Here is a 54941-nt window from a genome sequence, read left to right on the forward strand (position 1 = left end):
GGGCTCACCTCCGGCCCCCGGACGGGACCGGAGCCGCCGCCCGCGGAATCCGGAGCGGGGGCCGGGTCCCCAGGCCCCGGGGTGGGCGCGACACCGGGCTCCGGTGCCCGGTCGGCGAGGCGTTCCTTCAGCGGGCCCGCCGCGCGTCGGGCGTCGCGGACCGTCAGGGGGAGGGGGCGCCAGCCGGCCAGGCGGCCCAGGGCGACCACCGGGGGGTGGACGGGGGAGACGGACATCATGTCGGCGGGCGGGCCCATCGTGCCCTCCGGCAGCAGGAGGACCCGGTCCGCGTACTGGACCACCCGCTCCAGGCGGTGCTCGGCCATGAGGACCGTCGTGCCCAGGTCGTGGACCAGGCGCTGCAGCACGGCGAGGACGTCCTCGGCCGCCGAGGGGTCGAGCGCCGACGTCGGCTCGTCGAGGACGAGGACCTTGGGATGCGGCGTGAGGACCGAGCCGATCGCGACGCGCTGCTGCTGGCCGCCGGAGAGCGTCGCGATCGGGCGGTCGCGCAGCTCGGCGAGGCCGAGCAGGTCCAGCGTCTCCTCGACCCGGCGGCGCATCACGGAGGGCGCGAGGCCCAGGGACTCCATGCCGTACGCGAGCTCGTCCTCGACCGTGTCGGTGACGAAGTGGGCCAGGGGGTCCTGCCCCACCGTGCCCACCAGGTCGGCGAGCTCGCGCGGCGGGTGGCTGCGCGTGTCCCGCCCGTCGACGGTGACCCGGCCGCGCAGCGTGCCGCCCGTGAAGTGCGGGACGAGCCCGGACACGGCACCGAGCAGGGTCGACTTGCCGACGCCGGAGGGCCCGACGAGCAGCACCAGCTCGCCCTCGGGCACGGTCAGGTCGAGGTCCTCCAGCGTGGGCCCGGCCTCGCCGTCGTAGGTCACCGACACGTTCTCGAAGCGGATCACGGGCGCGGACTCTCCTTGGGTACGGGGGCCACGAAGGCAGGCAGCAGGCCCAGCAGCACGGACACGGCCGGCCACACCGGCAGCTCGGGCGCCTCCAGGGGGACGACCCCGGGGTGCATCGCCCCGGGCACGGCCGCGCCCGTGACGATCACCAGGACGGCGACCGCGACCCCCGAGCCGGCGACCAGCCACGCCCGCACGCCCCACCGGTCCGGCCGGTAGCGGGTACGCACCGTCCGCCGGCCGCCCAGTCGCAGCCCGGCGACGGCCGTGAGGAGGCCGGCCACCAGCAGCGGCAGCCCGTACCCCGCGCCTTCGGCGGCGAGCAGCCCGTACGAGCCGGCGCACACCCCGAGCAGCCCGCCGAGCGTGAGGACGTTCGTCGTACGCCGTACCGCGGGCGGCACCTGCGCCGTACGGCCGTAACCGCGCGCGTCCATCGACGCGGCCACCGCCACCGAACGTTCCAGGGCGCCCTCCAGGACCGGCAGGCCGATCTGGAGCAGCGCCCGCACCCCGCCCGTAGCGCGGCCGCGGAGCCGGCGGGCGGTGCGCAGGCGCACCACGTCGGCGACCAGGTTCGGCGCGAAGGTCATCGCGACGACGACGGCGACCCCGGCCTCGTACAGCGCGCCCGGCAGGGACTTGAGCAGCCGCGCCGGGTTGGCGAGCGCGTTCGCCGCGCCCACGCAGATGAGGAGCGTCGCCAGCTTCAGCCCGTCGTACAGCGCGAAGACCAGCTGCTCGGCGGTGACGCGACCGCCGATCCGGATGCCCTGCATCCAGTCGGGCAGCGGTGCCTCGGGCAGCGTGAACAGCACGTGGAAGCCCGGGATCGGCGAGCCGAGCAGCAGCGAGAAGACCACGCGCAGCGCGACCACGAACAGCCCGAGCTTCACGAACGCGCCGTACGAGCGGGCCCAGGGCGCGTCGGTACGGCGGGCCGCGACGACGTAGCCCGCGACACCGACGATCAGGCCGAGGAGGAGGGGGTTGGTGGTGCGGGAGGCGGCCACGGCCAGTCCCAGCGCCCACAGCCACCAGGCCCCGGGGTGCAGGGCGTTGGAACGGCTCGCCTCGGGCGCGCGGAGGCGCGGGAGAAGCGGCGGGCGCAGGCGGGAGGAGGGGCGGCCGGGCACGTCGCCGCGCCCGGTCGCCGGGCCGTGCGCGGGCGCCGCGCCGGGACCGGCGGTCCCGCCCCGCGGGGGCGCGGCGCCGGGCACGGCCGTCGCGCCGACCCGTACCGTCCTCATGTCACGCCCGTACGGCCCGGTCTCCCGGGCCGGTCCGTTCTCCGTCGTCATCCGCGACGGCGGCGGGCCCGTACGACACCGGCCGTGCCGAGGAGCACCACCGCGGCGCCGCCCACGACGAGACCCACGGACGGGCCGTCGGAGTCGGAGCCCGGGGCGGTCCCCGTACCGGTACCCGCGTCCGTACCCGTGCTCGTCCCGGAAGCCGAGGCCGTCGCGGACGGCTTCGCCGTGCCGCCCGGCTGCTCCTCCGGCAGGGCGACCTGCTCGCCGCAGCCCTTCGCCGGGTAGCCCGCGATCCCGCACAGCAGCGCGTTGCCGTCGTAGCGCAGCGGCTTGGCGACCGCCGCCAGGGCCTCGGCTGCGGTGGCGTCCTCGCGGACCTCGGGGCAGGCGGTCCTGAGCACCGGCTTCGGCGGGGTCTCGCCGGGCGGGGCGTCCGCCGGGCCGCCGAAGTCGACGACGACCGCGACCCGCTTCGTCCCGTCCTTCTTCTCCACGCCCTTGCAGACCGAGGCGAAGTCCGGGGCGGTGGTCGGCCGGCTCGCGTCGCTGGAGTCCTTGCTGACCGCGAAGCGGAAGCCGATGACGTCGCCGTCGGCGGGCCGTGCGGTCGCCGGGCCCTGGGTGGCGTAACCCCACGCGCGGCCCTGGTTCTCCCAGAAGGACCAGTAGCGGTAGCCCGCGGCCTCGGCCGGCGCCGACACGGCGAGCGTCAGGAACACGGCGCCCAGACCCGCGGCGAGCCTGCCCGCCGCGCGCCCGCCCGTCGGCCTCCGCAGAGGGCTCACTTCTTGCGGCCGCTCAGGAGGAAGCCGATGCCGACGCCGACGACCATGCCGATGCCGATGATCCACCACACGTCGAAACCGGACTCGTCGTCGGCGCCTGTGGAGGCCTGCGAGTTGTCGGGGGCCTTGGGGGCGGGGCCGGTGGCGTTCAGCTGCTCCAGGAGATCGGTCTTGCCGAAGCTGCGCGGGTCGGTGTCCATGGCGTGCGCGGCGAACACCAGCTGGGCGTAGGCCGCGGGGCCGCTCGTCCTGGCCCAGGTGGCGGAGTTGTTCTCCAGCCAGGTGAGCGCGCCGGTGGCCTCCTTCTTCGCCCCGGCAGCGGCGAGCGCCACGACCGCGTCGGCGGTGTTGCCGTAGTCGGGCAGCTCGGCGGTCTCGGCGGCGCCGGGCATCGGCGGGGTGGTGAGGTGGCCGGTCTTGGCGAGCTGCGCGGCGAGGTAGGAGGCGCCGTTGAGGGCGGCCCGCTCGGCGCTCGGCTTGGGAAGGTCGGTGCAGGTCGGCGGCTGCTCGGGCTGCGCGCCGCGGGCGGTGATGCCCTTGCCGAGCCCGGCGAGGGTCGCGGCGGCGGTGGCGTCGGCGTTGGCGAGGAGCTTGCCGGTCTTGTCGGGCTGGTAGGCGAAGGCGCCCGCGCCGCCGTCCTTCTCGGTGCAGGGCAGCGCGAAGGTGAGCAGCGCGTCGTACGGGTTCTTGCCGGCCGCGGACCTCACGTCGGCGGGCCGCTGGCCGGCGACGACGAGCGCGCTGACGACGATCGAGGTGGAGTTGGCGTCGCTGGGGCCGCCGGGGACGTAGCTCCAGCCGCCGTCCTTGTTCTGCACGCTCTTGAGCCAGGCGGCGCCCGCCCTCGCGACCTTGGCGACCTCCGCCGGGTCGGCGGACTGGCGCTCGACGGCGGCGAGCGCCTGCACGGCGACGGCGGTGGCGTTGGTGTCGAGCATCGTCTTCGCGTCGCAGGCCTTGGCCGGGTCGGCGCGGTACGAGGTGAAGGCGCCGTTCGCGCACTGCTGGCCGAGCAGCCAGTCGACGGACCGGTCCGCGGGCTGGATGCCGGAGCTGCGCTGGGCGAGGAAGGCCAGCGACTGGCGCCAGACGCCGTCGTAGGTCGGGTCCGTGGTGCCGTAGAGCCCGGCCGGGATCTTGGCGGGGGAGGGGGTCGGCGAGGGCGCGGCGGCGGCCACTCCGACGGCGGTGGTGCTGAGCACGGCACCGGCCGCGAGTGCGGCGGCGGCGCGGCGAACGCTGATCATGGGTCCCTCTCTGCGGGCACCGGACACCGGCACCCCGGGGGGCCAGCCTCCGGCGCCGTATTCCTCGACGGTGCCGGCGCTCACGTCCCGTACCGGGCATTCCGACTCGCCACCCCGGAGGGCGGCTCACGGTTGCGGGTCAGTGCCGGATTCCCACCGGCTTCCCCCTGTACAGGCATGACGACGACCGCCGAGTCTACCGGCCGGCCCCTCGCGCCTCCCGGAGCCGTACGTCACACCGCGCACCGGCGCAGGTGCACGGGCGCCCCCGAACGGCGCCCCCGCGCCCCGCGCCACGAGGACGCCCCCCCCGCGCCCCGCGCCCCAGCCCCCGCGCCCCAGCCCCCGCGCCCCCGCGCCCCGCGCCCCAGCCCCCGCGCCACGAGAATGCCCCGCGCCCCCGCGCCACGAAGACGCCCGCCCCACGAAGACCCCCGCGCCACGAAGACGCCCCCGCGTACGCCGCCCGGGCGCTACGGGCCGCCGCCCGCCCGGGGAGCCGGGGATCGATGCCCGGTCCGTCCGCGTCACACCGCGACGTACGTCACCGGGTCCGTCCCCGCCACCGGCTCCGCGCGGCCCAGCTTCACCAGCCGGCGGACGTGCGCCTCCGCCTCGCTGACGGCGATGTTGCGGGAGCCGTGCGGGATGCGGTCCCAGGGGCGGTTCCACTCCATCCGTTCGGCGAGCTGCCACGGGGTGAGCGGGGTCGCGAGCAGGTCGAGCAGTCCGGCGAGTCGCTCCTCGTGGTGGGCGAGGAGCTCGCGGACGCGGCCGCCCGCGTCGGCGAAGGCGTGCTGGTGGGCGGGGAGCACCTCGGCGACGCCGAGCCGGCCGATGCGTTCGAGGGAGTCCAGGTAGTCGCCGAGGGGGTCGGTGACGGTGGAGTCGTCGGGGTCCTCGTACAGGCCGATGTGCGGGCTGATCCCGGGCAGCAGGTGGTCGCCCGAGAAGAGCCGTCCGTGGCCGGGGAGCCCGGCCGGGTGTTCCTCCTCCAGGTGAAGGCAGACGTGGCCGGGGGTGTGGCCGGGCGTCCACACCGCGCGTAGGCGCCGGCCGGCCAGGTCGAGGAGCTCGCCGGGGACGATCTCGCGGTCGGGCAGGGCGGAGCGCAGTCCGGGCAGGGTTCGCCTCCGCCCGCCGGCGGCGCGCGCGGCGAGCAGCGGGGCGGTGTGCTCGTCGGGGGCGCCGACGGCGGCGAGCTTGCGGGCCAGGTAGTCGAGCCAGGTGCCGGGTTCGGCCTCGCGGGTGCGGCGGACGACGGCGATGTCGGCGGCGTGCATGGCGATCCAGGCGCCGGACTCCTCCCGCACCCGGCCGGAGAGACCGTGATGGTCGGGGTGGTGGTGGGTGACGACGACACCGTGCACGTCCTGCACACCGAGGCCCAGCACGCCCAGCCCGGCGGTGAGTTCGGACCAGGACTCGGGGTCGTCCCAGCCGGTGTCGACGAGGACGGGACCGCGGTCGGTGTCGAGGACGTGGACCAGGGTGTGCCCGAGGGGGTTGTCGGGGATGGGGACGCGCAGCGACCATACGCCTCCGCCGTGCCCGGTCACCGTCTCGCTCAGCTGCGTCATGGGCACCCTCGTCTCTGCGTACCGGTACGGCCGTAGCCACTATAACGAGAACTGACGTACCGTCAGGGTGCTCTGTGACGTAGGTACTTCGCCGTCGCCGTCCCGGCGCCGGCCTCACCCCGAGCGCGGCGGGCGCCGGCCGGTGAGGCGGGGAACGGCGCGGCCGGACTCAGTCGATGCGCTGGCAGACCGGTACGGGCAGCCGCGGCGACCACGTCTGCGTCGTGCGGTCGTACGCGCGGGCGTACCCGTTGTTGCCGGGGGCGCACGGCGAGCTGACGTTGGTCTCCACGTAGATCGCGCCGCCGGGGGTGATCGGGTGCGTCTTCGCGATGACCGTCTGGCGGAACATGATCGTGCCGTTGTTGAGCTTGATGTAGAGGGTGACCGGGCCGCCGACGGTGAAGTTGCCGCCGCCGATCTTCAGGTGCCCGTTGAAGGTGTACTTGAACAGGAAGGACGCGGGTGCCTTCGTCGTGACGGAGACGCTCTCCGGCGCCGCGGGCGCCGCGGGCGCCGGTGCGGCGGTCGGGGCGGCGAGGGCGACAGCGGCCACGGACGTCACCGCGAGGGCCGTGACGCGCCGTGCCCGACGGTGCGGATGCGAACGCGCGAGGGTACGCATGGCTGCTCCTCAGGGGGGGGTGGGGGAGCGGTGACGGCGACCGGGAGTGTGCACGGTCCGTGGGTCATTCCGCTCCTTTCCAGTCTAGGACAGCGGCGTCCGCCGCGCCCGCCGTCGCCGGGCGGTGCGCAAGTCTGGCCAAGCAGAACTAGAACTGGTATCAGTTCTGAAACACAGTCAGATATCGGAGTCGACGCGTGGTTCCGGGAGGCAGTCGGTCATGACCGAGCTTGTGGAGCACGGAAAACTGTTCATCGGCGGCGAGTTGACCGACCCGCTCGGCGACGAGGTCATCGAGGTGATCTCCCCGCACACCGAGGAGGTCATCGGGCGGGTCCCGCACGCCGCCGAGGCCGACGTCGACAGGGCCGTCGCCGCCGCCCGGCGGGCCTTCGACGAGGGACCGTGGCCGCGGATGACGCTGGAGCAGCGGATCGAGGTGGTCGGGCGGATCAAGGACGCGATCGCCGTACGGCACGAGGAGATCGCCCGCTCCATCAGCGCGCAGAACGGCTCCCCCTTCTCCTGGTCGGTCCTCGCCCAGGCGCTCGGCGCCATGATGGTCTGGGACTCGGCGATCACCGTCGCCCGGGACTACGCGTACGAGGAGAGGCGCTCCGGTGTCCTCGGACCGCTGCTCGTACGGCGCGAGCCGGTCGGGGTCGTGGCGGCCGTCGTGCCGTGGAACGTCCCGCAGTTCACCGCCGCCGCGAAACTCGGGCCCGCGCTGCTGGCCGGCTGCACGGTGATCCTCAAGCCCTCCCCGGAGTCACCCCTCGACTCGTACATCCTCGGCGAGATCGCGGCCGAGGCCGGACTGCCGGAGGGCGTGCTGTCGATCCTGCCCGCCGACCGCGAGGTCAGCGAGTACCTGGTCGGGCACCCCGGGGTCGACAAGGTGTCCTTCACCGGCTCGGTCGGCGCCGGCAAGCGCGTCATGGAGGTCGCGGCCCGCAACCTCACCCGCGTCACCCTCGAACTCGGCGGCAAGTCCGCCGCCGTGATCCTGCCCGACGCCGACCTGGAGGCGGCCGTCGCCGGGATCGTCCCCGCCGCCTGGATGAACAACGGGCAGGCCTGCGTCGCCCAGACCCGGATCCTCGCGCCGCGCTCCCGGTACGAGGAGATCGCCGAGGCCTTCGCGGCGGCGGCCGGCGCGCTCGTGGTCGGCGACCCGCTCGACCCGGCCACCCAGGTCGGCCCGCTGGTCGCCCGGCGTCAGCAGCAGCGCTCCCTCGACTACATCGGCATCGGCCAGGCCGAGGGCGCGAAGGTCCTCACCGGCGGCGGCCGCCCGGCGGGCCTGGAGCGCGGCTGGTACGTCGAGCCGACGCTCTTCGGCGGTGTCGACAACGCGATGCGGATCGCCCGCGAGGAGATCTTCGGCCCGGTCATCTGCCTCCTGCCGTACGGGGACGAGGGCGAGGCGCAGCGGATCGCCAACGACTCCGACTACGGCCTGTCCGGCAGTGTCTGGACCGGTGACGTCGAGCACGGCGTCGCCTTCGCCCGCGGCGTCCGCACCGGCACCTTCAACGTCAACACCTTCAGCCTCGACATGCTCGGCCCCTTCGGCGGCTACAAGAACTCCGGCCTGGGCCGGGAGTTCGGCCCCGAGGGCCTCTCCGAGTACCTGGAGCACAAGATGATCCACCTCCCGGCGGGCTACGAGGGGCCGGGGGCGGGCTGATGGGCGACCGCTGGCACGTGGAGGTCGACCGGGGCGTCTGCATCGGCTCCGGCATGTGCGTGAACCACGCCCCGGACGGCTTCCGCCTGGACTCGGCCCGGCAGTCCCATCCGCGCGAGGCCGAGGCGGACGCGAACGAACGCGTCCTGGCGGCCGCGGAGGGCTGCCCGGTGGAGGCCATCTCGATCGCCCTGGCGGACGGCGGCGAGCCGGTCTTCCCGCCCGAGGAGTAGCCCGCGCGGGCCACACGGCCCGCGGCCCGAGGCGTCACCCGGCGGGGTGGACGGCGACCGGCGCACCGGTTCCCTTATGCAAAACTACTCCCTTGGTCACGGGGGCAAGAGGCCTTCGTGCGCGCGGATTTGGGAGTGTTGTGCGCAAGGCGAAGTGGTTGGCCGCGGCTGCGGGTGTGGTGTTCCTCGTCGCGGGCTGCGGGAGCAACGGCGGTTCGGACAAGGGCGGTTCGTCCGCCACGACGGGCGGTTCGGCGTCGGCCGGTTCGGGCGGCGGCTCGGAGGCGGGCGGCGAGGACCTCACCGCCGAGGCCGTGAAGACGCAGATCGAGACCGCGGCGACCGGCGCCGGCTTCGTCCAGGACGCCACCGGCGACCCGGTGCCGGCCGGCCTGGAGAAGTGCATGGTCTCCTGGACCGCCGACGCCGAGAAGGCGTCCGACCCGAAGAAGTCCTACACGGACACGGTGGGCGCCCTCGGCAAGGACGGCTGGAAGACCGGCCAGAACTTCTCCCAGGGCGGCTCGACGATCCAGACCCTCACCCAGGGCACCTGGCAGCTGAAGGCCAGCGACCACAGCATGGGCGCGCTGAAGATGGTGATGTTCATCGCCACGGACGCCACGCCCGAGTGCGAGGCGCTGTTCAAGGCCGACCTGGAGAAGAACAAGAAGTCCTGACGTCAGGCGCGCCCGGACCCCTTCCGGGGTCCGGGCGCGGCCCCGGCGCCCGGCCCGGCCGCCGGCGCGGTCAGCTCGATGAGCCGGCAGACCGTCTCGATGTCGATCTTCACCTGTGCGATCGAGGCGCGCCCCGAGAGCCAGGTGATCAGTGCCGAGTGCCAGGTGTGCTCGATCACCCGCACCGCCGACAGCTGCTCCGGCGTCGGATGCTCGGCCCCCATCGCGTCCAGGATGATCGCGGTCGTCAGTCGCGACACCGTGTCCACCTCGGGGCTCACGCTGCGGTCCGCGAAGGTCAGCGCCCGCACCATCGCGTCCGCGAGCTGCGGCTCCCGCTGCAGCGCCCGGAAGGCCCGCATCAGCGTCTCGGCCACCCGCTGCGCCGGTTCCGCGCCCGCCGGCGGACGCTTGCGCAGGGTCGTGTGCATGTGCTGGAGCTGGTCCTGCATGGTGGCGACCAGCAGGTGGATCTTGGACGGGAAGTAGCGGTAGAGCGTGCCGAGCGCGACCCCGGCCGCCTCGGCGACCTCCCGCATCTGTACGGCGTCGAAACCGCCCCGCCCGGCGAGCTGCGCACTGGCGTGCAGGATGCGCCGTCGGCGTGCCTCCTGGCGCTCTGTCAGGGGCGGTGACGCAGGTCTGTCTTCCGCGGTCATGAGGTCCCGTTCCGTGCGGTGGCGGAGCGACAGTATGGCCGGGCTCCCGCCGTGGCGCGAATCACCTGATCCGGATCTCGCGGCGGAGCTACCTGCCGGTAGATTCTGTGCTCCTCAAGGATCAAGAGCATGGTCAGAAGATCATGAGCGATCAAGTCTGTAACTTGTTCTAGATTAGCGCGGGCGGTTACGCTCGCGCGAAAAGCACGCTCGAAGGGGGTCGCAATTGACCGCGGAGGCCATAGAGGCAAGCCCCCGACAGGGTGCCGGCCCAGGCGGTGACCGTCCGTTGCGGATCGCTCTCCTCACGTACAAGGGGAACCCGTTCTGCGGCGGCCAGGGCGTCTACGTCCGCCACCTCTCACGCGAGCTCGCGCGCCTCGGCCACAGCGTCGAGGTCATCGGCTCGCAGCCGTACCCCGTCCTCGACGAGGGCGAGGAGCTGACCGGCCTCTCGCTCACCGAGCTGGCCAGCCTCGACCTCTACCGCCAGCCCGACCCCTTCCGCACGCCGAAGCGCGAGGAGTACCGGGACTGGATCGACGCCCTCGAGGTGGCCACCATGTGGACCGGCGGCTTCCCCGAGCCGCTCACCTTCTCGCTCCGGGCCCGGCGCATGCTCGCCGCCCGCCGCGGTGACTTCGACGTCGTCCACGACAACCAGACCCTCGGCTACGGGCTCCTCGGCGGCCCGGGCGCGATCGGCGCCCCGCTGGTCACCACGATCCACCACCCCATCACCGTCGACCGGCAGCTCGAACTCGACGCCGCCGCCGACTGGAAGCGCCGGGCCTCCGTCCGCCGCTGGTACGGCTTCACCCGCATGCAGAAGCGGGTCGCGCGCCGGCTGCCGTCCGTCCTCACCGTCTCCGGCACCTCCCGCCAGGAGATCGTCGAGCACCTCGGCGTCCGCGAGGACCGCATCCGCGTCGTCCACATCGGCGCCGACACCGACCTGTGGTCGCCGGACCCGTCCGTCGCCGAGGTCCCCGGCCGGATCGTCACCACCTCCAGCGCCGACGTGCCCCTCAAGGGCCTGGTCTTCCTGATCGAGGCGCTCGCCAAGCTCCGCACCGAGCACCCCGACGCGCACCTCGTCGTCGTCGGCAAGCGCGCCGAGGACGGGCCGGTCGCGCAGGCCATCGAGCGGTACGGCCTCGAAGGCGCCGTCCGGTTCGTCAAGGGCGTCACGGACGCCGAGCTGGTCGACCTCTACCGGTCCGCGCAGGTCGCCTGCGTGCCCTCGCTCTACGAGGGCTTCTCGCTGCCCGCGGCGGAGGGAATGGCGACCGGCACGCCCCTGGTCGCCACGACCGGCGGCGCGATCCCCGAGGTCGCGGGGCCCGACGGCGAGACGTGTCTGGCCGTGCCCACGGGTGACGCGGGGGCTCTTGCCGTGGCCCTGGGCCGGATGCTGGGCGACCCCGCCCTGCGCACCCGGCTCGGCGCGGCCGGCCGGGCGCGGGTCCTGGCCAACTTCACCTGGGCGCGCGCCGCCCAGGGGACCGCCGAGCTCTACCGCGAGGCGCTCGCCGCGCAGGGTGCCCTCGGCACCGGGGTGCGCGGAGCGGCCCGGTGACACCTCGCCCCCTCCGCCGGGTGCCGCCCGGCGGGTGGGCCGAGCCCACCCTCCCCCGCGCTCCCGGCTTCGCTCGAGCAGGGGGGACCCCCCACGCCCCCCAGCGGAACGACCGCCCACAACCGCTCGTCTACAGCGAAAGCAGGACCCCGTGCTGACCGTCGACTTCACCCGCTTCCCGCTCGCCCCCGGCGACCGTGTGCTCGATCTGGGCTGCGGCGGGGGCCGGCACGCCTTCGAGTGCTACCGGCGCGGCGCCCAGGTCGTCGCCCTCGACCAGAACGCCGAGGAGATCCGCGAGGTCGCCAAGTGGTTCGCCGCCATGAAGGAGGCCGGTGAGGCCCCGGCCGGCGCCAGCGCCACCGCCATGGAGGGCGACGCGCTCAACCTGCCGTTCCCCGACGAGTCCTTCGACGTCGTCATCATCTCCGAGGTCATGGAGCACATCCCGGACGACAAGGGCGTGCTCGCCGAGATGGTCCGGGTCCTGAAGCCGGGCGGCCGCATCGCCGTCACCGTCCCGCGCTACGGCCCCGAGAAGGTCTGCTGGGCGCTCTCCGACGAGTACCACGAGGTCGAGGGCGGCCACATCCGCATCTACAAGGCCGACGAACTGCTGGCCAAGATGCGCGGCGCCGGCCTCAAGCCGTACGGCACCCACCACGCCCACGCGCTGCACGCCCCCTACTGGTGGCTCAAGTGCGCCTTCGGCGTGGACAACGACAAGGCGCTGCCGGTCCGCGCGTACCACAAGCTCCTGGTCTGGGACATCATGAAGAAGCCCGCCGTGACCCGGGTCGCCGAGCAGCTGCTCAACCCGGTCGTCGGCAAGAGCTTCGTCGCCTACGCCACCAAGCCCCACCTGCCGAAGGCCGACGCCCAGTGACCTCTCCCGAGCGGATGGCGGAACACCTGGTCCTGCCGGGGGTCCTGACCGCCGAGCAGGCCGCGGAGACCGTCGCCGGCATCCTCGCCGTCCAGCGCGAGGACGGCGCCATACCGTGGTTCCGCGGCCACCACCTCGACCCGTGGGACCACACCGAGGCCGCCATGGCGCTCGACACCGCGGGCGAACACGAGGCCGCGGCCCGCGCGTACGCGTGGCTGGCCCGGCACCAGAACGGCGACGGCTCCTGGTACGCGGCCTACCACGACGGCGAGCCCGGGAACGTCACCGACCGCGGCCTGGAGTCCAACTTCGTCGCGTACATCGCCGTCGGCGTCTGGCACCACTACCTGTCGACCGGCGACGACGCCTTCCTCGACCGCATGTGGCCCGTCGTCTACGCGGCGGTGGAGTTCGTCCTCGGCCTGCAGGAGCCCGGCGGCCAGATCGGCTGGAAGCGCGAGGCCGACGGCACCCCCGTCCACGACGCGCTGCTGACCGGCAGCTCCTCCGTCCACCAGGCGCTGCGCTGCGCCCTCGCCATCGCCGAGGAGCGCGAGGAGCCGCAGCCCGACTGGGAGCTGGCGGCCGGTGCGCTGGGCCACGCGATCCGCAGCCACCCGGAGCGCTTCCTCGACAAGTCCCGCTACTCGATGGACTGGTACTACCCGGTCCTCGGCGGCGCGGTCACCGGATCCGAGGCCAAGGCCAGGATCGACGAGAAGTGGGACGAGTTCGTCGTCCCCGGGCTCGGCGTGCGCTGCGTGCTGCCCAATCCCTGGGTCACGGGCGGCGAGAGCTGCGAACTCGCCCTGACCCTCTGGGCGATGGGGGAGTCGGACCGGGCGCTGGACATCCTGAAGTCCGTCGGGCACCTGAGGGCCGCGAACGGCAACTACTGGACCGGTTACGTCTTCGAGGGCAACCAGGCCGTGTGGCCCGAGGAGCAGACCACCTGGACCGCCGGTTCGCTGCTGCTCGCGGTCGCCGCGCTCGGCGGCGACGAGGCGACCGTGGCGGTGTTCGGCGGCGAGCGTCTGCCGCGGGGCCTGGAACCCGACTGCTGCGGTTGAGAGGGAGTCCGGGCCGCGCCCGGACCGCCTTTCGTGCGTGCCCCATGCACGTAAAAACACCTGTTCGACCCGCTCTAGGATGTGCACGTTCATGGCTGGCATGAGCATGCATGACAGGGAGTATCGGTCACGATGGACCGTGCGGGGTCGGTCAGAGACCTGGCGAGCGAACTGCTCGCCTTGAAGAAGTCGTCGGGCGCGAGCTTCGCCCGGCTCAGTGAGCAGACCCACTACGCCAAGTCGTCGTGGGAGCGGTGGGTCAACGGCAAGCAGTTCCCGCCGCGTGACGCGGTCGAGAGCCTCGCGAAGCTCTGCGAGACCGACCCGGCGCCCCTCCTCGCCCTGTGGGACGAGGAGGACGCCCGGCGCACGTCGCCGGAGCAGGACGAGCCGGCCGCCCCGGAAGACGCGGAAGCGGACGCGGCGGCGCCGACCGGGCCCACGACCCGGCGACGGCGCACCCTGTGGGGCGCGCTGGTGCTCGCCGTCCTCCTGGTGGCCGGCGCGGTCACCTACGGCGTCGTCGCCCTCACCGGCTCCGACGAGCCGTCGGCGGCGCCCAAGCCGAAGCCCGTGGTCAAGGTGGCTGTTCCGGCGACCGGCTGCACGCTGACCGCGTGCGAGGGCCGGGACCCCAAGAAGATGAACTGCGGCGCCGACGCGGTCACCGTGCGCACCGGGTCCATCCCCAAGGACCTCGTCATCGAACTGCGTTACAGCCACGCCTGCCAGGCGGCCTGGGGCCGGATCTCCTTCGCCGAGATCGGCGCCACCGTCGTCGTCAACAACTCCGACGGCGCCGCCCAGGCCGATGTGGTGCACTTCGACCGCGACGTCTACACCCCGCTGATCGCGGCCCCGGATGACGGCTCGGTCTGGGCCTGCGCGTCCCTGCCGAAGAGCGTCAGGCCCACCTGCACCGGCCCCTTCGTCCCGAACCAGGAGAAGGCGCACCAGCCGTAGCCTGCCTGCCCGCCCTCCGGGGCGGGCGTCAGCCCTTGGCCGCGAGCACCTCGCGGGCCGCCTTGTCCTGACGGGCCAGCAGGGCCGTCCAGTCCCTGACGACGGCCGGATTGGCCTCCAGCCAGGACTGCTGGACGGCGGCGAGCCGGGTGTAGGCGGTGGTCAGATAACCGGTCTCGCTCTTGCAGCGCAGGTCGGCCTTCAGGATGTCGCGGCCGCCCAGCCGGGCCTTCTGGCTGGGCAGCGTCTTCAGGAGCGCCTGAGGATCGTGCTGGCCGGGGAACCCGGCCCGGTCCATGCACTGCTGCCAGCGCGCGGTCGCGTTGCGGAAGGACGGGTCCTTCTCCAGCGCCGTACGGGCCAGTTCCTGCCCTTCGAAGAGCTCGATCCGTACCTGGAGCCAGCGCAGCCGGCCGTCGCCGAGGAGGCGGGTCTCGGCCTCGGCGAGACATCCGTCCCCGGGCCGGGACACGCTCATGCCCCGGGTGCCCTTGACCGTCACCCGCTTGCTCTCGTCGCCGAAGAGGGCCTTCGCGTAGGCGGGGGAGGCTTCGGGACTGCCCGGCTTCGGGGGCGTCTCCTCGGCCGGACCCTGGTCGTCCGAGGTCTCGGAGGGCGGCGTCTCCAGTCCGAAGGGCCGCGGCCGCTGGTCCTCGCCCGATCCGGCGGGGGGCGTGGCCTTCGGGGTGTAGTGGAATCCCCTGCGGGCCATGCAGCCGATGGCGTGGGCCCGTTGGGCCTCGGCGCTGCGCGCCTGGACATCGTCCCAGGTGAACACCTTGTCGGTCACCGGCGGCAGCTTGTGCAGCCGCTCCAGTCCTGCCGTCGTCGCGAGGGGAACGTCGGACCTCGGGGGCGCGCCTTCGCCGGAGGAGGTGAGCACGGTCGCGCCGACGACCGCCGCTCCGCCCACCAGGACGGCGGTCAGCGTGAGGACGGCGCGGCGGGGACGGCGGGTCCCGGGCATGGTGGCGGATGCCTTTCGTCGAGGGGAAACGGGCGGGGCCCGGTGCACCCCTGTAGCACCGGGCCCCGTTCGGACGCGGGGTACGCGGATCAGAAGCAGTGGATGGTCGTCGACGGACGCAGCAGGAGAGAGCTGGCGGCGCTCTCCTGCCAGCCGGCGAGGCTGCCGTAGAAGACCTGGCTGCCCGGGTTCACGCAGAAGAGCAGGCCACCCTGGTAGTTGATGTCACGGTAGTAGTGGCTCTCGTAGCCACCCGTGCTGGAGTTGCTGGCAGCACGGACCTGGTCGTTCACGACCTCGCCGGAGCCGCGCGTGCCCGGGTTGTCGTTGAAGTAGTCGTCGGTGAAGTTCTTGTCGCTGTTGTAGTAGTCGTGCGAGCCGCTGTCGCCCAGCTGACCCCAGTACACGCAGTGGTAGCCGGCGCCGCACATGTAACCCGCCGACGCCTGGGTCGCCGTCGCGATGCCGCCGCCGACCAGCAGCGCGGTGGTGGCGGCGACGGCCGCGGCCTTCCGGCGGAGCCCCATGCTCATGCCCATATCGTTGATTCGCCCCTTCTAGGTTTCGCGTACCCAACCGCACGCGGGCGTCAGATTCACATCCGCAGCGCACCCGCGTATTGGAAAAAACCGCTGTGGCCCTTCAGCCCGCGATCCATGTGCTCGCGGCGGCCCTTTCCGCCAGGAAGCGCCCCGGGGGCAGGCCCGTCATCGCCGTGAAGTCGCGGCTGAGGTGGGCCTGGTCGTAGAAGCCGCAGCGCGCGGCGGTGTCGGCCGCCCCGGTGCCGGCCGTGAGTTCCCGGATCGCGCGGTTCAGGCGCAGGATCCGGGCCAGCCGCTTCGGGGTGAGGCCGATCTGTTCGCGGAATCGGGTCTCCAGGTGCCGCAGGCTCCAGCCGGTGGCGGCGGCGACCTCGCGGATCGGAAGGGTGCCGCCGGACCGCTCCAGGACGTGCCAGGCCTCCAGGACGGCGGCGGACGGCCCACCGGCGGTGGCCTCGGCCGTCCAGCGCAGCAGCGTCTCGTCGAGGAGCGCGAAGCGCTCGGGCCAGTCGGCGGCGGCCGCCAGGCGCTCGGCGAGGAGCCGGGCGCGGGGGCCCAGGACGTCGGCCGGGTCGGTCAGGGTGTCGGCGAGCTCGGCGAGCGAGGCGGTGCCCAGGAGCCGGTGGGCCGCCCAGGGCGCGAGGGTGAGCTCGACGCCGTGCACGTCACCGCCGTGGCCGAGGACCCGCGCTCGGGTGTGCAGGCCCGACACGAGCGAGGTGTGCCGTCCGGCGGCCCCGCCCACCCGCATCTCGCCGCCGAATCCGATGAGCAGCGACACCCGCCCGCTCGGCACCACCAGCCGCTCCTGCTGCACGCCCGCCGTCGAACGGAACCCCCGGTAGGTGCCGACGCCCCGCCGCAGGCGGGCGTCGGGCCTTCCGTAGAACCACTGACACCGGCCACCGTCGGTGCACACACGACCTCTGACCATCGAACTCTCGAACCTCCCGCGCCCGGATCCGTCCCGGGCCGGTGATCCACTCTCGAAGGCGCCCGGGACGAGGACCAGAGGCGCCGCCGTCCCAGGGACGCGCTGGGACGTCCCAGCGCTCTGACCTGCGGAGATGAGGGGCGGCGCAAGGGGAAGGAGGGACGCGGAACCCGTACGGACTCACTCCGCTGGCGCATGCCGGCGCCCCGGGCGAGGCTGGCGCCACAGCCCCCGGAGCAGCCCCGGGGCCCAGGGAGGTCTCACCGTGCCCAGCCTCGTCCGCGCGCGCCGCGCCGTCGTCGCCCTGTTCCTGTGCGGTGTGCTCCTCGCCACGACCGCGGCGTGCGGCGGCGACAGCTCGCAGAGCCTGACCACGGGCTCCGACACGACCCCGACGGCCTCGGCGAGCTTCGAGAAGCAGAAGCTGGCCAAGACCCGGTTCGTCGCGAACGCGGGTCTGGCGGCGGGCGCCACGTACCAGTGGATCGTCAAGCCGTACCGCGAGGGCAAGTTCAAGAAGGGCGCGGACGGGCGGACCTTCGCCCTGGTGAAGGCGGGCCTCGCGGGCGCCTTCACCTACAACCGGCTCAAGGCGGCCGTGAACAACGCCAAGGGCGATCCGCTGCTCTCCAAGGCGGTGGCGCCGCTGACCGCCGGCATCGAGTCCCTGAAGGACCTCGGGACGAAGCTCCGCAAGGGCGACGCGACCGCCGGCGACGTCGGCGCGTTCGAGGGCGTCATCAACAGCGTCAAGGACGCGGGGAAGAGCGCGGGTGCCGAGGTCGTCGACCAGGTGCCGAGCACGGCGCAGCTCGGCGGCGGCTGACCGGCGCGGCGGCGGTCCGCCGGGTCAGGACGTGAGCTCGGCGAGCGTACGGAGCGTGGCGGGGTCCGGTGCCGTGACCAGGAGGTCGGTCACCGGGCCCTTCCGCCATTCCGCGAGGCGTTCGGCGATCCGCTCCTTCGGGCCGACGAGCGAGATCTCGTCGGCGAAGGCGTCCGGCACCGCGAGCACCGCCTCCTCGCGCCGCCCGGCGGCGAAGAGCTCCTGGATGTGCCGGGCCTCGGCCTCGTAGCCCATGCGCGCCATGAGGTCGGCGTGGAAGTTGCGGGCGGCGTGTCCCATGCCGCCGATGTAGAAGCCGAGCATCGCCTTGACGGGCAGCAGTCCCGCGGCGACGTCGTCGCACACCTGGGCGCGGACCATCGGCGCGACCAGGAAGTCCTCCGGCAGGGCGTCGGGGAGGGCGTAGACCTCGGCCCAGCGGCTCGGTGACCAGTAGAGGGGCAGCCAGCCGTCGGCGATGCGGAGGGTCTGCGCGATGTTCTTGGGGCCTTCGGCGCCGAGGAGTACGGGCAGGCCGGCGCGCAGCGGGTGGGTGATCGGCTTCAGCGGCTTGCCGAGCCCGGTGCCGTCGGGGCCGGTGTACGGGTGGGGGTGGTAGCGCCCGTCGAGCGTGACCGGCCCCTCGCGCCGCAGCACCTGCCGGATCACGTCCACGTACTCGCGGGTCGCGGTGAGCGGCGAGCGCGGGAACGGGCGCCCGTACCAGCCCTCGACGACCTGCGGCCCCGAGAGTCCGAGCCCGAGCATCATGCGCCCGCCGGAGAGGTGGTCGAGGGTGAGCGCGTGCATGGCGGTGGCGGTCGGCGTGCGGGCGGCCATCTGCGCCACGGCGGTGCCGAGCCTGATCCGGGAGGTGTGGGCGGCGATCCAGGTGAGCGCGGTGAAGGCGTCGGAGCCCCAGGCCTCGGCGGTCCACACGGAGTGGTAGCCGAGCCGTTCGGCCTCGCGGGCGAGGTCGAGGTGGGCGGGGGAGGGGCCGCGGCCCCAGTAGCCGAGGGCGAGTCCGAGTCGCATGCCGCACAGCCTTTCTGACGATGTGTCAGTGACGACGGGGCTCGGACTGTACGGCAACGGCCCCCCGCCCGGAAGGGATCCGGGCGGAGGGCCGTCGGGGAACGCGTGGGGGGTGCGGATCAGCCGCGCTGGATGCCGGTGGTGTCCTGCAGGACACCGCGGCGGCCGTCCTGGGTCTGGGCGACCAGTGCCTGACCGCGCTGCTCGACCGCCAGGTACCAGGTGCCGGGCGCCAGCTCGGCGATCGGCGCCGCGGAGCCGTCCTCGCCGTAGAGCGGACGGGCCACCGGGACGGCGAACCAGAACGGGGTGAAGTCCCCGGCCGGCGCCTGGGCCTGGGCCTGGGCGGCCTGCGGCTGGGCGTCGTGCGGGGCCTGCGGCTGCATGTGCTGCTGGGCCTGCTGCGGCTGGCCGCCGAAGGGCTGGCCGCCGAGCGAGGGGTCGGGCTGGGCGCCGTACGGCTGCTGCTGCGCGCCCGGGTAGCCGTAGCCGCCGGGGACGCCCGGCTGACCCGGCTGCATGCCGTAGGGCTGCGGGGACTGCGGCTTCGGGGCGCCCAGGAGCGGACCCTGCAGGGCCGGGACCAGCGGGCCGGCCACCGCGGCGGCGGCCAGGACGAGGGAGGCGATGAGGCCGAGGATCAGGCCCGCGCCGGCGTTCGCCGACTCGAAGACCCACATCAGCAGGGTCCAGGCGGAGGCGACGGCGAACGCGGCGCCCACCTGGCCGAGGTCGAGGCCGACGACCTTGCGCGGCTGCGGCAGGGCGCGCGAGGCGACCACGAGCGCGGCGCCGGCGATGCCCAGGAAGAAGGACCCCCAGCCCAGCGGGGACATCTCCCACGAGTACGCCGAGTCGACCTGGTCACAGATGTTGGCCGGCGCATCGCAGCCGGAGATGCCGAGGAACGAGGCGATGAACAGCACCACCGCTGCGCCGATCAGCACGCCATCGCCTCGGGTGAGGGAGCGGATATTCACGTAAGAGTCCTTCGTCGGGTCGTCTCGTCGGGGTGGCGCGAAGCACGGGGGCGGCCCCATCGTACGGAGGGAATCTATCGTTCGCCCGATCGCCGCTCGGTGCTGCCCCTTGCCTACCCCTTGAGATAGGCGCCGATGCCGTTCGCGATCCCCTGCGCCGCCTTCTGGCGCCACGCGGCGTCGGTCAGGAGCGCGGCATCCTTCGGATCACGCATATTGCCGCATTCGAGGAAGACCTTGGGGGCGGTTGAGAGATTGAGTCCCCCGAGATCGTCCCGCACGTCCAACCCGGTGCCGGATCCGATGTAGTTGGCGGGTTTTGAACCGGTCGCACGGCCGAACTGTGTGACGAGGTTCTCGCCCAGGATGCGAGACGGACCCACGATCTTCGCGGTGTCGGCCGAGCCGCCGCGCACCCGCGCCGGCAGGATCACATGGAAGCCCCGGTTCCCGGTCGCCGAGCCGTCCGCGTGCACGGACACGACGGCGTCGGGCTTCGCGGTGTTGCCGATCCGGGCCCGCTCGTCGATGCACGGTCCGTAGCGGCGATCGGCGTCGTGGACGAGCACCACCTTCGCGCCCTGCTTCTCGAGGAGGTCGCGGAGACGGTGTGAAACATCGAGGGTGAACGCCGCCTCGGTGTAGCCCGCGTTCGTGGATGTCCCGGTGGTGTCGCACTCCTTGCGGTTCGTGCCGATATCCACCTTCTTGTTGATTTCCGCCGAATGCCGGAAATTCCCTGGATTATGGCCAGGGTCGACGACGATCGTCCGCCCCGCGAGGGGGAGCGCGCCGCCGCGGCCGGCGCTCGGGCTCGCGCCGGAGCTCGCGCTCGCGCTCGGCAGCGCGTGCGAGGCGGTGGCCTTGGCGTCCGCGGTGCGGGAGGACTGGGGGACCGCCTCGCCGGCGCAGCCCGACAGGGCGAGCGGCAGGGCGAGGGCGGCGAGGAGCTTCCGATGGGCGTACGGCACCCCGCGACTGTAGGCGTTTAGCGCCGCGAATGCCCGCAGCGGAACCGAGAGCGCGCAACGTGTGTGAGGGGATGGTGAAGGGTAAGTCGGAGGAACCGTCGCGACGACCAGAGGGGGACCGGTGGCGGGGGAACACGAGAACGGCACCAACGAACCGAGAAAGCCATCGCCTTGGGAGTGGACCGGCCCGGGCGCACAGGGGAGCGGCAGCGACCCCCGGGTAGCCGGCCCGCCGGGGGACGCGCAGGGGACCGGCGCGCGGGAACCGGATCCCGGCGGTCCGGCTCCCGAGAACACTCCGCCGAGCCCGCCGCCCTCCGTGGGCCCGGCTCCGTCGTCCGCGAGCCAGGCTCCTGGGGGGCCGGATCCCGCGAGCCAGCCTCCGCCGCCCGCGCACCCGCCGGTGTACGACGCGGTGCCGGGGGCCACGCCACCGCCCACGCTGCCGGGGGCCACGCCGCCGCCCACGCCCCCGTCCGGGCCCGCACCGGGATTCGGGCCCGCACCGGGCTTCGGACCGCCGCCCGGCCCCTTGGGAGCGCCCCCGCCCCCGCCTCCCCCGCCCGGCCCCGCGAACCCGGCGCAGGCCGTCGCCACGGGCCTCCTGAACCTCTCCTGTCTGGGCCTCGGCTACGTCCTGCTCAAGCACTGGAAGTCCGCGGCCCTGTGCTGGGCCGCCACCGTGGCCCTGCTGGTCGTCGCGCTGCCCGCCGATCCCGACGGCATACCGCTCGGGGCCCTCGTCGCGTACGGGATCTTCCTGCTGGCCGTCGCGGCCGACGGCGCGCGGCGCGGACTGCGCGCCGCCCCGGAGGCCCTGGCCCTGCCCGGCCGGCGGGGCCTGGTGCTGCCCGTCGCGCTCGCCCTGCTGCTCGTCGTCCCCGGCGGCGGCAGCCTCGCGTACGGCGCGGCGCGGGACGAGGCCGTCGAACAGGCGCTCCTCGACCGGCTGGCCGCCGCCGACGCCCAGGTGAAGCAGAGCGAGGGCCAGTCCTTCACCAGCGTCGAGTCGACCTACAAGCAGGCCCTCGCCACCTACCAGGACCTCGGTACGGAGCACGCCGGCTCGCGCGCCGGCAAGCAGGTGCCCGACCGGCTCGCCACGTACTACAAGACGGTCGCGGCGCCCTACGACAAGAAGGACTACTGCTCCGCCGTCCCCGCCCTCAAGCACCTGCGCGCGCTGCCCGACACCGTCGACCGCAAGCTGCTCGGCAGCCTGGTCGGCAAGGCCGACGAGCCGCTGGCCGAGTCGTGGTTCGAGTGCGGCACCCGGACGGTCGGCCTGGCCGGCGCGGAGACGACGGCGGGCGAGCACCTCAACGCCCTGCTCGACACCTTCCCGCAGTCGCCGTTCACGCAGAAGATCGAGCCCACGCTCCGCGCGAACCTGAGCGAGCACGACAAGAAGCTGGCGGTCGCCCCCTGCGACACGGCCACCGAGCTGCGCCGCTTCGACACCACGGTCGCCCTGCTGCCCAGCGCGACCTTCGCGGCGCTGGGCCGGGACACGAAGGGGGCGATCCAGCGGGGCGACTTCGCCTGCGGGATCGACCACTTCAAGAAGAAGGAGTACAGCGAGGCCGTCTCGGCGATGGACGACTACGCCAAGGCGTACCCGTCGAGCCCGCAGACCGCCCAGGCCCGCAACGTCGCCATCGCAGCCGAGATCGCCCAGGAGAGCCCGGCCGCCGGCGCCAAGGTCCCCTCGGGCGCCACCGCGGACGGCTCCGGCATGGTCATGGTCGTCAGCAACGACGGCCCGGGCGAGGTCGAACTCCTCTACACCGGACCGGTGACCGGCCGCATCACGATCCCGGCCTGCGCCACCTGCCGGTCGTACTCGACGCTCATCGTCCCCAGGGGCGGCGGCCCCAAGCCCTGCTCCGGACCGTCGTCGAAGTACCCGAAGCGGACCCTGACACTGCCCCCGGGCAACTACCAGATGCTGCAGAAGCGGGACGGGTCGGGCGCCTCGTCGGGCATGAGGAAGCCGAGCACGACCAAGATCGAGTCCGGCTACAGCTACACCAACTGCCTCTATGTGACCTCGGGGTTCTAGGGCACGGAGGATCAGGCCGGACGGATCCTAGGAAGCGCGGTCCAGTTCGGCGAGGGTGGCCCGGAGCCACGCCAGCTCCGCTTCGGAGGTGGCCCGGGCCACCGTCAGCACGCCGCGCCGGAAAGGGTCGTCCAGCTCCTCGGCGCGCAGCGGCCGGTCGCCGTCGTAGAAGAAGCTGGCCGGCTCCTCCAGGAACGCCAACCGGCGCCGCAGCACCCCGGCCTGTGCGGCCGGGTCGTCCAGGTGGCGCAGGAAGGTCAGCAGGACGAACCAGCGGTTCTCGTCCGTGATCTCCGCGCCCTCGGGCTCGGCGAGCCGGCGGCGCAGCTCCAGCCTGCCGGTCGCGGTGAGGCTGAGGACGTGCCGGGGCGCGGCGGCGGGGCCCTGCTGGGTCTCGCGCGCGAGGAGCCCGGCCTTCTCCAGCCGCTTGAGCGCCGGATACAGCGTGGACTCGCCGACCGGGCGCACGTGGCCGGTCAGGGCGGTGATGCGCTTGCGCAGCTCGTAGCCGTGCAGCGGCGCTTCGCAGAGGAATCCGAGGATCGACAGTTCCAGCATGCCTGCATTCTCACGCATCGACGCTGTACATCGATGGCGTAGTACTACGATGCCGATGTATGGTCGCCGCGTCGGTGGCCGGGCGGGGACGTACGGGGCGGGATGCCTGCCCGCGCGGACGCGGTGGCCAGGGTGGCCGCACGCGAGGCGGCATCGGAGCGGCCCGTGCGGGCCGGACAGGGGAGTGGACAGTGCGTGAGGCCCGATTCGACGCGCGGGGCAGTGTGATCCGATGGACCGAGGCACCCGGCGAGGGGCCGGCGACGGTGTTCGTGCACGGCCTGGGCGCCGCCTCGACGGTCTACCACGCACACATCGCGGCCCGGCGGGAACTGGCGGGCCGCCGGGTCCTCTTCGTGGACCTGCCGGGCCACGGCATCAGCGACCGGCCCGCCGACTTCGGCTACACCCTGGAGGAGTACGCGGACGCGCTGGCCACCGTGCTCGACGCGGCCGGGGTGACCGGGGGCGTGATCGCCGGCCACAGCATGGGCGGTTCGGTCGCCATCGTCCTCGCGGACCGCAGGCCCGACCTCGTGTCCCGGCTCGTCGTCACCGAGGGCAACCTCGACCCCTTCCCGCCGGTCAAGGCGGGCAGCAGCGGCATCGCCTCGTACACGGAGGAGGAGTTCGTGCACGGCGGCGGCTTCGCCCGCGTACTGGAGCGCGTCGGCCCCACCTGGGCGGCGACCATGCGCCTCGCGGACCCGCTCGCGCTGCACCGCACCGCCACGCACCTGGTGCGGGGCACCGAGCCGCCGATGCGGGAGCTGCTGCTCCGGAACGCGCGCGCCGAGCGCGTCTACCTCCAGGGCGAGCTGAGCGGCGAACTGGCCGGAGCCGACGGGCTCCGGGCCGCCGGCGTGGACGTGGTGGTCGTCCCCGGCGCCGGGCACAACATCATGTTCGACAACCCCGACGCCTTCACCCGCGCGGTCACGGGCGAAGAGGCGGCGGCCCGGCCCCTTCCGGAGCCCGGGGTGCGGAGGTCCTAGGCCAGGCGGCGCAGGACGCGGAGGGAGTCCGTGACCGCGATCTCCTCGAAGTCGCCGGACTCCAGCGCCCGCAGGTAGATGCGGTACGGAGCCTGCCCGCCGTCCTCCGGGTTCGGGAACACGTCGTGGATGACGAGGACGCCCCCGGCGGCGACCTTGGGGGCCCAGCCCTCGTAGTCGTTGCCGGCGTGCTCGTCGGTGTGCCCGCCGTCGATGAACACGAAGCCGAGCTGCCCGGCCCACACCTTCGCGACCTGCGGGGACCGCCCGACGACCGCGATCACGTGGTCCTCGAGTCCGGCCTTGCGCAGGGTCCGGCGGAAGGTCGGCAGGGTGTCCATGACGCCGACCTCCGGGTCGACGACGGTCGGGTCGTGGTACTCCCAGCCCGGCTGCTGCTCCTCGCTGCCCCGGTGGTGGTCCACGGTCACCACGACGGTCCCCGTCTGCCGGGCGACGTCCGCCAGCAGGAGGGTCGAGCGCCCGCAGTACGTGCCGACCTCCAGCAGCGGCAACCCGAGCTTCGCGGCCCCGGTGGCGGCCTCGTACAGCGCGAGCCCCTCCTTCACCGGCATGAAGCCCTTCGCGGCCTCGAAGGCGGCAAGGATCTCGGGGGTGGGCTCGGCGGCCATGGGCGGATCTCCTACTGGCGGGTACAGGTGTACGGGCGCCCATCGTGCCCTACGCGTCGCACTCGAACCACACCGTCTTTCCGGCGGGCGTCTCCGTGGCCCCCCACCGGTCGGTCACGGCCTCCACCAGCGCCAGTCCGCGCCCGCCCTCGGCGAGCGGCTCGGGGGCCTTCGCGACGAGCGTCCCCGGCACCCCGTCCGCGACCTCCACCCGCAGCCCGTGCGGCTCGCGCAGGATCAGCACGGTGCACCGGCGGCCGGGCACGTGCCGGACCACGTTGGCGACGAGCTCGGTCAGCGCGAGCGCGGCGGAATCGGTCACGTGGTCGAGCCCCCAGCGCGTGAGGAACATGCGCAGGATGCGCCGCATGTGACCGGCGGAGTGCTCACCGACGGTGAAGGCCATGCGGTAGGTCCCGGCAAGTTCCGCCGGATAGAGGTCGGTTGCCTGATTCATGGCACCAGCGTGGGCCCGCTTCGTTACGCTCGGCTACGGAACGGAACCAACGCGTGAAAGCGTGAGCTTGGGGGTGCCCTCGCCGTGGTCAACATCCGGAACCTCGATCCCAGCGCGTCGCCGCTGGACTACTACGGGTCGGAGTTACGCCGGCTGAGGGAGGAGGCGAGGCTCAACCAGCAGCAGTTGGGGGCCGTGCTCTTCTGTACGGCTTCGCTCGTCGGCCAGATCGAGACGGCGAAGAAGGTCCCGACCCGGCAGTTCTCGGAGCGACTGGACGCGGCTCTGATGACGGGCGGCCACTTCTCACGGCTGGTGGGGCTGGTCCTGCGGAGCCAGCTGCCGACGTGGTTCCAGCCGTACGCGGAAATGGAGGCGCGGGCGACGTACATCTCCACGTATCAGGCGCAGTTGGTCTACGGGCTGTTGCAGACGGAGGAGTACGCGCGCGCGGTGCTGGGTGTCGAGAATCCCGACTGGCTCGACCAGATGGTGGCGGCCCGAATGGAGCGCCAGCGCATCCTGGGACGCGAGATCCCGCCTGTGCTGTGCGTTGTTCTCGACGAGGCCGTGCTCCACCGGGAGATCGGGAGCGCCGAGATCATGCGAAATCAACTTGCCGAGCTGTTGGGCCTTTGTGATCATCCCTGGATCCAGGTGCAGGTGTTGCCGTTCGAGGTGGGCCAACACGCTGCGCTGATGGGTTCATTCAATCTCCTGCGCTTCGACGAAGATCCTGACCTCTTCTACGCGCCGGTGTATGGCGGAGGCCATATGTCTGCCGATCACCAGGTGATCAGGGAGCGGGCCGTCGGTTACGCTCGACTGCAGGCCGCAGCCCTCTCACGTGAGGCCTCGGCGGCGCTGATCGAACGCGTGATGAGGGAGCGGTATGCGCACCAGTCAGGATCTGAGGTGGCGTAAGTCCTCGTACAGCGGCCCCGATGGCGGCGAGTGCGTCGAGTGCACCCCCCTGGGATCCGCCGCCTGGCGTAAGTCGCCCTACAGCGGTTCCGACGGCGGCGACTGCGTCGAGGTCGCCGACCTCACCGCTCACGTCGCCGTCCGCGACTCCAAGAACCCCGCCGGCCCCGTCCTCCTCGCCCGCCCCGCCGCCTTCGCGGCGTTCGTCGCGGCGGCGGCCGAGGGGCGGCTCGGGGGCTGAGCGGCGGGGCGGCGCTCGTCGGACGTGCGGCCGTCACCCGCGCGGCCCGGGCCGCCCGGATCCGCCGCCTGTTCCTCACTCGGCCCGGGTGGCTCCCGCGGTCCCGCCCGTCCCCGCGGTCCCCGCCTGTCCCGCCAGGACCGCCCGCAGCTTCACGATCCCCGCCTTCCACTCCGTGCCGTCCGACTCCTCCCAGAGCTCCAGGAGTTCCGACTCCGGGCCGAGCACCCGGTCGAGGGCGGCGACGGCCACCGGGCGGAGCTCCGTGGGGAGCGCCGGGAGGGGCTCGTCCGGGCCGTAGGAGGTGGTGACCGGCTCGCCGCCGGGGCACTGGGCCGCGACCAGGGCCGCCGCGGCGACGGCCTCGACCGCGAGGTCGGCGTCCAGATACTCCTCGCCGGTTCCGACGACCTCGCGGAAGGCCGCCAGCAGCACGTCCGCCTTCTTCTCCGCGGGGGCCTCGTCCACCGTGTAGGAGAAGTCGGCGGCCGTGTCGTTGTCGAAGGGGCCGATGTCCCAGGTGCCCATGGCGTGCTCGCTCTCTGCTTCTGATGCTGTCGCTCACTCGTTCCGGCATCGTGGCAGGGAGCACTGACAACGCCCCCCGGAGTGGGTGCGGGTCACGGCCCGGAGACCGGAGCGCCTTCCGGAGGCAGGGGTGAGGCCGGGGCGGCGGTCCACGGCCAGGCGGCCCCGCTGCCCGCCTCGATGAGGCCGACGATCCGGAAGGCGGCGTCCGTCAGGCCGCCGAAGGTGTGCCGGTGCGGGCCGGTGGGGCCGTGGGCCGGCTGGTATCCCGCGAGGTTCCAGGTGTAGACCGGGACCTCTGCGGGGACGGGCTCGGCCGGGCCGCCGGGGTCGTAGGAGGCGTTCTGCTCGTCGGTGACGATCAGGACCCGGTCGTGCTCCCGGAAGTGGGTCCGCAGGGCCTTCGTGGTGTACGTGCCCCCGAGCTTGTGGAAGCGGCCCAGCACCTCCAGGACCGGCTCGCCCGGCGCGAACGGCACCTCCGCGCTGTTCCAGCCGAACTCCACCAGATCCGCCTCCTCGGCGCGCAGGGCCAGCGCGGCGCCGAACACGCCCGCCGCGTCCGCCCGGGTCAGCGTGGACCTCTCGGAGACGGTGTCCCAGAACATGGAGTCCGACCGGTCCACGAGGATCAGGGTCCGGCCGGGCAGGCTCGGGACGTTGGCCAGGGAGTGGCCCAGGGCCCGTTCCAGCGCCGCCGACCAGCGCGGGGACGGAGCGTGCCGGTGGGCGGCCAGGTAGCGGAAGGGGAACTGCCGGGAGCGGGCGACCTCGGCGGGGTCCGAGAGGCGCCCGGCGACCCGGGCGGCGACCTCGTCCGAGACCCCGGCCTCGTCGAAGTTCCGCAGGTTCCTTACGAGGGCCATCGGCCCCATCGCGGGGATCACGGCCTCCCAGACGGCGGCGTCCAGGGGTCCCTGGAGCCAGCCCGCCAACCCTTCCCACGTCATGCCCGCTTCGGCCAGTCGCCCGGAGCCGCCCGGCCCGGTCACCAGTGTCCGCCGCTCGTCCGCGGCCGCATCCATGAGCGCCCGGTGGGCGGTCAGCGTGGGGTCGGAGGCCGGCGGAACCGCCTGCTCCGGGTGGTGGCGGCGGTCCAGGGCGTACCGGAAGAGCGCGCCCTGCCAGGGCTTCTCCGGGTCCGGCGAGGCGTGCACCAGGTTGAGCACGTCACCGAAGCGGAAGTTCTTGGACGCCGTGTCGTACTTCAGCAGGGACCGGGACGTGTAGAGCCGGCGTACGGCGTCGGCGATGCCCCGCTTCACCGGCGTCGGCACCTTCCGTCCGTACGCGGCGATCCAGTGGGCGAGCAGTTCGCCCGGCTCGTCGGCGCGCTGGAGCACCGAGTCGATCACGGACCGGTTGGAGGGTCCCTCGGTGGACCCGGCCAGGAGCCGGGCCCGTACGTATGCGGCGGCGCCCACCAGGGACGCCGTGCGCATGCTGCCCTCGCCGCGGAGCCAGCGCAGCAGGCCGGCGGTCCACGTGGGGTCCTCGACGGCGAGTTCACCGACCAGACGGGTGTAGCGGGCGTCCCGGTCCGTGCCGCTCTCGTAGAAGGTGTCCTGGGTGACGAAGTTGCCGACCGCGAGGAGGAAGAGCTCCTCGCGGGGCTCCCGGACGAAGGCCGGTCCGCCTGCGTAGGTGCGGAGGTCCGACCTGACGGCGGGGACATGGAAGCGCGTGGGAGGCAGGGAGCGGGCGGCGGCCGCGACGGGCGGGGTGACGAGCATCTCGGACCACATCTTGTCGACGCGTGGGCGGTGGCGGTAACGAGGCAGGGATTCCCCCGGATGCGAGGAGACGAAGGCGGCGAAGGCGGCGAGGGCGGCTGAGGCGGCGAAGGCTGCGAGAGCGGCGGCGACGTCGGCGAAGGGCGCGGACGACCCCGAGACCGGCCCGGCGGCGGGGCGGCGGACGGCCGCGCACGCCGAGATCAAAGGGGCCGCGGCGTCACTTTGGTTGTCAGAAGGAAGTAGCCGCAGCCGAGCGCATCGGCGGCGCGGTCGCACGCTCAACGTACAAGCGCCGCCCGGCGCGCACCAGCGATTAAATGCCACCGGCGCCAGGCCCGTTCGCGCCCTCCACCCGGCGGCCCCGCGGCCGGGGGTGCGCGTCCGGGCCCGCGTCCGGATCGGACAGCCCGTCCGGCAGGGAGTCCGGCAGCGAATCCGACGCTGTTTCTGACCTTCCGTCAGATTGGAACGTGTTCTAGTCTGCCGTGCCATGGGCATCGCCATCACGCACGAACAGCGGGAGCTCGCCCGATCCGTCCGCGGCTGGCTCACCCGCGCCGTACCGCCCGAGGCCGTACGCAAACTGCTCGACGCGCCCGACGCCGGCCGCCCCGCCTACTGGGACGGGGCCGCCCGGCAGGGCCTGCTCGGGATCCATCTCCCGGAGGAGCGCGGCGGCGGGGGCGGCGACCTGGTCGACCTGGCCGTCGTCCTGGAGGAGGCCGGGCGGGCCCTGCTCCCCGGGCCGTACCTGCCGAGCGTCCTCGCCGGCGAGCTGCTCCACCGCGCCGGTCGCGCCGAGGAGGCCGCCGCCGTCGCCGCGGGCGAGCGGATCGCCGCCGTGGCGCTCGGCGCCGGCACGCTCACCGCGGTCCGCACCGACGGCGGGTACGCGCTCGACGGCGTCGCCCCTCCCGTCCTCGGCGGCGCCGGCGCCGACCTGCTGGTCCTCGCCGCCGCGACCGCCGACGGCACCGTCTGGCTGGCCGTGGACGCCGACACCCTCGCCGTCCGCCCCCACGACAGCGCCGACCCCACCCGGCCCACCGCCGAGGTCACCGCCGACGGCGTCCTCGTGCCCGCCGGACGGCAGCTGACAGGCCTCGACTCCGCCCTCGTCCGCGACCTCGCCGCCGTCCTCCTCGCCGCGGACGCCTGCGGCACCGCCGCCCGCGCGGTCGACACGGCGGCCGAACACGCCCGCACCCGCGTCCAGTTCGGGAAGCCCATCGGGCGCTTCCAGGGCGTCAAGCACCTGTGCGCCGACATGCTCGTCCGCCTCGAACAGGCCCGCGCCCTCGCCTGGGACGCGGCCCGCGCGGCCCGCGAGGAGGACCCCGGCGTCCGGACGCTGACCGCCTCGCTCGCCGCCGCGACCGCCCTCGACACGGCCTACGGCTGCGCCAAGGACTGCATCCAGATCCTCGGCGGCATCGGCTTCACCTGGGAGCACGACGCCCATCTGCACCTGCGCCGCGCGCTCGTCGCCCGCCAGCTCCTCGGCGGCGGCGACACCCACCGCGTCACCGCCGTACGGCACGCCGCCGCGGGCACCCGACGCGAGCTGCGCCTCGAACTTCCGGCAGAGGCCGAGCGGTTCCGTACGGACGCCCGCGAGGCACTCGCCCCCGCCGTGGGGCTCGACCCGCGCGCCGCCCGCCGCGCCCTCGCCGGCACCGGCTACGCCGCCCCCCATCTCCCCGAGCCGTACGGACTCGGCGCCGGTCCCGTGCAACAGCTCGCCGTACAAAGGGAGATGGAGGCTCTGGGCATCACCCTCAGCCCGCTCTCCATCGCCACCTGGGTCATCCCCTCCCTCCTGGCGTACGGGACGCCGGAACAGCGGGAACGCCACCTCGGCCCCACCTTGCGCGGCGAGCAGCAGTGGTGCCAGCTCTTCTCCGAGCCCGAGGCCGGCTCGGACCTCGCCTCCCTCCGTACCCGGGCCGAGCGCACGGACGGCGGCGGCACGGGCGGCGGCTGGCGGATCAACGGCCAGAAGGTGTGGACGAGCGCCGCGCAGGGGGCCGACTACGGCATCCTGCTCGCCCGCACGGACCCCGGGGCGCCCAAGCACCGCGGTCTCACCTACTTCGTCGTCGACATGAGGAACACCCACGGCATCGACATCCGCCCGCTCAAGGAGATCACCGGGGAGTCCCTCTTCAACGAGGTGTGGTTCGACGACGCCGTCCTGCCCGCCGACGCGGTCGTCGGCGAGGTGGACGACGGCTGGCGGGTCGCCCGCAACACGCTCGGCAACGAACGCGTCCACATGGCCGACCAGGTCGCCTTCGACACCGGCCTGGAAGCTCTCGTCGCCGCCTCCGCCACGGCCGACACCTCCGTACGCGTCAGGATCGGCGCCCTCGTCGCCGAGGCGCACGCCCTCGCCTGCATCGGCCTGCGCACCACCCTCCTCCAGGTGTCCGGAATCGAACCCGGCCCGGGCGCCAGCGTCCGCAAGCTCGTCCAGACCCTCCACCAGCAGAAGGTCGCCGAGCTCGGCCTCGAACTCCTGGGCCCGGCGGGCGCGGTGGCGGAGGGGCCGGGCCGACGGGCCGTCCACGGGCTGCTCATGTCGCGCTGCCTGACGATCGCGGGCGGGACGACGCAAGTGCAGCTGAACGTCGTGGCCGAGCGCCTGCTCGGCCTCCCGAGAGACTGAGAGAGGCCTCCATGAAGTCGTACATCGTGGGCGTCGGCATGACGAAGTTCGAGAAGCCGGAGACCCGGGACTGGCAGTACTGGGACATGGCGAAGGAGGCCGGCACCGCCGCCCTGGCCGACGCCGGCATCCCGTACGGCCTCGTCGAGCAGGTCCCCGTCGGCTACTGCTTCCAGGCCTCGACGGCCGGCCAGCGCGCCGCGTACGAGCTGGGGCTGACCGGCGTCCCCGTCTACAACGTCAACAACAACTGCGCGACGGCCTCGACGGCGCTGATGATGGCGCGACAGTTCGTGGAGGGCGGGATCGCGGACTGCGTCCTGGCGCTGGGCTTCGAGAAGATGGCGCGGGGCGCACTGGGCGGCGGCTCGGACGGCGGCGACTTCGCGACGTCGCCCGTGGCCCGGCACTACGGGATCATGGCCGCCGGTCACGGCTTCGAGATGACCCCGCCGACCGCGCAGATCTTCGGCAACGCGGCCCGGGAGCACATGGACCGCTACGGCACGACGGAGATCCAGCTGGCAGCGGTCGCGGCCAAGAACCACCGCCACTCCTCCCGCAACCCGAACGCCCAGTTCCAGGACGTCTACTCGGTCGAGGAGATCCTGGCGGCCAGGACCATCCACCGTCCGCTGACCAAGCTCCAGTGCTCGCCGACCTCGGACGGCGCGGCGGCCGCGGTCGTGGTGTCGGAGCGCTTCGTCGCCGAACACGGCCTGGGGGACCGGGCGGTGGAGATCGCGGCCCAGGCCATGACGACGGACACGGAGGAGTCCTTCGCCTCGGGCTCGTGCATCGACGTCGTCGGACGCCCGATGTCCCGGGCGGCGGCGCGACAGGTCTACGAGCAGTCCGGACTCGGCATCGAGGACGTCGACGTGATCGAACTCCACGACTGCTTCTCGATCAACGAGCTGCTGACGTACGAGGCCCTGGGCATGTGCGAGGAGGGCGCGTCCGGCAAGCTCGTGGAGTCGGGCGCGACGACGTACGGCGGCCGCTGGGTCGTGAACCCCTCCGGCGGCCTCATCTCCAAGGGCCACCCGCTGGGCGCGACGGGTCTGGCGCAGGCGGCGGAACTCGTCTGGCACCTGCGCGGCGAGGCGGGCCCACGGCAGGTCCCGGGAGCGCGGGTGGGCCTCGCGCACAACATCGGCCTGGGCGGGGCGGCGGTGGTGACGATGCTGCGCACGCAGTGACGGCGGGGTACGAAGAGAGGGGGGAGCGGCGGTTCCGGCCCTGCTCGCGGGCGGGATCGGCGAGATACAGATCCGGGTGATGTACGGGTCGGGGCGGGTCTGCGACCATGACACGCATGCCGCGACCCGAGATCACAGGGAAGACCCCCGACCCCGCAGCCCCGACCGCCCCCTCCATATCCACCCCCGCCCCGCCCGCCCCACCCGTCCGCGTGTGGCCGGTGGTCCTGGTCGCCTGCGCGGGCCAGTTCCTCGTCATCCTCGACGTGTCCGTCGTGAACGTGGCGCTGCCGTCGATGCGGACGGAGCTCGGGCTCACGGCGACGGGCCTGCAGTGGGTGGTGAGCGTGTACTCCATCGCGTTCGCGGGCTTCATGCTGCTGGGCGGACGGGCGGCGGACCTCTTCGGCCGCAAGCGCATGTTCGTGGCGGGCCTGAGCCTCTTCACCCTGGCCTCGGTGGCCGGCGGCCTGGCGCAGGAGGGCTGGCACCTGCTCGCCGCCCGCGCGGTCCAGGGCCTGGGCGCGGCCGTGCTCTCCCCCTCGACCCTCACGCTGGTCACCGCCACGGTCCCGGAGGGCGCGGCCCGCTCCCGGGCCGTCGGCACCTGGACGGCGGTCGGCGCGGCCGGCGGCGCGGCGGGCGGCTTCATCGGCGGTGCGCTGGTGGACCTGCTGTCCTGGCGCTGGGTCCTGCTCATCAACGTCCCCATCGGCGCCGTGGTCCTGGCCGGCGCCCTGCTGTGGCTGACCGAGAGCCGGGTCGAGGGCGGCCGCCGCCTGGACCTGCCGGGCGCGATCCTGGTGACGGCGGGCCTGGCGACCCTGGCGTACGGCATCGTGCAGACGGAGGAGTCGGGCTGGACCTCCGCATCGACCGTGGCCCCCCTGGCGGCCGGCGCCCTCCTGCTGCTGTCGTTCGTCCTGGTCGAACGCCGGGCCCCGGCCCCGCTGATGCCCCTGCGCACCTTCCGCACACGGGCGGTGTCGGCGGCGAACGTGACGATGCTGCTGTGCGGTTCGTCGTCCTTCGGCATGTGGTTCTTCATGACGCTGTACGCCCAGAACGTCCTGGGCTACCCGCCGCTTGAGGCCGGCCTGGCCCTCGTCCCCAGCTCGGCGAGCGTCATCGCCGGCTCGAAACTGGCCCCGCGCCTCCTGCCCGCCTTCGGCGCCCGCACGGTCGCGGTGACGGGCGCCCTGGTCGCGGCGTCGGGCTTCGCCTGGCAGTCCACGATGACGGTGGACGGCACCTACCTGACGGCGATCCTGCTCCCGGGCATCCTGATGATGTTCGGCATCGGCATGGCCTCCACCCCCCTCGCGGTCCTCGCCACCACCCAGGCACCCCCCTCCGAGGCGGGCCTCGCCTCCGGCCTCATCAACACCTCCCGCACCATGGGCGGCGCCCTGGGCCTGGCCACCCTCTCCACGGTCGCCGCCACGGTCACCGCCGGCGCCACCACCGCGGAAGCCCTGACCTCCGGCTACGCGGCAGCCTTCCGCACGGCGGCGTGCGTGCTGGTGGGGACGGCGGCGGTGATGGCGGTGTGGCTGCCGAGGCTGGAGAAGCGGGCGCGCGGCGAACGCCCGACCCCGACCACATCCGCTGACGGATGACGGGGCTCCCGCTCGTGAAGGCCGGAGCATCTGCGAGCGGGGCGCCACGTTTCGCGGCCTACAACCACCCCTGCTGCCGCGCCGCCCGGACCGCCTCCATGCGGTTCCGGGTGCCCGTCTTGCCGATGGCCGACGAGAGGTAGTTGCGGACCGTCGACTCCGAGAGGTGGAGGGCGGCCGCGATGTCCGCGATCGTGGCGCCGTCCACCGACGCGCCCAGGGCGTCGCGTTCGCGGGCCGTCAGGGGGTTCGGGCCGGCGCTGAGGGCGGCGGCCGCGAGGGCCGGGTCGATGACCGTCTCGCCGCGGAGGACCTTGCGGATCGCCTCCGCCAGGTCCTCGACCGGGCCGTCCTTGACGAGGAAGCCCGCCGCGCCCGCCTCCATCGCGCGGCGCAGGTAGCCCGGCCGCCCGAAGGTCGTGAGGATCAGGACCCGGCAGTCGGGGACCTCGTCCCGCAGGTCCGCCGCGGCGTCGAGCCCCGACCGTCCCGGCAGTTCGATGTCCAGCAACGCCACCTCGGGCCGCGCGACCAGTGCCTTGTCGACGATCTCGTCCCCGCGCCCGACCTGGGCGACGACCTCGATGTCGGGCTCCATGCCCAGCAGCAGGGCGAGCGCGCCCCGCATCATTCCCTGGTCCTCGGCGAGGAGCACCCGGATGCTCCTGGTGGGGCGGTGGTCCTGCGGCATCTCGTTCACGAGGAACAGCGTAGGCCGGGCGGCCTGTTGAGGCGCGTTGACGGGCGCGCATCCGGGGCGGACGGCCAGTCGTTGGGCAGCGCATGAACAGCCTCACGAAGCGCACCCTCGCCGCCCTCGCCCTCACCGGAGCCGCACTCTCCCTCCCCGCCACCGCCCACGCGGACGGCCCCGGCAGGAGTGGACTGGTCAGCGGTGGGGAAGCGAGCGACGTCACCGCGGACGGCGTCGGACACGACGTCAACAAGGGTGTCGGCAAGCTCCTCTTCGACCGGCCGCTGGCCGCGGTGGAAGGGGTGAACACGGGGCACGTCATCTGAACCGCCGGCTCCCGGAGCCGTGGTCCGCCCCGTCGTCCTCGCGCCGCGGTCCTCGCCTACGGCCCCGCGATGCAGCCCGTCGGCGCGCAACCCGTTTCCGCCCCACTCGTTGGCAGCGCATGAGCAACGTGAACAGCACGAACCGCCCCACGCGCGCCCTCGCCGCCGCCCTCCTCCTCGCCGCCGGCGCCGTCCTCGGCGCGGGGGCCACCAGCGCTCAGGCCGCGCCGGTCGACCTGCCCGGCGGCGGACTCGTCGGGATGCTCGGGCTCGGGGACGCGAAGGCAAGCCCGCACGGGGCGAGCGGGGACGCGCAGAGTGCGGTCATCGGGGGGAACGCCTCCGAGCAGAGCATCGGGAGCTGAGGCGGGGCCACTTCCCGGGCGGCCTGGTCGGCAGGCCCCCGGGGCTCCTAGCAGGACCTGTCCGAGCCGGGGGCGGTGCGCGGTGCGTCCGGCGTTCCTAGCGGGGACTCCGCCTTCCCCGCCGGGAGTTCCGCCGTCCCCGTCGGGAGTTCCGCCGTCTCCACCGGCAGTTCCGCCGTCACCCGGAAGCCGCCGCGCGGGCCCGGGCCCGACTCAAGGGTGCCGCCGGCCGTCGCCACCCGCTCGCGCAGGCCCTTCAGGCCGCTGCCGGGAGTGCCCTCGGCGGTGCCCCGGCCGTCGTCCGTGATCGTCAGGCGGACGCGCTCCGGGGTGCCGCCCAGGTCGATCTCGCAGCGGGTCGCGCCGCTGTGGCGTACCGCGTTGGTCGCCGACTCGCGGATCACCCAGCTCAGCAGCGCCTCCGTCTGCGGCTGCAGGGGCGGGCCGGACTGGCGGACCACCGGCTCGATGCCCGCCGAGGAGAGGGCGTCGCGGGCGCGGTCGAGTTCCGTCGCGAGGCTGCCCTCGCGGTAGCCCGTCACCGCCTCGCGGATCTCGGTGAGGGCCTGGCGGCCCACCGACTCGATGTCCGCGATCTGGCCGAGGGCGGCGTCCAGGTCGCGCGGGGCCAGGCGGCGGGCCGCCTCCGACTTCACGACGATGACCGACAGCGTGTGGCCCAGCAGGTCGTGCAGGTCCCGGGAGAAGCGCAGGCGCTCCTTCTCCACCGCCGTGCGGGCCAGCTCCCCGCGGGTCGCCTCCAGCTGCCGCACCGTGCTGTGCAGGGCGAGGATCGCCGCCGTGACCATGGTCGAGATGAACGTGCCGTACACGATCCCGAACGAGTCCCAGCCGTCCTTCCAGAACGTCACCACCGCGACGGCCGCCACCAGCGTGAAGGCGATCACCGGCAGCCTGCGCCCGCCCCGGGCGACCGCGCCGACCGCCAGGCCGAGCAGCGGGAAGAAGAGCAGCCACTCCTCGCCGTACGCGATGGCGAGCGTGAAGGTCAGAGCCGTGAGGGTGCCCAGGAGGCCCCAGGTGAGGCGCGTGTCGCGGCGGCTCTCGACGAAGGCCCGGGTGACGACCGTGATGTAGAGCGTGTTGAAGGCGAGGATCCCGAGCGCGCCGGCCCACGGGTTGGCGATCTTCCCCTGGAGGAGGTTGGAGACCGCGCCCAGCCCCATGAGCAGCCACGGCATCAGGCTCAGGCCGCTCGGGCCGCGGTCCTGCAGCCTCGCCGTCCTCCGTTGCCAGAAGTTCGTCATCGCTCCCTGCCCCCTACGTCACGCGGTCCGTGCGGAACGACGGTACGAGAACGCCGCGTACGCGCCGAACACCGCCGCCCACGCCACGAGCAGGGCCAGGGTCGCCGCCCCCGGGAGCGAGCCCTCCGTCATCGCCTGGCCGAGTTCGGAGAAGCGGTAGGTGGGGGTGTACGAGGAGACCGTCGCCAGCCACTTCGGGAACAGGTCGACCGGGAACCACAGACCGCCGATCACCGAGAGTCCCAGGTTGCACGCCACGTTGACGACGCCGGTCGTCTGCGCGGAGAGGCGGTAGCCGTTGCCGAGGCCGAGCAGGGTGAAGGGGAGCGAGCCGGCCCACAGGACGACGGCGAGCACCGCCCACTGCCAGGCGTCGAGCCGTACGCCGTTGGCGAGGCCGCCCGCGAGGAGCACCGCGGTGATCGCGGGGAGCACGACGACCGTGCCGGTGAGGGCGCGGCCCGTGACCACCTGCCGCGGCGTCATCGGGGTGATCCGCAACTGTCGCAGCCAGCCGGAGGACTTGTCCTCGGCGACGCCGGTGCCGAGCGACAGGGCGGCGCCAAGGGCGCCGTACGCCGCCATGCCGACCATCATCGCGGTCTTCACGCCGGGGTCGTTCTGGCCGCCGAGGTTGGTGAAGAGGAGGTACATCATGACCGGCACGCCGATCGAGGAGATGGCGAAACCGACATCGCGCAGAGTGCGGCGGACTTCGAGGCGGACGTACGCGGTGATCATCGGGACATCTCCAGGGTCGTGCCGGCGGGCGCGGCAGAGGCGGGCGCGGCGGGCGCGGAGGCGCGGGTGAGGGCGAGGAAGGCGTCGTTGAGGGAGACCGGGGTGACCTCCAGGCTCCGTACGTCGCCCCGCGCGGCGAGCGCGAGGACGGTCGCGTCGGAGTCGTCGCTGCGCAGGTGGGCGCGGTTGCCGCGGATCTCCACCGCGGTGACCCCCGGCAGCATGGTGAGCCCCTCGCTGGGGTGGCCGGCCAGGTCGAAGGAGACGGCGGTGCCGCCCACGGTCCGCTTCAGCTGCTCGGCGGTGCCGTCGGCGACGACGCGCCCGGAGTCGACGACGACGATCCGGTCGGCGTGGGCGTCGGCCTCCTCCAGGTAGTGCGTGGAGAAGAGGACGGTGTTGCCGCGCCGGGCGTAGCCGCGCATGGAGTCCCAGAAGGCCTCGCGGGCCTCGACGTCGAGGGCGGCGGTCGGCTCGTCCAGGACGATCAGCTCGGGGTTGCCGGCCAGGGCGACGGCGAACCGGACGCGCTGGGCCTGGCCTCCGGAGAGGCGGTCGACGCGGCGGTCCGCGAGCTCGGTGAGGCCGGCGAGCTCCAGGGCCTCGGCGACCGGCAGCGGCGCGGGGTAGGTGCGGGCGACGAAGCCGACCAGCTCGCGGACGGTGACCCGGGGGACCGGGCGGACGTCCTGCAGCATCGCGCCGACCCGGCCGGCCTCGACCGCGCGGGCGGGCGGCCCGTCGAAGAGGCGGACCTGCCCGCGGTCGGGCTCGTCGAGGCCGAGGAGGAGGTTGATGGTGGTCGACTTGCCGGCGCCGTTGCGGCCGAGCAGGGCGACGGTCTCGCCGCGGCGGATGGTGAGGTCGACGCCGTCCACGGCGCGGACCTGGCCGAAGGTCCGGGCGACCCCGGTGAAGGCGACCGCGGTTCCGTCGGCGACGGCGCTCCCGGCGGTCCTTGCTGCTGCTGTCTTCATGACCACGAAATTACGGAGCGGGGGCGGGGGCCCGGCAGGCTCCCGTGTACGGACATGGCCGTGACAAATGTCCTGGGCCGGGGGCGTCCGGGTCGCGGGTCCGGCGCCGGCCGGGCCACGGGTCCAGCGGCGCTCGGGTCGCGGGTCCGGCGGCGTCCGGGGTGCGGGTCCGGCGGGTTCCGGGGCGCGTGACCGCCGCCATGTCGTACCGCCACAGCCATTTCTGACGTACCGTCAGGAGGGTTCACAAGCTCCGGGCCCTCCGCTATACATGGATCACCGAACTGGAACGCGTTTCACTTTCGCGGTCCTCCCTCGGTCCCGCACGGCCTCGGCGCGGTCGACGGTGCGGACGGCCGCGCCGAGGTCTCCACTGCCAGGGCCCCTCAGGCCACCAAGGAGCAGCAACGCGATGCCCATTGACGCCGCCAAGGCCGTCGCCGCCGAGCCCCGCAGCGCGGAGATCGGCTGGGACCACAAGGACGTCCAGCTCTACCACCTCGGCCTCGGCGCGGGCGTCCCCGCCACGGACCCCGACGAGCTGCGCTACACCCTCGAATCCCGGCTGCACGTCCTGCCCAGCTTCGCCACCGTCGCGGGCGCCGGCATGGGCGTCGTGGGCGGCCTGTCCGCCCCTGGCATCGACATCGATCTCGCCGCCGTCCTGCACGGCGGACAGGCGATCACCCTGCACCGCCCCCTGCCGGTCTCCGGCAGGGCCGTCTCCACCTCCCGCGTCGCCGCCGTGTACGACAAGGGCAAGGCCGCCGTCCTGGTGCTGCGCTCCGAGGCCGCCGACGCCGACGGGCCGCTGTGGACCAGCGACGCCCAGATCTTCGTCCGCGGCGAGGGCGGCTGGGGCGGCGACCGCGGGCCCTCCGAACGCCTCGACGTGCCCGACCGCGCGCCCGATGCCACCGCCGAGCGGCCCATCCGGGAGGAGCAGGCCCTGCTCTACCGCCTCTCGGGCGACTGGAACCCGCTCCACGCCGACCCCGAGTTCGCCAAGCTCGCGGGCTTCGACCGGCCGATCCTGCACGGCCTGTGCTCGTACGGCATGACCCTCAAGGCGGTCGTCGACACCCTCCTGGACGGCGACGTCACCCGCGTGCGCTCCTACCGCACCCGCTTCGCCGGGATCGTCTTCCCCGGCGAGACCCTGCGGATCCGGATGTGGCGCCAGGACGAGGGCCGCGTCCAGGTCACGGTCGGCGCCGTCGAGCGCGACGACGCCCCCGTACTCGCCGACACCGTCGTGGAGCACTCCTGACCGCTGACCGCTGATCGTCAGCCGCTGAGCGCTGAGCGCTGAGCGCTGATCGCCGACCCCGACCGCCGACCGCCGACCCCGACCGCCGATCGCCGAATGCCGATCGCTGACCCTCCGCCCGCCTGATCGTCCGATTGGAGCCGCACCCATGCGCGCAGCCGTACTGCACGAGATCGGCCAGGACAAGCTCGAAGTCCTCGACGACGTCGAGGCGGTGGGCTTCGGCCCCGGCAAGGTGAGGATCCGGGTCCGGGCCACCGGCCTGTGTCACTCCGACGTCTCCGCCATGAGCGGCGTGCTGCCGCAGCCCGCGCCCTTCGTCCCCGGGCACGAGGGCGCCGGCGAGATCGTCGACATCGGCGACGGCGTCACCGGACTGAGCGAGGGGCAGCGGGTGCTGCTGTGCTGGCTGCCCGCCTGCGGCAGCTGTCCCTCCTGCAAGCGCGGGCAGACCCAGCTCTGCCTGGCCGGCTTCATGAACGCCGGCATCCCCAACTTCAAGCGCCCCGGCGGCGACGTCTTCGGCTTCGCCGGGACCGGCACCTTCGCCGAGGAGGTCGTGGTCGACGCCGGCTGTGCCGTCCCGATCCCGGACGACGTGCCCTTCGACATCGCCGCGCTCATCGGCTGCGGCGTGACCACCGGACTCGGCGCGGCCATCAACACGGCCAAGGTGGAGGCCGGTTCGTCCGTCGCCGTCATCGGCTGCGGCGGTGTCGGCATCTCCGCCATCCAGGGCGCCAGGCTCCAGGGCGCCGCCCAGATCCTCGCGGTCGACCCGGTCGCGTCCCGGCGCGAGGCCGCCCTCCGCTTCGGCGCCACCGAGGCCGTCGCCCCCGACGCGCTCGGCGACGCCAAGCAGCGGATCACCGGCGGTGAGGGCTTCGACTACGTCTTCGAGGTCGTCGGCAGGTCCGCCACCGCGCGGACGGCCTACGAGACGACCCGGCGCGGCGGCACCCTGTGCGTCGTCGGCGCGGGCGCCCTCGACGACCACCTCCAGCTCAACATGTTCGAGCTGTTCTTCGACGAGAAGCGGATCCTGCCGTCCATGTACGGCGGCGGGGACGTGCTCCGCTCGTACGAACGCGCCATCGCGCTGTGGCGGGCCGGCCGCATCGACCTGGCGTCCCTGATCACCCACCGGGTGCCGCTCGCGGGGATCAACGAGGCGCTGGAGCAGATGCGGACGGGCGTGGCGCTGCGCACCTGCATCGAGATCTGACTTCGCCAGAAAACGTGCGACGACGGTGAGAGGACCTGATCTTCCATGTCACTCCCTCTTGAGGGCCTGAGCGCGATCGTCACCGGCGCCGGCCGGGGCCTCGGCCGGGCCGAGGCCCTGGAACTGGCCCGGCTCGGCGCGGCCGTGGTCGTCAACGACTACGGCCAGGCCGGGCGCGACGGCTCCGGCGAGGCGTCCGCGGCCCCGGCCGAGGAGGTCGCCGCGGAGATCCGCGCGGCCGGCGGCCGGGCCGTCGCCCACCTCGGCGACGTCGCCGACTTCGAGACCGCCCGCGGCCTGGTGGACCTGGCGGTGGCCGAGTTCGGGAAGCTGGACGTCCTGGTCAACAACGCGGGCATCCTGCGGGACCGGATGGTCTTCTCGATGAGCGAGGAGGAGTGGGACTCGGTGATCCGGGTCCACCTCAAGGGCCACTTCAACACGACCCACTTCGCGGCCGTGCACTGGCGGGCCCGGGCCAAGGCGGGCGAGAGCGGCGTCTACGGCAGGATCGTCAACACCTCCTCCGAGGCCTTCCTCGCCGGTTCGGCCGGACAGCCCAACTACGCGGCGGCCAAGGGCGGGATCGTCGGTCTCACGACCTCCACCGCGCTGGCCCTCGCCAAGTACGGGGTCACCGCCAACGCCATCTGCCCGCGGGCCCGTACCCGGATGACCGAGGACGTCTTCGCCGGCTTCGCCGAGCCGACCGCCGAGGACCAGCTCGACCCGCTGTCGCCGGAGCACGTGGCGCCGCTCGTCGGCTATCTCGCCTCCCCGGCGGCGGCAGGCGTCAACGGACAGCTGCTCGTCGTCCACGGCGGCATGGTGGCGGTCGTGGACCGGCCGAAGGTGGCCGCCAAGTTCGACACGGCGAAGGACGCCTTCACGTACGAGGAGCTGGACGGGCTGCTCACCCCGCACTACGCGGCCCGGCCGCCGGGGGAGACCTTCGCGGCGGCCGAGGTCCTCGGCCTCAAGAAGGGCTGAGGCCCGGCGGCGGCCGCCCGCCGGGCGGGCGCACCGATCGACCGCACGGGGGTGTGGTGGGGAAGGCGAACGGCCCCCGGACTTCTCGTCCGGGGGCCGTTCGCCTGCTCACAGGAACCTCACTGCGCTTCGGGCTCGCGCCGGTGGCGGCCGTGCGGGGAGGACGAGGAGTCCTCCACCGGCGCGGCCTGACCGCGGTGCTTCCCGGAGCCGTCCGGCTCCTCGACGTGCGTCCTGCTGTCCGACATGGCCGTCGTGGTCATGGTGGAACTCACCCCGTAGTCGTCGCTCTCTTGCTTGTGCGGCTACGAGAGTTTAACCAGCGGGTTTACGGTCCGTCAGCGGAGCCTGTTGCAACGGCACCGGGCGGCACACCCGGGGCTCGGGAGGGGCCGGTTCCGTCTCCGGCGGAGGCTCCTCGTCCGGCTCCGTCAGGGCGGCGAGTCCGCACGGCACACCGGCCGTCGTGTACGGCAGCCGCAGCACACCGGAGGCCGTCCACAGGCCCGCACCGGCCAGCCAGCCCGCGGGTACGGCCGATTGGCGCATCCGGCGCCCGGACGGCCGCCACGTGCCGACCCAGCTCCCGGACGCCGCGTCGATCCGCAGGGCGACCGCGCAGCTCTCCGGCGTCAGCACCTGGCCCGGCTGCACCGCGAACGGCGTGACCGCCGCGTCGTCGAGGCGCAGGCAGTCCGGGAAGCGCACCGGCAGCAGGCTCCCGAGGACGCCCCAGCCGAGCCGGTCGTGACCCGGCGACGGTGCGTCGGAGCGGATGAGGAGCAGTCCGCTGTCCGGGTCGGCGAGGAGCAGCCGGTCGTTGCTCTCCTCCGTGATCTGGAGCAGGGGCGTGACCTCCCCGCCGCGCTCCAGGTCGACCGTGACCGCCTTCACCGGGCCGCCGTCGGCCGCCTGCCGGTCGAGGGCCAGTATCCGCCCCGTCCGGTCCAGCCAGACCCCGCCCGTGCAGCGGCCCTTGATCCGAGCCACCTGCTCCGGGCCGAAGGCCCCGCCGGCCACCAGCCACAGGGTGGTCGTGTCCGCTCCGACGCACAGGGCGTACGCGCAGATGCCGTCCGGTGACGGCGGGAGCAGCACCAGTCGGCCCGGGCCGGGGGCCTCGACGGCGCCCAGGGCGAGTTCGCCGGTCTCCGGACCGGTCGGGTAGAGCAGCGAGAACGTGTACCGGTGTCCGTCCACCGCACGGCCGATCAGCACCCTGCCGTCCGCCAGCGGGCAGAGCAGCGCGCCCGGCTCCTCGGGCTGGGCGAGGGGGAGCGGTACGGCGTACGGCTCGGGGCCGTCCAGCGTCCACCGCTCCACGTACAGGGCGTCCCCCGAACCGGCGAGCCGCGCCGCGTAGGCGCCGTTCGCGGTGATCGTGAATCCTCCCGGGCCGGCCGGTGTGGGCCAGAGGACGTCGCCGTCCCCGGCGGCCGTCTCGATGGCACAGGCTGTCATCGACTCGTCACCTCCGGCAACGAAGCTAGTTTTCGCACTTCCAGCCGAACAACACGAGCCCTTCCACTTCACCCCAAAGGGTGGACGCCCGGCGGTTCTGCCGAGCGGACGGGGCGGGTTGTGCTGGTGTGGCGGGCGGTAGGTAAGGTAAGGCGACCCTAAGTGGAAGCTGTGGCTCCGTGGACGGGTCGTGAGCTGCCGTTTCCCCGGACCCGGCCGCGCGTACGTCCGACCCGAACGCCCACCCGAACGCGTACAGGAGACCCGCCATGTCCCTCCGCCGCCGCGGCACCGCTGCCGCCGCCCTCAGCCTCACCGCCGCGCTCACCCTCGCGGCCTGCGGAGGCGGTGACGGCTCGGACGACGCCAAGAAGGACGAGGGCGGCAAGAAGAAGGACGTCGCCGTCGGCGGCAAGGACTTCGGCGACGCCGCCGCCAGGACCGCCGCCCTGGGCACCGACGCCAAGCCCGGCCAGTTCCCGCGCACCCTCACCCATGCCCTGGGGAAGACGGAGATCCCGGCCGCCCCCAAGCGCGTGGTCGTCCTCGACGTCGGCGAGCTCGACAACGTCGTCTCCCTCGGCATCAAGCCCGTCGGCTTCGCGCCCTCCGAGGGCGACGACGGCATCCCCGCCTACCTCAAGAAGGACGCCGGCAGCCCGAAGTCCGTCGGCACCATCAACAACCTGAACCTGGAGGCGATCGCCAACCTCCAGCCCGACCTCATCCTCGGCAGCCAGCTGCGCGCCGCCGACAAGTACGACGAGCTGTCGAAGATCGCCCCCACCGTGTTCTCCATCCGCCCGGGCTTCACCTGGAAGGAGAACTACCTCCTCAACGCGGCCGCCCTCGACCGGACCGGCGAGGCGAAGTCGAAGCTCGCCGCCTACGAGACGAAGGCCCGGCAGCTGGGCGCGGACATCGGCCCGAACAAGCCGACGATCTCGATGGTCCGCTACCTCCCGGGCAAGATCCGCCTCTACGCCAAGGCCTCCTTCATCGGCACCATCCTCCAGGACGCGGGTCTGCCCCGGCCGGCGAACCAGCAGGTGAACGACCTCGCCGTCGAGGTCAGCCCGGAGAAGATCGACCAGGCCGACGGCGACTGGATCTTCACCGGCGTCTACGGCGACCCCAAGGCCACCAAGCGCGACACGGCCCGGGCCAACCCGCTCTGGAAGAACCTCGAGGCCGTCAAGGCGGGCCGGGCGAAGGACGTCCCGGACGAGACCTGGTACCTCGGCCTCGGCGTCACGGCCGCGAACAGCGTGCTGGACGACCTGCGCGCGGACCTCGTGAAGAAGTAGGGCCAGGGCCCGATCCCGCGGGGCGCGCCTGCGCGGGGCGTGCCCCGCGGGGCGGGTCGGGGGCGGGCCTGCGCGGTGGGATCGGGGGCCGTGCCCCCCCAGCGGGTTCGGGGCGTGCCCGCGCGGCTGGTCCCCGGGCCGGGCCCCCACGCGGTGGGTTCGGGGGGTCGTGCCCGCGGGGGCGGGTTGGGGGGCGTGCCCGCGCGGCTGGTCTCCGGGCCGGGCCCCCACGCGGTGGGTTGGGGGTGTGCCTGCGGGGCTGGTCTCCGGGCCGGGCCCCCGCGCGGTGGGTTCGGGGGGTCGTGCCCTCACGGGGTCCGTTGGCCGTGCCATCGGGGGTGGGTTGGGGGCGGCGTGCCCGCGCGGCTGGTCTCCGGGCCGGGCCCCCGTGCGGTGGGTTGGGGGTGTGCCTGCGGGGCTGGTACCGGGGCTGGTCCCCGGGCCGTGCCCGCGCGAGGGGTTCGCGGGCCGGGCGGTCGGGCGGCGCCCGTGGGCCCGCGCCGGTCCGGCGCCCACGGGCCGGCTCCCCGGGCCCGGGCCGGCGCGTGGCGGTCGGGTACCGCGGTGCGTTGTCCACAGGCCAGGACGCCGGGCCGCGGAGGACAGGTAGCCTTTCCTCCGTGCCCCGTCTGTCTGAAGTCATCGCCGAGCTCGACGCCCTCTGGCCGCCCGAGCGGGCCGAGCAGTGGGACGCCGTCGGCACCGTCTGCGGCGACCCCGACGCCGAGATCCGCCGTGTGCTCTTCGCCGTCGACCCCGTCCAGGAGATCGCCGACGAGGCGATCGCCCTCGGCGCCGACCTGATCGTCACCCACCACCCGCTCTACCTGCGCGGGACGACGACCGTCGCCGCCACCCACTTCAAGGGCCGCGTCGTGCACGCGCTGATCAAGCACGACATCGCCCTCCATGTGGCGCACACCAACGCCGACACCGCCGACCCGGGCGTCTCCGACGCCCTCGCCGGCGCCCTCGACCTCAGGGTCACCGGCCCGCTCGTCCCCGAGAACAACCTCGGCCGGATCTGCGAGCTCGACCACCCGGAGACCCTCGCCGAGTTCGCCGCCCGCGCCGCCAAGCGGCTGCCCGCCACCGCGCAGGGCATCCGGGTGGCCGGCGACCCCGACATGGTGCTGCGCCGCGTCGCCGTCAGCGGCGGCTCCGGCGACAGCCTCTTCGACGCCGTGCGGGCGGCCGGCGTGGACGCCTTCCTCACCGCCGACCTGCGCCACCACCCCGTCTCCGAGGCCACGCAGGCCGCACACTCCTCCTCCGGCCCGCTCGGGCTCGTCGACGCCGCCCACTGGGCCACCGAATGGCCCTGGTGCGAGCAGGCCGCCGCGCAGCTCGACTCGATCTCCGACCGCCACGGCTGGGACCTCCGCGTCCACGTCTCGAAGACGGTCACCGACCCCTGGTCCTCCCACCACACCTCTCCTGGAGCCCCCAACTGAACGCCGCGCCCGCCGACCAGATCCGACTCCTCGACGTCCAGGCCCTGGACGTGCGCCTCCAGCAGCTCGCGCACAAGCGCAAGTCGCTGCCCGAGCACGCCGAGATCGAGTCGCTGAACAAGGACCTCACCCAGCTGCGCGACCTGCTCGTCGCCGCGCAGACCGAGGAGAGCGACTGCGCCCGCGAGCAGACCAAGGCCGAGCAGGACGTCGACCAGGTGCGCCAGCGCGCCGCGCGCGACCAGCAGCGCCTCGACTCGGGCGCCGTCTCCTCCCCGAAGGACCTGGAGAACCTGCAGCGCGAGCTCACCTCGCTCGCCAAGCGCCAGGGCGACCTCGAGGAGATCGTCCTCGAGGTCATGGAGCGCCGCGAGTCCGCGCAGGAGCGGGTCGCCGAGCTGACCGAGCGGGTCTCCGCCGTCCAGGCCAAGGTCGACGACGCGACCGGCCGCCGGGACTCGGCCCAGGCCGAGCTGGACTCCGAGAGCGCGTCCGTCGCCAAGGAGCGCGAGCTGGTGGCGGGCACCGTCCCGGCCGACCTGATGAAGCTGTACGAGAAGCTCCGCGAGCAGCAGGGCGGGGTCGGCGCGGCGCGGCTCTACCAGCGCAAGTGCGAGGGCTGCCACATCGAGCTGAACATCACCGAGCTCAACGAGGTCCGCGCGGCGGCGTCCGACGCGGTCGTGCGCTGCGAGAACTGCCGCCGGATCCTGGTCCGCACCTCGGAGTCCGGCCTGTAATGACGACGTCGAGGGAGCTGATCGTCGAGGCCGACGGCGGCTCCCGGGGCAACCCGGGACCCGCCGGCTACGGCGCCGTGGTCCTGGACCCCGCGACGGGGGAGACCCTGGCGGAGCGGGCCGAGTTCATCGGCGTGGCCACGAACAACGTGGCCGAGTACAAGGGGCTCGTGGCGGGCCTGCGGGCCGCCTTCGAGCTCTTCCCGGACGCCATGGTCCACGTCCGCATGGACTCCAAGCTGGTCGTCGAGCAGATGTCCGGCCGCTGGAAGATCAAGCACCCCGACATGAAGCCGCTGGCCGCGGAGGCCGCCCGGGTCTTCCCCCCGGGCCGGGTCCGCTACGAGTGGATGCCGCGTGAGCGCAACAAGCATGCGGACCGCTTGGCCAACGAGGCGATGGACGCCGGGCGGCGGGGCGAGCAGTGGTCCCCGTCCGCCTCCACGGCGGCCGTCGACCACACCACCGCCCTGGCGGCCGCCCGCAGCGCGGCCGGCGACGCGACGGCGGGCGCAGCCAAGGCCCGCGCGGCCCTGGCGGGCGCGGGTGCGGGCGCCGTTGCGCCCGCGGACGTCTCCTCCCGGTCCTCCTCGACCGCCGGCCCCTCGACCGCCGGCCCCTCGACCGCCGGTTCTCCGGCTGCCGGCGCCCCGGCCGGCGCCGCCTCGGGCGACGCCCTGTTCCCGCCCGGCGAGGCCCTGTTCACCCCCGACGAGGCGCTCGGCGCCCAGGCGCGCGCGTCCCTCGCGGCCGCGGCGACGGCCGACCGGGAGGTCGCGACCACGCCCGCGACCGGCGACTTCGAGGCGGAGGCGGGCCGGAACGCCCCCACGGGCCACGCGGCCCGCGCGGCGGTCGGCACGAGCACCGTGCCCGGGACCGGTGCGGGCGCCACGCCCGCCGCCGCGACCGCCACGGAGTCCACGGCCCCGTCCGGTGCCCCCGCCCAGGGCTGGGCCGGGCCCGACATGGGCGCGCCGGCCACCTTCGTACTGCTGCGGCACGGGGAGACGGCGCTGACGCCCGAGAAGCGCTTCTCCGGGAGCGGCGGCGCCGACCCCGAGCTGTCGCCGGCCGGCCGGCGACAGGCCGAGGCCGTGGCCACGGCGCTCGCCGCGCGCGGCACGATCCAGGAGATCGTCAGCTCGCCGCTCACCCGCTGCCGCCAGACGGCCGAGGCCGTCGCCGCCCGCCTCGGCCTGGACGTGCGGATCGAGAACGGGCTCCGCGAGACCGACTTCGGCGCCTGGGAGGGCCTGACCTTCGGCGAGGTCCGCGAGCGTTACAAGGACGACCTCGACGCCTGGCTGGCCTCTCCGAAGGCCGAGCCGACCGGCGGCGGCGAGAGCTTCGCGACGGTCGCCCGCCGCGTCGCGGCCACCCGCGACCGCCTCGCCACCGCGTACGCGGGCCGCACGGTCCTCCTGGTCACCCACGTGACCCCGATCAAGACCCTGGTGCGCCTCGCCCTCGGCGCACCGCCGGAGTCCCTCTTCCGTATGGAGCTCTCGGCGGCGTCGATCTCGGCGGTGGCCTACTACGCGGACGGCAACGCGTCCGTCCGTCTCCTCAACGACACCTCGCACCTGCGTTAGCCGAGCGGCCCGGGGCCGCGGCGGCGGCCCGGCCCCGAGATGGGCTGGACCCCGGCCCCCGGCCGTACCGACATCGGTGCATGCGATGGCGTTTCACCGAGGAAGCCGACGCGCCTCGGTTACCGTCCTCTCGGCGACCACTCCGTCGTGGGGTTCGACGGAGAGGTCGTATCTGCCGGAGCGGGCCGGACGTCGCGAGCCGGGACGATTCCGGAGACACGACTGAGCCTGATGCGAGGGGCCCCCGTCCCCCGGCCCCGTGAGCCGCCGTCCCGTGCCCCGCTCAGGGCGCGGCCAGCGCGGCCGCCTCCCGTGCCAGGGCCTCCACGCGGCCCCAGTCGCGGGCCGCGAGGGCGTCCGGCGGGAGCATCCACGTGCCGCCGACGCAGGCGACGTTCGGGAGGGCGAGGTAGGCCGGGGCCGAGGCGAGGGTGATGCCGCCGGTGGGGCAGAACCGCGCCTGGGGGAGGGGGCCGGAGAGGGACTTCAGGTACGGGATGCCGCCCGCGGCCTCCGCCGGGAAGAACTTCAGGTCCGTCACACCGCGTTCGAGCAGCGCGACGACCTCCGTGGTCGTCGACACGCCCGGCAGGAACGGCACGCCCGAGTCGCGCATCGCGTCGAGCAGCCCGTCCGTCCAGCCGGGGCTCACGAGGAAGCGGGCCCCCGCACCGACCGCGTGCCCTACGCCGGCCGGCGACACGACCGTGCCCGCGCCGACGACCGCCTCCGGGACCTCGTCCGCGATGGCCCGGATCGCGGCCGGGGCGGCCGCGGTGCGCAGGGTCACCTCGATCGCCGGCAGCCCGCCCGCCACCAGAGCGCGGGCCAGCGGCACGGCGTCGGCGGCGTCCTGGATCACGACGACCGGGACGACGGGGGCGGCGGGGGCAAGGTCAAGCACGCTCGTCATGCGCTCATCCTGCCGAGGGCAAACGATCCGTGCAACGAGCGTTGCGCATGTTGCAACGCCGCCTCCCGGCGGTCTGGGGTGAGGGCTGGAGACCCGGGCCGGCCTGGGGTCTCCGCCGGGCGGGCCCGAGGTCCTGGCGGGCCAGGGTCCCGGCGGGGTCCGTGGTCCCGGGCGGGCACGGGTCCCCGGCGGGTTCCGAAGTCCCGGGCGGGGCCCGAGGTCCTCGGCGGGGCCCGAGGTCCTCGGCGGGCCGGGGTCCCAACGGGGTCCGTGGTCCCGGGCGGGCCCGAGGTCCTGGGCGGGCCGGGGTCTCGACGGGGTCCGTGGTCCCGGGCGGGGCCCGAGGTCCTGGGCGGGCCGGGGTCCCGACGGGGTCCGTGGTCCAGGGCGGGCAGGGGTCTCGGGCGGGTTCCGAAGTCCCGGGCGGGGCCCGAGGTCCTGGGCAGGCCGGGGACCCGACGGGGTCCGTGGTCCCGGGCGGGCACGGGTCTCGGGCGGCTCCCGAAGTCCTGGGCGGCCAGCGTCCCGGCGGGGTCCGCGGTCCTGGGCCGGCCAGGGCCCCGGGCTGGTCTGGGCCCCGGGCCGGCCAGGGCCTCGGGCTGGCCTAGGCCCCGGGCTGGTCTGGGCCCCCGGCTGGTCTGGGCCCCCGGCTGGCCTGGGCCCCGGGCTGGCCTGGGCCCCGGGCTGGCCAGGCGGCTGCCCCAGGGCCCGGGCGTAGCCCGCCCCCGCCCCCGCGTCAGTGGATCTCGTCCACCAGCACGTCCAGCACCCCGGCCTTCTCGCCGTCCTCCACCACATAGCCCAGGTCCCGCAGCGCCTCCGCCAGCTCCGCCCGGCCGGCCGGCTGCGCACCCGACTCCAGGAGACTGCGGACGATGCGGCCCTTCGTCGCCTTGTTGAAGTGGCTCACGACCTTCCGGGTCGGCGCGTGCAGCACCCGCAGCGTCGTCGTGCGCTCGGCGAGCCCGCCCTTCGGCTTCCACGCCGCCGCGTACGCCGACGAGCGCAGGTCCAGGACCAGTCCGTCGCCCGCCGCCTCCGGCAGCACCGAGGCCATCGCGCCGCGCCAGTGCGCGCCGAGCGCCCCGAGGCCGGGCAGCTTCACCCCCATCGAGCAGCGGTAGGAGGGGATCCGGTCCGTCACCCGGACAGCGCCCCACAGACCCGAGAAGACGAGCAGCGAACGGGCGGCGCGCTTCTTGGCCGGCGTGTCCAGGGTGCCCAGCCCGAGCGCGTCGTACAGGACGCCCGTGTAGATCTCCCCGGCGGGCCGCGCCCCGGCCGTCCGCAGCTCCACGTTCTTGGCGATCTCGCCGCGCAGGCCCTCGCTCAGGCCCAGCACCTCGCGCGCCTTCTCCTCGTCGGCGGCGCACAGCTCGACCAGCTCGTCGAGGACCGCCGCCCGCGCCTCCGCGAGCCCGGGCAGCGACAGCGACTCCGGCTTGAGCGGCGCCCCGCGCCCCGAGGAGGCCTTTCCTTCGGAGGGCGGCAACAGCACGAGCACGGCGGTTCTCCTTCGTACGTACGGGGGTGGGGGTGCGGCCCCAGAGAGCCAGCGTACGAGGTGCCGGGCACCGGGCCCCGCCATACGCTCGGTCCATGCCCCGCCGCCACCTCCACGTGACCGCCGCAGCGGACACCCCGCTGCGGGCCGCCCTGCGCGCACTCCGCACCGAGCTGGAGATCCCGGAGGCCTTCCCGCCCGCCGTCATCGTCGAGGCCGAGCGGGCGGCCAGGGAGCCGAACCTCCCCGAACACGACGCCACCGACATCCCCTTCTTCACCATCGACCCGCCGGCCTCCCGCGACCTCGACCAAGCCATGCACCTGGCCCGCAGGGCCGACGGCGGCTACCGCGTCCACTACGCCATCGCGGACGTCGCCGCCTTCGTCGTGCCCGGCGGCGCGATCGACGCCGAGGCGCACCGGCGGGTGACGACCCTCTACCTCCCCGACGGCAAGGTGCCGCTGCACCCCGCCGTCCTCTCCGAGGGCGCCGCGAGCCTGCTGCCCGGCAACACCGCGCCCGCCCTGCTGTGGCGCCTCGACCTCGACGCCGAGGGGCGTGTCGTCGCCACCGACGTACGCCGCGCCCTCGTCCGCAGCCGGGCCAAGCTCGACTACGCCGGCGCCCAGGCCCAGATCGACGGCGGCACCGCGGAGGAGCCGCTGGCCCTGCTCCCGTACGTCGGCCGGCTCCGCGAGGCGCTGGAGATCGAACGCGGCGGAGTGTCCCTCAACGTGCCCGAGCAGGAGGTCGTCGAGGCCGACGGCAGCTACACCCTCGCCTACCGGGCCCCGCACCCCGTCGACGGCTGGAACGCCCAGATCTCGCTGCTCACCGGCATGGCCGCCGCCGACCTCATGATCGCCGCCGGCACCGGCATCCTGCGCACCCTGCCGCCCGCCCCGGACGGGGCCGTCGCCCGGCTGCGGCTCTCCGCGAAGGCCCTCGGCATCGACTGGCCGCACCACGTCTCCTACGCGGCGCTCATCCGCGGGCTCGATCCGCACAACGGCCGGCACGCCGCGTTCCTCCAGGACGCGACGGCCCTCCTGAGGGGCTCCGACTACACCCCCTTCACCGGCGGGCACGTCCCCCCGCTCGCCGTGCACGCGGCCGTCGCCGACGAGTACACCCACTGCACGGCGCCGCTGCGCCGGCTCGTCGACCGGTACGCGGGCGAGCTGTGCCTGGCGGCCGTCGCGGGTACCGCGCCCCCGGAGTGGGTGCTCGGCGCCCTCGACGGGCTGCCCAAGGAGATGGCGAAGGGCACCAAGCTCGCCAACACGGCCGAACGGGAGTCCGTCGACATCGTCGAGGAAGCACTGCTCAGCAACCGGGTAGGCGAGACCTTCGAATCGGTCGTCATCGACGTCAAGGAGCACGAACCGGACGTCGGTACCGTGCACCTGGAGGAGCCCGCGGTGATCGGCCGGGTGCTCGCCGACGGGGCGCCGCTGCCGCTCGGCGACCGGCTGCGGGTCAGACTGACGCAGGCGGATCCGGGACGGGCGAAGGTGCAGTTCGCGCCCGCGTGAGGGCCTGGGTCAGCGCCCGGTGCAGCGCCCTGGGGTCGTCGGCGTGCAGCCGTACCGTCCGCACGGGGCGGGGCGCGCCGAGCAGCCGGGGAGCGTCCACGGGCTCGGTGAGCTCGAGGGTGAGCGAGGTCTGCGAGCCGACGGCCAGGTTCAGCTCGGCGTCCTTCTTCTCGTGCGTGAAGAGCGACTCGTGCCGTACGGCGGCGATCCGGTCCAGCGGGATCCGCACGTCCACGTGCGCGGCCTGCCGCACCCGCAGCGCGTCCGCGGTCAGCACGTGCGGGCGGGTGGCGGAGGCGGCGTGCAGGCCGAGCACGAAGAGCACGGTGTACACGTCGAGGACGAGTACGACCGCGTGGGCGACGGGCCAGTCGGCGAGCAGGTAGGACATGCCGACGGTCTCGACGCAGCAGACGAAGGCGAAGCCGTACATGAGGGCGGCCTGGTCCCGGGCGTGCGGGAACGCCTCCGTCCGCGGCCCGTCCACCCCGTGCGGCCGCCGGGCCACCCACCGCCCGAGCCCGGCCATCAGCCGCAGTTCATGGCGTACGAGCCGCAGCGCGGGCTCCGGCACGAGCGCCCGCACGGACTCCCGGTGGGACAGCCCCCGCCGCCGCAGCCGCAGAAAGGCGACACCGTTGGCGAGCAGCAGCAGGCCCACGGCCGCCTCGGCGCCGGCGAGGACGGCCGGCGGTATCCGCACTCCCGCCACCAGACACACCACGAGCACCGACTCCACGGGCAGCAGCGCGTACGCGAACCAGGTCGACGCCCGCCTCACCGCGCACGCTCCGCCACGAGACGCAGGGCGCGCCGCACGGCGGCGGCCTGCGCGGGCGCCAGGTCGCCGAAGAACACGTCGGCGAGACCGCCCTCCGGCAGCTCCGTCCCCGCCTCGTCGGGCAGCACGGCGGCGAGCGCCCCGGCCGCCTCGGCGACCAGCGGATCGTCGGGCGCGAGCCCGGCCAGGGCGTCGAAGCGCGCATAGATCGCGGACGCCTGCCCGGCCGCCCCGCGCATCAGCCCGATCAGCCGCTCCCGCTCCGCGTCCGGCACGACGGTGTCGAGCAGCGTCAGCATCGCCCGGTCCTTCGCGGCCATCGGCGAAGCGGCCGCTTCGCCGAGCTCCCCGAGCTCCGCGAACAGCCCGGCGAGCTCCGGCGACACCGGCCCCTCGGCCGTCAGCCGCCCGGCCCGGGCCTCCCCGAGCAGCTCGGCCAGCCGCGCCCGCCGCTCCCGGATCACCCGTTCCTGCCGCCCCAGGTCCGCGTCCAGCTCCTCCAGTACGTCCACGAGCTCCCGCCCCTCGTCGTCCGCGAGCACGTCCCGGACCTCGTCGAGCCCGAGCCCCAGCTCGGTCAGCCGCCGGATCCGCGCGAGCAGCACGGCGTCCCGGACCCCGTACTCCCGGTACCCGTTCGCCCGGCGCACGGGCTCGGGCAACAGCCCCAGCCGGTGGTAGTGCCGCACGGCCCGCGGGGTCACCCCGACGAGCGCGGCGATCTCGCCGATCCGCATCCCCTTGGTCATGCCCCCAGTAGAAACCTTGACGCTGCGACAAGGTCAAGCGGGATGTCGGGCGTGATCCGTGGGCGTCCGAGGATCATGTGCCACGATCGAGTGGACGAGCGCGATCACAGGGACGGCGGTGCCTCGATGTCCGACGATCACGACATGACTGCCACGCCGCACGTACCCCTCACGCAGGAGGACATCCTGCTGGAGGGCTTCCTGGCGCTGGACACGCCGGAGGGCTTCAGGGCGGAGCTGGTCGACGGGGAGATCGTCGTGACGCCGCCGCCGGACGGGGACCACGAGCACTACATCAGCCGGATCGTCCGGCAGGTGATCCGCAGGGCGGCAACCGAGATGGACGTCTCGGGAAACAAGGGGCTCACCTTGAAGGGCGTCCTGGCAGCCCCGAAGGACCACGTCATTCCCGACGCCGCCTTCGCGCCGGCGTGGCGGTCCCTCTTCCTGGGCGCCGCCCCCTGGATGCCCTGCGACGGTGTCGCGCTGGTCCTGGAGGTCACCTGCACCCGCCCCGGTGCCGATCGCGAGGTCAAGCGCCGCTGCTACGCCCGCGGCGGCATCCCCCTGTACCTCCTCGTCGACCGCGAGGACTCCGCCGTCACGCTCTTCACCGACCCGGAGAACGGCGACTACCGTGAGCAGCACCTGGTGCCCTTCGGCAAGACCCTCTGTCTTCCCAATCCCTTCGGCTTCGACCTGGAGACGGACGGCTTCACCTGACCGGGGCGGCCGGAACGGCAGGTAGCATGGGCGGCACGGCAGACGAGCCGGGCGGACGGCCGCGTGGGGATCCTCGGATCCTCCCGAGGAACGTCCGGGCTCCACAGGGCAAGGTGGTGGCTAACGGCCACCCGGGGTGACCCGCGGGACAGTGCCACAGAAAACAGACCGCCGGGGACCTCGGTCCTCGGTAAGGGTGAAACGGTGGTGTAAGAGACCACCAGCGCCTGAGGTGACTCAGGCGGCTCGGTAAACCCCACCAGGAGCAAG

54 protein-coding genes, 1 other RNA gene and 1 riboswitch (2 of these 56 only partly in view) are annotated in these 54941 nt (G+C 73.9%); of the genes, 27 read left to right on the top strand and 28 right to left on the bottom strand.

What is annotated here, in order from left to right; all coding sequences use genetic code 11:
- From ACIRQF_RS23275 to ACIRQF_RS23300, 6 genes are all read right to left on the bottom strand, one after another.
- Window positions 1–914 carry the 5' portion of an ABC transporter ATP-binding protein gene (locus ACIRQF_RS23275; RefSeq protein ID WP_404094667.1) on the bottom strand. 856 nt of this gene lie to the left of the window's left edge, so only the first 914 of its 1770 coding nucleotides appear in the window; its start codon is at window positions 912–914; its stop codon lies off the left edge, out of view.
- Window positions 911–2167, bottom strand: a complete 1257-nt coding sequence (locus ACIRQF_RS23280) for an energy-coupling factor transporter transmembrane component T (RefSeq protein ID WP_404094671.1) — start codon at window positions 2165–2167, stop codon at window positions 911–913. The genes ACIRQF_RS23275 and ACIRQF_RS23280 overlap by 4 nt, the downstream gene beginning before the upstream one ends.
- A 47-nt stretch (window positions 2168–2214) precedes the next feature.
- Complete coding sequence (locus ACIRQF_RS23285; protein WP_404094674.1) at window positions 2215–2958, bottom strand: SCO2322 family protein; 744 nt, start codon at window positions 2956–2958, stop codon at window positions 2215–2217.
- Window positions 2955–4205: a prenyltransferase/squalene oxidase repeat-containing protein gene (locus tag ACIRQF_RS23290; RefSeq protein ID WP_404094677.1), complete on the bottom strand. Its 1251-nt coding sequence runs from the start codon at window positions 4203–4205 to the stop codon at window positions 2955–2957. The genes ACIRQF_RS23285 and ACIRQF_RS23290 overlap by 4 nt, the downstream gene beginning before the upstream one ends.
- 94 nt (window positions 4206–4299) lie before the next feature.
- A riboswitch (cobalamin riboswitch) is annotated at window positions 4300–4374 on the bottom strand.
- 358 nt (window positions 4375–4732) lie between these two features.
- Window positions 4733–5785: an MBL fold metallo-hydrolase gene (locus ACIRQF_RS23295; protein ID WP_404094680.1), complete on the bottom strand. Its 1053-nt coding sequence runs from the start codon at window positions 5783–5785 to the stop codon at window positions 4733–4735.
- Window positions 5786–5954: 169 nt separating this feature from the next.
- The gene (locus ACIRQF_RS23300) at window positions 5955–6410 is read right to left on the bottom strand and encodes a hypothetical protein (RefSeq protein WP_389749833.1); all 456 of its coding nucleotides are present in this window, start codon (window positions 6408–6410) and stop codon (window positions 5955–5957) included.
- A gap of 220 nt (window positions 6411–6630) precedes the next feature.
- On the opposite strand from ACIRQF_RS23300, the gene ACIRQF_RS23305 reads away from it, so the two are divergent.
- From ACIRQF_RS23305 to ACIRQF_RS23315, 3 genes are all read left to right on the top strand, one after another.
- On the top strand, window positions 6631–8100 hold the full coding sequence (locus tag ACIRQF_RS23305; RefSeq protein WP_376637303.1) for an aldehyde dehydrogenase: 1470 nt from the start codon (window positions 6631–6633) through the stop codon (window positions 8098–8100).
- Window positions 8100–8333, top strand: coding sequence for a ferredoxin (locus ACIRQF_RS23310; protein WP_376637302.1), 234 nt, complete (start codon window positions 8100–8102; stop codon window positions 8331–8333). Before ACIRQF_RS23305 ends, ACIRQF_RS23310 begins: the two co-directional genes overlap by 1 nt.
- Before the next feature lie 140 nt (window positions 8334–8473).
- Window positions 8474–9013 carry a hypothetical protein gene (locus ACIRQF_RS23315; RefSeq protein ID WP_404094684.1) on the top strand — a complete coding sequence of 180 codons (540 nt, stop codon included), beginning with the start codon at window positions 8474–8476 and terminating at the stop codon, window positions 9011–9013.
- 2 nt (window positions 9014–9015) lie between these two features.
- Here the strand turns inward: ACIRQF_RS23315 and ACIRQF_RS23320 are convergent, their stop codons facing one another.
- On the bottom strand, window positions 9016–9672 hold the full coding sequence (locus ACIRQF_RS23320; protein ID WP_404094687.1) for a TetR family transcriptional regulator: 657 nt from the start codon (window positions 9670–9672) through the stop codon (window positions 9016–9018).
- A 226-nt stretch (window positions 9673–9898) separates the two neighbouring features.
- Here ACIRQF_RS23320 and ACIRQF_RS23325 point away from each other — a divergent pair, with 226 nt between their 5' ends.
- The 4 genes from ACIRQF_RS23325 to ACIRQF_RS23340 all read left to right on the top strand — a co-directional run bounded on the left by ACIRQF_RS23325 (window position 9899) and on the right by ACIRQF_RS23340 (window position 14173).
- Window positions 9899–11251 carry a glycosyltransferase family 4 protein gene (locus ACIRQF_RS23325; protein WP_382483355.1) on the top strand — a complete coding sequence of 451 codons (1353 nt, stop codon included), beginning with the start codon at window positions 9899–9901 and terminating at the stop codon, window positions 11249–11251.
- Between the two features lie 151 nt (window positions 11252–11402).
- Window positions 11403–12137, top strand: coding sequence for a class I SAM-dependent methyltransferase (locus ACIRQF_RS23330; RefSeq protein ID WP_376637298.1), 735 nt, complete (start codon window positions 11403–11405; stop codon window positions 12135–12137).
- Between the two features lie 14 nt (window positions 12138–12151).
- Window positions 12152–13210, top strand: coding sequence for a prenyltransferase (locus tag ACIRQF_RS23335; RefSeq protein WP_376637341.1), 1059 nt, complete (start codon window positions 12152–12154; stop codon window positions 13208–13210).
- 132 nt (window positions 13211–13342) lie between these two features.
- On the top strand, window positions 13343–14173 hold the full coding sequence (locus ACIRQF_RS23340) for a DUF2690 domain-containing protein (protein ID WP_376637297.1): 831 nt from the start codon (window positions 13343–13345) through the stop codon (window positions 14171–14173).
- Window positions 14174–14201: 28 nt separating this feature from the next.
- Here ACIRQF_RS23340 and ACIRQF_RS23345 read toward each other — a convergent pair whose 3' ends face one another.
- The 3 genes from ACIRQF_RS23345 to ACIRQF_RS23355 all read right to left on the bottom strand — a co-directional run bounded on the left by ACIRQF_RS23345 (window position 14202) and on the right by ACIRQF_RS23355 (window position 16616).
- The gene (locus ACIRQF_RS23345) at window positions 14202–15140 is read right to left on the bottom strand and encodes a hypothetical protein (RefSeq protein WP_404094692.1); all 939 of its coding nucleotides are present in this window, start codon (window positions 15138–15140) and stop codon (window positions 14202–14204) included.
- Between the two features lie 89 nt (window positions 15141–15229).
- On the bottom strand, window positions 15230–15673 hold the full coding sequence (locus ACIRQF_RS23350) for a hypothetical protein (protein WP_376637295.1): 444 nt from the start codon (window positions 15671–15673) through the stop codon (window positions 15230–15232).
- 109 nt (window positions 15674–15782) lie between these two features.
- Window positions 15783–16616 carry a helix-turn-helix domain-containing protein gene (locus ACIRQF_RS23355; RefSeq protein WP_404094695.1) on the bottom strand — a complete coding sequence of 278 codons (834 nt, stop codon included), beginning with the start codon at window positions 16614–16616 and terminating at the stop codon, window positions 15783–15785.
- A 265-nt stretch (window positions 16617–16881) separates the two neighbouring features.
- Between ACIRQF_RS23355 and ACIRQF_RS23360 the strand changes: the two genes are divergently transcribed.
- Window positions 16882–17442 (top strand): hypothetical protein, encoded by a 561-nt coding sequence (locus tag ACIRQF_RS23360; RefSeq protein ID WP_404094698.1) that lies wholly within the window; start codon window positions 16882–16884, stop codon window positions 17440–17442.
- Window positions 17443–17466: 24 nt separating this feature from the next.
- On the opposite strand, the gene ACIRQF_RS23365 is transcribed toward ACIRQF_RS23360, so the two are convergent.
- From ACIRQF_RS23365 to ACIRQF_RS23375, 3 genes are all read right to left on the bottom strand, one after another.
- On the bottom strand, window positions 17467–18477 hold the full coding sequence (locus ACIRQF_RS23365; protein WP_404094700.1) for an LLM class F420-dependent oxidoreductase: 1011 nt from the start codon (window positions 18475–18477) through the stop codon (window positions 17467–17469).
- Between the two features lie 119 nt (window positions 18478–18596).
- Complete coding sequence (locus ACIRQF_RS23370; protein ID WP_376637291.1) at window positions 18597–19457, bottom strand: DUF5336 domain-containing protein; 861 nt, start codon at window positions 19455–19457, stop codon at window positions 18597–18599.
- Between the two features lie 113 nt (window positions 19458–19570).
- Complete coding sequence (locus ACIRQF_RS23375; RefSeq protein WP_389749818.1) at window positions 19571–20428, bottom strand: N-acetylmuramoyl-L-alanine amidase; 858 nt, start codon at window positions 20426–20428, stop codon at window positions 19571–19573.
- A gap of 532 nt (window positions 20429–20960) precedes the next feature.
- Here ACIRQF_RS23375 and ACIRQF_RS23380 point away from each other — a divergent pair.
- Complete coding sequence (locus tag ACIRQF_RS23380) at window positions 20961–22490, top strand: hypothetical protein (RefSeq protein ID WP_389749816.1); 1530 nt, start codon at window positions 20961–20963, stop codon at window positions 22488–22490.
- A 27-nt stretch (window positions 22491–22517) separates the two neighbouring features.
- Here ACIRQF_RS23380 and ACIRQF_RS23385 read toward each other — a convergent pair whose 3' ends face one another.
- Window positions 22518–23048, bottom strand: coding sequence for a PadR family transcriptional regulator (locus ACIRQF_RS23385; RefSeq protein WP_382483366.1), 531 nt, complete (start codon window positions 23046–23048; stop codon window positions 22518–22520).
- 191 nt (window positions 23049–23239) lie between these two features.
- Here ACIRQF_RS23385 and ACIRQF_RS23390 point away from each other — a divergent pair, with 191 nt between their 5' ends.
- Complete coding sequence (locus ACIRQF_RS23390; RefSeq protein ID WP_404094705.1) at window positions 23240–24043, top strand: alpha/beta fold hydrolase; 804 nt, start codon at window positions 23240–23242, stop codon at window positions 24041–24043.
- Here ACIRQF_RS23390 and ACIRQF_RS23395 read toward each other — a convergent pair.
- The gene (locus ACIRQF_RS23395) at window positions 24040–24675 is read right to left on the bottom strand and encodes a class I SAM-dependent methyltransferase (RefSeq protein ID WP_404094708.1); all 636 of its coding nucleotides are present in this window, start codon (window positions 24673–24675) and stop codon (window positions 24040–24042) included. The genes ACIRQF_RS23390 and ACIRQF_RS23395 overlap by 4 nt on opposite strands.
- 49 nt (window positions 24676–24724) lie before the next feature.
- Window positions 24725–25132 carry an ATP-binding protein gene (locus ACIRQF_RS23400; RefSeq protein WP_393001338.1) on the bottom strand — a complete coding sequence of 136 codons (408 nt, stop codon included), beginning with the start codon at window positions 25130–25132 and terminating at the stop codon, window positions 24725–24727.
- Between the two features lie 84 nt (window positions 25133–25216).
- On the opposite strand from ACIRQF_RS23400, the gene ACIRQF_RS23405 reads away from it, so the two are divergent.
- Window positions 25217–26056, top strand: a complete 840-nt coding sequence (locus ACIRQF_RS23405; RefSeq protein WP_404094713.1) for a Scr1 family TA system antitoxin-like transcriptional regulator — start codon at window positions 25217–25219, stop codon at window positions 26054–26056.
- Entirely contained in the window at window positions 26025–26297 is a 273-nt protein-coding gene (locus ACIRQF_RS23410; RefSeq protein WP_404094716.1) for a DUF397 domain-containing protein, read from the top strand. Before ACIRQF_RS23405 ends, ACIRQF_RS23410 begins: the two co-directional genes overlap by 32 nt.
- A gap of 75 nt (window positions 26298–26372) precedes the next feature.
- On the opposite strand, the gene ACIRQF_RS23415 is transcribed toward ACIRQF_RS23410, so the two are convergent.
- Entirely contained in the window at window positions 26373–26825 is a 453-nt protein-coding gene (locus tag ACIRQF_RS23415) for a DUF4259 domain-containing protein (RefSeq protein WP_404094718.1), read from the bottom strand.
- 92 nt (window positions 26826–26917) lie between these two features.
- Window positions 26918–28558 carry a TROVE domain-containing protein gene (locus ACIRQF_RS23420; protein ID WP_404095461.1) on the bottom strand — a complete coding sequence of 547 codons (1641 nt, stop codon included), beginning with the start codon at window positions 28556–28558 and terminating at the stop codon, window positions 26918–26920.
- Window positions 28559–29051: 493 nt separating this feature from the next.
- Here ACIRQF_RS23420 and ACIRQF_RS23425 point away from each other — a divergent pair, with 493 nt between their 5' ends.
- From ACIRQF_RS23425 to ACIRQF_RS23435, 3 genes are all read left to right on the top strand, one after another.
- A complete protein-coding gene (locus tag ACIRQF_RS23425; protein WP_404094721.1) occupies window positions 29052–31229 on the top strand; it encodes an acyl-CoA dehydrogenase in 2178 nt (725 codons plus the stop codon).
- Between the two features lie 11 nt (window positions 31230–31240).
- Window positions 31241–32431, top strand: a complete 1191-nt coding sequence (locus ACIRQF_RS23430) for a lipid-transfer protein (protein WP_404094723.1) — start codon at window positions 31241–31243, stop codon at window positions 32429–32431.
- 116 nt (window positions 32432–32547) lie between these two features.
- Window positions 32548–34050, top strand: a complete 1503-nt coding sequence (locus tag ACIRQF_RS23435; protein WP_404094725.1) for an MFS transporter — start codon at window positions 32548–32550, stop codon at window positions 34048–34050.
- 58 nt (window positions 34051–34108) lie between these two features.
- Here the strand turns inward: ACIRQF_RS23435 and ACIRQF_RS23440 are convergent, their stop codons facing one another.
- A complete protein-coding gene (locus ACIRQF_RS23440) occupies window positions 34109–34741 on the bottom strand; it encodes a response regulator (protein ID WP_382483387.1) in 633 nt (210 codons plus the stop codon).
- Window positions 34742–34833: 92 nt separating this feature from the next.
- On the opposite strand from ACIRQF_RS23440, the gene ACIRQF_RS23445 reads away from it, so the two are divergent.
- Together ACIRQF_RS23445 and ACIRQF_RS23450 are read left to right on the top strand one after the other, a co-directional pair.
- Entirely contained in the window at window positions 34834–35070 is a 237-nt protein-coding gene (locus tag ACIRQF_RS23445) for a hypothetical protein (protein ID WP_404094728.1), read from the top strand.
- Window positions 35071–35198: 128 nt separating this feature from the next.
- Entirely contained in the window at window positions 35199–35435 is a 237-nt protein-coding gene (locus tag ACIRQF_RS23450) for a hypothetical protein (RefSeq protein WP_389749786.1), read from the top strand.
- A gap of 47 nt (window positions 35436–35482) precedes the next feature.
- Here the strand turns inward: ACIRQF_RS23450 and ACIRQF_RS23455 are convergent, their stop codons facing one another.
- The 3 genes from ACIRQF_RS23455 to ACIRQF_RS23465 are packed head-to-tail and all read right to left on the bottom strand — an operon-like array spanning window position 35483 to window position 38421.
- Window positions 35483–36703, bottom strand: a complete 1221-nt coding sequence (locus tag ACIRQF_RS23455; protein ID WP_404094730.1) for a sensor histidine kinase — start codon at window positions 36701–36703, stop codon at window positions 35483–35485.
- An 18-nt stretch (window positions 36704–36721) separates the two neighbouring features.
- Complete coding sequence (locus ACIRQF_RS23460) at window positions 36722–37444, bottom strand: ABC transporter permease (RefSeq protein ID WP_376637274.1); 723 nt, start codon at window positions 37442–37444, stop codon at window positions 36722–36724.
- Window positions 37441–38421, bottom strand: coding sequence for an ATP-binding cassette domain-containing protein (locus tag ACIRQF_RS23465; RefSeq protein WP_404094732.1), 981 nt, complete (start codon window positions 38419–38421; stop codon window positions 37441–37443). Before ACIRQF_RS23465 ends, ACIRQF_RS23460 begins: the two co-directional genes overlap by 4 nt.
- Before the next feature lie 412 nt (window positions 38422–38833).
- Between ACIRQF_RS23465 and ACIRQF_RS23470 the strand changes: the two genes are divergently transcribed.
- From ACIRQF_RS23470 to ACIRQF_RS23480, 3 genes are all read left to right on the top strand, one after another.
- Window positions 38834–39691 carry a MaoC/PaaZ C-terminal domain-containing protein gene (locus ACIRQF_RS23470; RefSeq protein ID WP_389749778.1) on the top strand — a complete coding sequence of 286 codons (858 nt, stop codon included), beginning with the start codon at window positions 38834–38836 and terminating at the stop codon, window positions 39689–39691.
- Between the two features lie 148 nt (window positions 39692–39839).
- Window positions 39840–40916 carry a Zn-dependent alcohol dehydrogenase gene (locus ACIRQF_RS23475; RefSeq protein WP_404094735.1) on the top strand — a complete coding sequence of 359 codons (1077 nt, stop codon included), beginning with the start codon at window positions 39840–39842 and terminating at the stop codon, window positions 40914–40916.
- Window positions 40917–40961: 45 nt separating this feature from the next.
- A complete protein-coding gene (locus ACIRQF_RS23480) occupies window positions 40962–41906 on the top strand; it encodes a 3-oxoacyl-ACP reductase (RefSeq protein WP_376637270.1) in 945 nt (314 codons plus the stop codon).
- 119 nt (window positions 41907–42025) lie between these two features.
- Here ACIRQF_RS23480 and ACIRQF_RS23485 read toward each other — a convergent pair whose 3' ends face one another.
- Together ACIRQF_RS23485 and ACIRQF_RS23490 are read right to left on the bottom strand one after the other, a co-directional pair.
- Entirely contained in the window at window positions 42026–42169 is a 144-nt protein-coding gene (locus tag ACIRQF_RS23485) for a hypothetical protein (RefSeq protein WP_376637269.1), read from the bottom strand.
- 52 nt (window positions 42170–42221) lie between these two features.
- Window positions 42222–43367, bottom strand: coding sequence for a hypothetical protein (locus ACIRQF_RS23490; RefSeq protein WP_404094739.1), 1146 nt, complete (start codon window positions 43365–43367; stop codon window positions 42222–42224).
- A 269-nt stretch (window positions 43368–43636) separates the two neighbouring features.
- Between ACIRQF_RS23490 and ACIRQF_RS23495 the strand changes: the two genes are divergently transcribed.
- From ACIRQF_RS23495 to ACIRQF_RS23510, 4 genes are all read left to right on the top strand, one after another.
- Window positions 43637–44674 carry an ABC transporter substrate-binding protein gene (locus ACIRQF_RS23495; RefSeq protein ID WP_382486405.1) on the top strand — a complete coding sequence of 346 codons (1038 nt, stop codon included), beginning with the start codon at window positions 43637–43639 and terminating at the stop codon, window positions 44672–44674.
- Window positions 44675–45294: 620 nt separating this feature from the next.
- Window positions 45295–46128: a Nif3-like dinuclear metal center hexameric protein gene (locus tag ACIRQF_RS23500; protein ID WP_382486403.1), complete on the top strand. Its 834-nt coding sequence runs from the start codon at window positions 45295–45297 to the stop codon at window positions 46126–46128.
- Window positions 46125–46868: a zinc ribbon domain-containing protein gene (locus tag ACIRQF_RS23505; protein ID WP_376637339.1), complete on the top strand. Its 744-nt coding sequence runs from the start codon at window positions 46125–46127 to the stop codon at window positions 46866–46868. The genes ACIRQF_RS23500 and ACIRQF_RS23505 overlap by 4 nt, the downstream gene beginning before the upstream one ends.
- A complete protein-coding gene (locus tag ACIRQF_RS23510) occupies window positions 46868–48463 on the top strand; it encodes a bifunctional RNase H/acid phosphatase (RefSeq protein WP_404094743.1) in 1596 nt (531 codons plus the stop codon). The genes ACIRQF_RS23505 and ACIRQF_RS23510 overlap by 1 nt, the downstream gene beginning before the upstream one ends.
- Window positions 48464–48746: 283 nt before the next feature.
- Here ACIRQF_RS23510 and eda read toward each other — a convergent pair whose 3' ends face one another.
- Together eda and yaaA are read right to left on the bottom strand one after the other, a co-directional pair.
- Complete coding sequence (gene eda, locus ACIRQF_RS23515; protein ID WP_404094745.1) at window positions 48747–49376, bottom strand: bifunctional 4-hydroxy-2-oxoglutarate aldolase/2-dehydro-3-deoxy-phosphogluconate aldolase; 630 nt, start codon at window positions 49374–49376, stop codon at window positions 48747–48749.
- A 736-nt stretch (window positions 49377–50112) separates the two neighbouring features.
- A complete protein-coding gene (yaaA, locus tag ACIRQF_RS23520; protein WP_376637263.1) occupies window positions 50113–50880 on the bottom strand; it encodes a peroxide stress protein YaaA in 768 nt (255 codons plus the stop codon).
- Window positions 50881–50975: 95 nt separating this feature from the next.
- On the opposite strand from yaaA, the gene ACIRQF_RS23525 reads away from it, so the two are divergent.
- Window positions 50976–52418, top strand: coding sequence for an RNB domain-containing ribonuclease (locus tag ACIRQF_RS23525; RefSeq protein WP_404094747.1), 1443 nt, complete (start codon window positions 50976–50978; stop codon window positions 52416–52418).
- Here the strand turns inward: ACIRQF_RS23525 and ACIRQF_RS23530 are convergent.
- Together ACIRQF_RS23530 and ACIRQF_RS23535 are read right to left on the bottom strand one after the other, a co-directional pair.
- Window positions 52363–53199, bottom strand: a complete 837-nt coding sequence (locus ACIRQF_RS23530) for a hypothetical protein (RefSeq protein ID WP_404094749.1) — start codon at window positions 53197–53199, stop codon at window positions 52363–52365. The genes ACIRQF_RS23525 and ACIRQF_RS23530 overlap by 56 nt on opposite strands.
- Complete coding sequence (locus tag ACIRQF_RS23535; RefSeq protein WP_404095463.1) at window positions 53196–53936, bottom strand: MerR family transcriptional regulator; 741 nt, start codon at window positions 53934–53936, stop codon at window positions 53196–53198. Before ACIRQF_RS23535 ends, ACIRQF_RS23530 begins: the two co-directional genes overlap by 4 nt.
- 156 nt (window positions 53937–54092) lie before the next feature.
- Between ACIRQF_RS23535 and ACIRQF_RS23540 the strand changes: the two genes are divergently transcribed.
- Together ACIRQF_RS23540 and rnpB are read left to right on the top strand one after the other, a co-directional pair.
- Window positions 54093–54671: a Uma2 family endonuclease gene (locus ACIRQF_RS23540; RefSeq protein ID WP_404094752.1), complete on the top strand. Its 579-nt coding sequence runs from the start codon at window positions 54093–54095 to the stop codon at window positions 54669–54671.
- Between the two features lie 43 nt (window positions 54672–54714).
- Window positions 54715–54941: RNase P RNA component class A (gene rnpB / locus ACIRQF_RS23545), an RNA gene on the top strand; it runs 172 nt beyond the window's last position.

This window comes from Streptomyces sp. NPDC101191 (assembly GCF_044767915.1).
Lineage (GTDB): Bacteria > Actinomycetota > Actinomycetes > Streptomycetales > Streptomycetaceae > Streptomyces.

Coding starts and splice junctions, on each gene's coding strand:
- ACIRQF_RS23525 (WP_404094747.1), top strand. CDS start 50,976: ATGCCCCGCCGCCACCTCCACGTGACCGCCGCAGCGGACACCCCGCTG.
- ACIRQF_RS23300 (WP_389749833.1), bottom strand. CDS start 6,410: ATGCGTACCCTCGCGCGTTCGCATCCGCACCGTCGGGCACGGCGCGTC.
- ACIRQF_RS23540 (WP_404094752.1), top strand. CDS start 54,093: ATGACTGCCACGCCGCACGTACCCCTCACGCAGGAGGACATCCTGCTG.
- ACIRQF_RS23535 (WP_404095463.1), bottom strand. CDS start 53,936: ATGCGGATCGGCGAGATCGCCGCGCTCGTCGGGGTGACCCCGCGGGCC.
- ACIRQF_RS23355 (WP_404094695.1), bottom strand. CDS start 16,616: ATGGTCAGAGGTCGTGTGTGCACCGACGGTGGCCGGTGTCAGTGGTTC.
- ACIRQF_RS23455 (WP_404094730.1), bottom strand. CDS start 36,703: ATGACGAACTTCTGGCAACGGAGGACGGCGAGGCTGCAGGACCGCGGC.
- ACIRQF_RS23295 (WP_404094680.1), bottom strand. CDS start 5,785: ATGACGCAGCTGAGCGAGACGGTGACCGGGCACGGCGGAGGCGTATGG.
- ACIRQF_RS23310 (WP_376637302.1), top strand. CDS start 8,100: ATGGGCGACCGCTGGCACGTGGAGGTCGACCGGGGCGTCTGCATCGGC.
- ACIRQF_RS23465 (WP_404094732.1), bottom strand. CDS start 38,421: ATGAAGACAGCAGCAGCAAGGACCGCCGGGAGCGCCGTCGCCGACGGA.
- ACIRQF_RS23320 (WP_404094687.1), bottom strand. CDS start 9,672: ATGACCGCGGAAGACAGACCTGCGTCACCGCCCCTGACAGAGCGCCAG.
- ACIRQF_RS23510 (WP_404094743.1), top strand. CDS start 46,868: ATGACGACGTCGAGGGAGCTGATCGTCGAGGCCGACGGCGGCTCCCGG.
- ACIRQF_RS23365 (WP_404094700.1), bottom strand. CDS start 18,477: ATGCGACTCGGACTCGCCCTCGGCTACTGGGGCCGCGGCCCCTCCCCC.
- ACIRQF_RS23420 (WP_404095461.1), bottom strand. CDS start 28,558: ATGCTCGTCACCCCGCCCGTCGCGGCCGCCGCCCGCTCCCTGCCTCCC.
- ACIRQF_RS23485 (WP_376637269.1), bottom strand. CDS start 42,169: ATGACCACGACGGCCATGTCGGACAGCAGGACGCACGTCGAGGAGCCG.
- eda (WP_404094745.1), bottom strand. CDS start 49,376: ATGACGAGCGTGCTTGACCTTGCCCCCGCCGCCCCCGTCGTCCCGGTC.
- ACIRQF_RS23410 (WP_404094716.1), top strand. CDS start 26,025: ATGCGCACCAGTCAGGATCTGAGGTGGCGTAAGTCCTCGTACAGCGGC.
- ACIRQF_RS23475 (WP_404094735.1), top strand. CDS start 39,840: ATGCGCGCAGCCGTACTGCACGAGATCGGCCAGGACAAGCTCGAAGTC.
- ACIRQF_RS23495 (WP_382486405.1), top strand. CDS start 43,637: ATGTCCCTCCGCCGCCGCGGCACCGCTGCCGCCGCCCTCAGCCTCACC.
- ACIRQF_RS23385 (WP_382483366.1), bottom strand. CDS start 23,048: ATGCTGGAACTGTCGATCCTCGGATTCCTCTGCGAAGCGCCGCTGCAC.
- ACIRQF_RS23395 (WP_404094708.1), bottom strand. CDS start 24,675: ATGGCCGCCGAGCCCACCCCCGAGATCCTTGCCGCCTTCGAGGCCGCG.
- ACIRQF_RS23425 (WP_404094721.1), top strand. CDS start 29,052: ATGGGCATCGCCATCACGCACGAACAGCGGGAGCTCGCCCGATCCGTC.
- ACIRQF_RS23490 (WP_404094739.1), bottom strand. CDS start 43,367: ATGACAGCCTGTGCCATCGAGACGGCCGCCGGGGACGGCGACGTCCTC.
- ACIRQF_RS23445 (WP_404094728.1), top strand. CDS start 34,834: ATGAACAGCCTCACGAAGCGCACCCTCGCCGCCCTCGCCCTCACCGGA.
- ACIRQF_RS23440 (WP_382483387.1), bottom strand. CDS start 34,741: ATGCCGCAGGACCACCGCCCCACCAGGAGCATCCGGGTGCTCCTCGCC.
- ACIRQF_RS23480 (WP_376637270.1), top strand. CDS start 40,962: ATGTCACTCCCTCTTGAGGGCCTGAGCGCGATCGTCACCGGCGCCGGC.
- ACIRQF_RS23470 (WP_389749778.1), top strand. CDS start 38,834: ATGCCCATTGACGCCGCCAAGGCCGTCGCCGCCGAGCCCCGCAGCGCG.
- ACIRQF_RS23335 (WP_376637341.1), top strand. CDS start 12,152: ATGGCGGAACACCTGGTCCTGCCGGGGGTCCTGACCGCCGAGCAGGCC.
- ACIRQF_RS23460 (WP_376637274.1), bottom strand. CDS start 37,444: ATGATCACCGCGTACGTCCGCCTCGAAGTCCGCCGCACTCTGCGCGAT.
- ACIRQF_RS23400 (WP_393001338.1), bottom strand. CDS start 25,132: ATGAATCAGGCAACCGACCTCTATCCGGCGGAACTTGCCGGGACCTAC.
- ACIRQF_RS23350 (WP_376637295.1), bottom strand. CDS start 15,673: ATGAGCATGGGGCTCCGCCGGAAGGCCGCGGCCGTCGCCGCCACCACC.
- ACIRQF_RS23340 (WP_376637297.1), top strand. CDS start 13,343: ATGGACCGTGCGGGGTCGGTCAGAGACCTGGCGAGCGAACTGCTCGCC.
- ACIRQF_RS23305 (WP_376637303.1), top strand. CDS start 6,631: ATGACCGAGCTTGTGGAGCACGGAAAACTGTTCATCGGCGGCGAGTTG.
- ACIRQF_RS23280 (WP_404094671.1), bottom strand. CDS start 2,167: ATGAGGACGGTACGGGTCGGCGCGACGGCCGTGCCCGGCGCCGCGCCC.
- ACIRQF_RS23430 (WP_404094723.1), top strand. CDS start 31,241: ATGAAGTCGTACATCGTGGGCGTCGGCATGACGAAGTTCGAGAAGCCG.
- ACIRQF_RS23345 (WP_404094692.1), bottom strand. CDS start 15,140: ATGCCCGGGACCCGCCGTCCCCGCCGCGCCGTCCTCACGCTGACCGCC.
- ACIRQF_RS23290 (WP_404094677.1), bottom strand. CDS start 4,205: ATGATCAGCGTTCGCCGCGCCGCCGCCGCACTCGCGGCCGGTGCCGTG.
- ACIRQF_RS23435 (WP_404094725.1), top strand. CDS start 32,548: ATGCCGCGACCCGAGATCACAGGGAAGACCCCCGACCCCGCAGCCCCG.
- ACIRQF_RS23415 (WP_404094718.1), bottom strand. CDS start 26,825: ATGGGCACCTGGGACATCGGCCCCTTCGACAACGACACGGCCGCCGAC.